Raw genomic sequence first — 57,671 nt, 5'->3', positions numbered from 1 at the left:
TATCTAACTCTCATAGCAATAAGTTCGCTGACATCTATGGTGAAAACGCCATGTATGAGGATGGGAATGGCTTAAATCTGAAACCGCTAAAGCCCTCCTGCCATCCATTAACCTATATCGTCAACTGGAATGGTAGCTTCTTTGGTGACAAACTACAGACTCGCTGGGCATGTGGAATACAAGGGGAAGCACGTAAGAAGTATAGTCGTATGGTCATACTTGGGCAGAGATTGAACTTAGAGAAGCTACAATGTTACTTCGATTATGTGGGTTCGTCGGATGGAGTCGACCGTTCTGGTATCGCCTCAAAGGATATGCAAACAGCCAGTCCAAACGTCTATAGCAATAACGTGTGGGCTGCCGGTGTGCATTACAACACCTTTGTTACGAAAATAAACTGGCAATTCGCACCACGTTGGAACCTAATGGTTAAGGGCATGTATGAGACTGTCAACGCCAAAAACATCCCTTCTTTGAAGGATTACCGCAAGAGTTATGGCTATGTAGGAAGCGTTGAATACTACCCTATCAAGAGCCAAGATCTACGTGTGTTCCTCGCTTATATAGGTAAGAAGGTACGCTTTACAGAACTTAGCGGATTGAGTAACTACAATACAAACCGCATTGAACTCGGTTTCATGTATCGCATTAAAGCATACTAATGTATCGTATCAAAGCATACTAAATAATACTAAACAAAATATTAATTAAGCAATGGAAGAAAAGAAATTTCGTATAGAGAGTGACCTTCTAGGTGAACTTCAAATACCAGAAGAGGCGTATTATGGTGTACAAACACAGCGTGCCATCAATAACTATCACATATCACGCAAGCGCATGTGTGACTATCCTGACTATGTCACAGCAATAGCTTATGTGAAGCTAGCAGCCCTTGAGACGAACCGACAATTAGGTGAGATTAGCAACGAAGTAGCTGATGCGATGGCTCAAGCATGTCGAGAGATTATTGGTGGAAAGTTGCATGAGAACTTCGTTACCGATATGGTACAAGGTGGTGCAGGAACGTCTGTTAACATGAATGCCAATGAAGTGATTGCGAACCGCGCATGCGAAGTTATGGGTCATAAGAAGGGCGAGTTCCAATACTGCGCACCGAATGATCATGCTAATTGTGGTCAATCAACTAATGACGTCTACCCTACTACCATTCGTCTAACTCTCATCCTTCTCAATAGTAAACTGATTGAGTCTCTGAACCACTTAATCAATGCCTTCCGCAAAAAAGGCAATGAGTTTAAGAACATCATCAAGATGGGTCGCACCCAACTACAGGACGCTGTGCCTATGACTAGCGGTCAGGAGTTCAACGCCTTCGCAAACACTCTAGAGGAGGAAGTCGCTAATCTCAACCGCAATGCAGCCCTTTTACATGAGATCAACATGGGTGGTACTGCCATAGGAACAGGCTTGAACGCTGCCCCAGGATTCCCTAAGATCTGTGCAGAAAAGCTCTCAGAGCTAACCGGGTATCAGTTTGTTGCTGGCTCAGACTTGGTAGAAGCAACCCCAGACACTGGTGCTTATGTTAGTTACTCAAGCGCTTTGAAGCGTCTAGCTGTTAAGTTATCTAAGATCTGCAACGACCTCCGCTTGCTTGCTTCTGGTCCACGTTGTGGATTAAACGAGATCAATCTCCCACCTATGGCTCCAGGCTCAAGTATCATGCCAGGAAAGGTGAATCCAGTCATTCCAGAGGTCACTAACCAAACTTGCTTCAAGGTGATTGGCAACGACACAACCATTATGATTGCAGCAGAAGCAGGTCAGCTCCAGTTGAATGTCATGGAACCTATCATCACAGAATGCCTCATTGAAGACCTCACATGGTTGCCTAATGCGATGGACACACTACGTGAGAAGTGCATCGATGGCATAACAGTGAACAAGGAAAGATGCCTAGAGATGGTGAAGCATTCTATAGGTATTGTAACCGCTCTGAACCCTTACATCGGTTACAAGAACAGCACAAAGATTGCCAAGGAAGCCCTCGAAACAGGTGGTTCTGTTTATGATCTCGTCCTCAAACACAATATTCTTTCTAAGGAGAAGTTGGATGCGATTCTCTCTCCAGAGCACATGCTTCACTCGGAAGAGCATATCAAGTAAAGTAAATTTCATGCGTTTCTATAGGCGATAAAGTCTATTGAACACATACAAACAAATTAGGTGGATGCGTCAAAACAAGGGTTTCGACACATCCACTTTCTTTTTATCTAGACTCAAACAAAGCAACAACTACCCTTCTCTTCATACCGTATAAAACCACTAGAAAACCCACTCTTACAGGAAAACCGACGCTCTTCTTTGTCATTCTCAACCTTTTTCATAACTTTGCGCAAATGATAATTCAATTACACAAAGCCAAACCCAGGGTGGAAGAACTCGACTTCCTCAAATGCGTTTTCATAACTTTAATGATTGCATTCCACCTTGTTTACATCGGTAACACCTATCCCGTTGCCAAGCAATATGTATATACTTTTCACATGCCAGGCTTTCTCTTAGTCTCTGGTTACCTCTTTAACGTGCGCAAATCATGGTCGGCATTGGGCAAAACGCTCCTTTGGATATTCATTCCTTACGCCATTATGGAATCGAGTTACACGTTAATGGCGGCACTCCTACCCATTCGGGAACACATCAATCATCTAACGCCTGCCATCCTCTTAGACCATATCTTCCTACATCCAATAGGTCCTTATTGGTACTTACACACGTTAATTCTATGTGGATTATCCTATTATTTGGCATTTAAAACGCCGTCAGGACGAGTTATCAAGACAAGTGGTACAGATACAACCAATGTGGATTTAAAGCCGAGAGAAGGCTCTAAAAAGGGCAAGATAGCAAACTTCATCAACACACTTAGCCAGCCTCAACAACTCTGGATAGGTCGAACTATCCTCCTAACCTTGTTTCTTTGGCTCCTATCTCATGGTTGTCAACTCCTCTCAGTGGCTAATGCTGCCTACTTCCTTGGCGGTGTCATCATCCGACAAGGGGTTGGAGACTTTCGCAAAAGTTTCCCAGCTCAATGGTGGATCATCATTCTCTTGATCATAATTAGCCTCGATGTCAACAATTACAACCGTGCTTCATACGGCGGTGTGTGCATCGTCTACCTCGTAATCAGTACGTTATTGTGGCTCTATCGCCTACGAATTCCAACACAATTACGCCGTATCATGCTCTTTGTTGGGCGCAATACCTTCCCCTTATTGCTATTTTCTCCCATCTTCACCATGCTTGCCAAGTACTATCAAAACCTACTGATTAAGATAGAACCAACGGGCATGTTGTTCCTTCTCATAAGTGTTCTCTTTGCCATAACGGGCTCTTTTGCCATCACATGGGTGATGGATAAGATCGGACTCTCCCGTCTTTTCTTTGGACAAAGAACGTTTTTAAAATAACAGAAAACATCATTCCAGATTATTACAAGTGCTTTGGAGAACCATTACAAAGCACTTGGAGAACCATTACAAGCCTTTTGTAATAATCTGGAATGTGCGGAACTCATAGAGAACGATAGGCTTTAAGCAAGGGAGAAGATCATTAACAAAACAGGGATACACGCTTGTGTATCCCTGTTTTTGGCTTTAGTTTTACCGCAGAAGGGCGATAAAACGTATAAAAAATGAACTTATTTCTTAGGTATAATCTCGTAGACATCAGCCTTACCAACTAATTCCATGCGAGTAACCTTCTTATCAACTTTAGCAGTGAAGAACGGCTCGTTGGTCTTTATCTCAGCCTTCAAGCGACCGCGCTTGTCGTATTGTCGCAAGCAAACAGGCTCGTTCGTTGGCAATGAAAGTAGGAAGGTGTAAGCCGTAATGCCGCTCGGAACCTCGAAAGAAAGGCTGCCTGTGCTATGGAAAGAAGTCTCTGGACGATGGTCGAACGCCAACTGGAGCGCATCAGTTGCTGTATCAGCAGCCCCCACAGGAGTGACTACGAACGAACGAATAGAAGCCCAGTTCTTACGATCAGAATCGAGTCGACGCAAACGAATAAAGCGTGCCTCAATAGGACTATCAGACTTCCACTGGATGTCATACTGGTTGTGCATATCGCTCAAAAGCGGCTTCCATGTCTTGCCATCAACGGAATACTCCAACGCAAGATGGTCGTAGAAGTCGCAATCATCCTTAGAGTTTCTACCTTGAAGTACGTGTATCTCACGCAAAGACATAGGTTCTGGGAGGGCGACACCCATCCAGTCTCCTGCCTTCTGGCTCTCTCCTGAGGTGTAGAAAGTGGTGCTGTCACCATCTAACATCAATTTACTTTGGGTAGTACTAAGGCTTTTGTAAGAGCCAATCCCACGCAAGGTAAATGCTTTCTGACCTGATTGCTGCTCGTAAAAAGCATCGCCTAGGTCGGACATAGCGTGCTCGTAGAAGGGTTGTAACTTCATTGTTCCCGACTTATGAGCCTCGTATGCCTGCTTATCTGCCGCAGTCATACCACTATTCACATACGCTTTCCAGAACTTTCCAGCGTCACCTGAACGATAGAGATCCATGAGTTCGATTGCCTTCTTGCCCCTTTCTCCGAGCTTACCAAACTCTACAAGCCATGGTTTCAACTCTTTGAGCAATAGCGAATCGATGCATCCTGCCTCTATAGTAGCTGGTGCCTCTGCCACACGTTGGAACTCTTGATAGAGCTTATCACGCTTTTCTTTGGAGTAATCAGCCAATCGGAAGGGTTCAGTCTCCCATGATTCGTCACGACGATAGCCTGTTTCTGTATCGGCAGAATGGATGGCGAAGGTGCGATAAGCAGCCTTTGCGCGTGGCATCATGACCTCTAATCCACGTTCCCAACTATCTATTGCATTATAAGCAGACGGATTCCACGTGTAGTCGGCAACGCTATATAAGGACAACTTAGAGGCTTCGCCGTGTTCCATTGGGTTGCTGACGAGGCCGCACATATCATTAGCTGTGAGCGAGGTGTCCAATCCGTAAACCGGACCTTGTAGTATTAAATTGCGCACATAGTCGGTAACTGCATAGTTCCACCAGAAGAATGCGGGTCGTTTGATACGGCTGTTTACCCAGTCAAGGGTGCTCTTTGTAACGTCACTGCACACTACATCGCCTGTCCAGAACACTCTCACGGATGGATCAAGGGTCTTTCCATAAATGCTCAACGGACCATCCTCCCCTGGTTTTGCCCATAGTTTGGAATAGTCTGTAGGGCAGATAATCAATGGGGAAACGTCGCCCTTTGCCTTTACAAACTCCTTAGTCAAGCGGTTTAAAAGCTCAACTTGCTTGTTAGGATTGGTTCCTTCGCCCTCAATATCATCGAAGAAGATAGCGAACGAACGCACACCATCCGCATACATAAGGTCGAACTTATGCACAAGATTCTGATAATCTTCCTCGTTCCACTTGATATCCTTACCTGGATGAATAGCCCAAACGAAGTCTACACGGTTCCGTTTACAAGCGTCAACAAGCTCTTTGATGTTCTTTTGCTCCCGTTCGGGATAAGGCAAACGCCAGTTAGGTGAGCTGTGATAAGGGTCGTCCTTTGGACCATAGATATAGGTATTGAGCTTGTACTTGCCATAGAAATCAATCAAAGAAAGGCGTACAGCGTGTGACCATGGTGTACCATAAAAGCCCTCAACAACGCCACGATAAGGGAATACGGGACTGTCGGTGATCTCCAAACAAGGTAGTTTTTTACCCATCTCAACGGCTGGGCTCTCCATCATCTGGCGCAAGGTCTGGATGGCATAGTATATTCCTAGATCGTTCTCAGCCTGTATGTTGATTCCATTCTTAGTTATCTTCAACACGTAAGCACCATTAGTTGCAGCTACGCCAGCCATATCCTTTGTGAATTGGGCAGTATTTTTCACTAACTCGATACGCAGAGGTAGCCCCTTCTTAACCAATGGAATGAAGTTGAGGTCGGGCTGATAATCAATGCTCTTTACCTTCTTGTTCGTAACAGGATTGATGAGTTGAACACCATTACTGACGTCGATTGTCTCACCATTCATCATCCTCAACGAACGAGGAGTTGGGTTAATAACGAGTCCGTGATGGTCAATTCGATTGCCAGGAACGGGATTTACCAACTGAATCTCCGAACGCTGACTACCTAAATCGAACTCATTATCCTGCGCATGAGCCGCAGTTAAGGCACATAGCCCTACTGCAAATGTAACTAAAAGTTTCTTTTTAATCATGTAGGTTTTTAATGTTTAGATTCCTGCCTGCCCTCTATCAACACGGACAAGCATATATGAATGTTATTGCGTAATATATTTGATTTATGCTACAAAGATAAGGAATTAATTGGAATTAGAGCCAGAATAACAATAACATAATTGCTTTAAGCAAGGAAACAAACCCTTAGAACAGCATCAACAGAGTCCTAAAGACAAAGTAACATACGAACATATAGCCTTAATATGTTACTATGACCCTATGTTCATTTGTTACTCTGTCTCCAAAGCCCATGTTCTTCTGTCTCACACAAAAGCCTCACCCCCGTTAGGCGCCCCCTCTCTGTAGGAGAGGGGCTGGGGGTGAGGCCGTACCACGGAAGCGAGAGAACCAAATTAATACACTAGTTTTGAAAGACATTAATTTCACAATTAATAAAATCGAGTTGTCTTATTACAGAACGATTGATACCCTGAATCAACCTAAAAAAGCTCCCGTGGTAAAAAAAAGAAAGCCTCCCCAAGCCCCTCTTGGGAGGGGATGTCTTTAATCCGCTCACATATCTCTAGTTGTTTCAAACTATATCCAACAAAGACATCCCCTCCCTCGGAGGGGCTTGGGGAGGCTTTTACCCAGCTACTGGTCCACCCTCTTCCTTATTCTCTTTTTCTTTCGGCTCGGGGTCGGGGCTTTTCTGTTTCCTTCTGGCAGGGTTATCCACATCCACCTGAATGTCCTTCAATGCCTTACGGACTGGCTCCTTCCATGCCACTACAATATGCGGTTTCTTCAACGACTCGGCACAAACATCCTTCTCGTTAGTTTCCATCTTCGAGTTAATAACCGTGCGGAATGAGAAGATGTCGCCAAGGTCTAACGAACCACCCAATGAAACTACCTCTTTAGTGATGTTCTTCAACGTGATAAGCACATTACGCACGTCGCCCTCACTCAATGAAGTCTCGCGGACAATGCGCTCAACCAGCCATGCAGCGGAAAACTTACTCGGTGCTTTGGGCACTGCGCTATACGCTTTCTGTCCTTTGCGAGGACCAACTCGGAGAACATTCTCCTTTACTTTGAAATAAATCATAACTTTTGATATTTAAGGTTTTAAAATATGGGGTGCAACCGCTGGGCTGCACCCCATTGATTTTCAAGATTCTTTAGTCTCTTTTCCTCCCTCCATTTCCTTGCTCTGATACTTTAACTTAAAGTCCTCTTGCACTTCAACTTAAAGTCCTCTTGCACTTTAACTTAAAGTCCTCTTGCACTTTAACTTAAAGTCCCCTTGTAGTTTAACTTAAAGTCCTCCGATACTTTAATTTCGTGTGCCAAGATCTCTGTTCTTATAAACGATTAGAGGATAGAAAGGAGGGTGTCAAAAGCACCAGTGGAAGTATCCTGACACCCGCTTCTTTCTGCTGACTTTCAATATCAGTATCTGATGAATGGTCTTACTTTGGCAGGGATTGTTTTATCACCCAATTGAAATCCAAAGCTTGTACTATTGACAGAAATCTGCGCTTGTTGAAAACTTGAGCCATCTTGACATTCAGTGTCAGTCCAATAGACTCCTGTTGGAGCTGTTCCGCCGACATCTGTAAAGGCCTTATTAAAGCGAGTCATGTCCATTGCGGGGAAAGTTGGATTAGCTCCAGAGAAACCAGTTGCGGGAGCGTTTGCTGGTATTAAATACTCAAAATCTCTAGAATAATCCTTGTTCATCGTTCGGTAAGGGAGCCTCCCCAAGTTTACACCCATATCTAAAAATTGCCTCAATGTTGGTACAAACCAAAAAATACTGGGATTAAAAAATGTACCATAAGAGTTACTACCAAACCCTACTGTCTGATAGTAATTTAGGGCAAGTTGAATTGCAGAAGAGTTAGAACGGTTCGAATCGTCAGTCTTTCCCCATCTGCCGTATAAACCACCAAACAGATGCTTATAATTCAAGCAAACGTCAGAACTTGCTTGCGACGTTGTACTTGACCATTGCACGCCCCAAGATGGAGCAGGGGCATCGTTTAGAGCAACTGCAAGACGGTCATATGGGTCAATTACCACACCAATTGGCGTCTTTCCCGGGTTCTTAGAACGAGGTCCAGCAGTACCATCGCTATATAAATACATATAGCCCATATAAAGTTGGACATAAATCATGTATCTTTTGTTGGCTTCTACAAGTTTATGAGTAGGTACTTTAATTGTCTTTCCAACCAAGTCTCTGCCATAAAGCTCACCATAAGTAAATGTTAGTTTAAGGTTTGCACAATCACTATTTGGAAGCCAATAGCCTGTATAATTATAATCGTTCGGTATACTTGTTTTACCCCCAACAGAACCCATACCTGGTACATTTCCTCCAACATCAAAAGACTTTGAATCTTGTCCCATTAAAGGATATGTATAGCTGTCTGTTGACATATCATAAACCATTGTCTCTGGAAGTTTGTTAGGGAGTGTTTCTACGGTATATTTAAGGGCTTCTTCTGATTTAGCGGGTTTATATGCTATACCAGAAGTCCAGCCAAAACCGGTATTGCCCGTGATAACCCCTTCCATTTTACAGTTTACGAAAACGAGATTTCCCATTACCTTTGCCCCTGCGTGTTTCATTTCAAAATCAACAAACTGCTTAGGGTCTTGGTTAATGACAACCCCACGCTTTACTGTGAAGCGGGCTGTGCCTGCATCAGCGCGATTGACGGTAAACTGTGTACCGTTAGCTGAAACCTTGTCGTTGAAGCAGACAAAGTCGTAAGTGCCATGAGGCAGGATGATAGACTTGCCTTGTCCGGCATCAGGTGTAAAGTTAGCCCCATTGAATGTTCCCTTCAGTTCGCCCTTCTTTACGCCGCCTTGATAGGCCTGAATGGTGTAATGCGTTGGCGTGTAGATGGCACGTGTCTTTGCCTTAGGTTCTACGACATGCGTAGTGTCTGGTACAAGACTTACCTCAGCCAGCCACCCGTCACCTAAGTCTTGTATCTCTGGTTTCTCTGGTGCTGCAGCACGCGTGCCTGCAACCTCCTCGACTGGTTCGTAATTCTTTTCCTTGATGGTGAAAGAGACACTTCCCATACCCTCTTGTGTCTGTTCGTCAACGATGTCCTCGCTGTTGCTGCAGCCTGCAAGCGTTATGCCCATGAATAAAGCAGGTAGCAGGAAGAATGATTTAAAACGATTGATTTTCATTATTGTCTTTTTTTATTGTTCCTTTAGTTATAACTCTCTGTGTTTTATTTCTTAGAAATCGATAACTCCACCGTCTACATCTTCGCCTTTCTCCCAGTCGCTTTCAGTTGTCTGTGGAGCATTAGGATAAACAGAAGTGCAGATGAATGTTTCTGTCTCCATTTCGTGAACGATACACTCGGGTCGTTCGTAATCTTTCTTTTCTTGCTTTTTTCTCATTGCTTTTATTGATTAAAAAATAGTTATTATTACGTTTTAAATTTCTCTATATTTCAGTTTAAGTAAAGACACAGAAAAGAACAAAGGAAACTTACAGAAAGTCCTTTGTTTACAGGGTTTACGACACGCTTCGCGCGCGCGTATGCGAGAAGAAAAAATGTGTTATTTACGCCTGCTCTACTAGAGAGAGAGAGAGAGAGAGAGAGAGTATACAATTATTTGGAACTACCAAATAATTTGCTGTCTTTTTCTCAATATTAGATGTTAAAGAATCCAACGCAACGGCACATACATTTACACCTTTATTATATAAGGCGCAAACGTTAGCTTGATTGAAATTCGTTGTTTGTAACATCATTATTAATAAGTTAATTCTCACTCAACGGGCGCAAAGGTAAGAAGAAATATCGAAAAAGAGCAAAGATAAATAGAAAAAAGTGGATTTGATTCTAAAAATAATGGGAATTAAGAGAGATATAGGAGTTATACGCAGTTAAGCTAATACTAAGATTTCCAATATAATATAAAGAATATTAGGCTTAACTTCTTATATTATAACTCCTTTAAGTCTCTTCCTTTCCAATAAGAATTATCAAACACCTAAAGGGCGATAGATATCAAACTGGAAACCAAGTGCACTAATAATACGGAGGAACAACCCGACACCTGGCTCAACGACACCATTCTCAATCTTGGAGATATAAGACTTCGTTGTTCCCACCTGTTTCGCAAGCTCGCTCTGTGTCATCTTTGCTTCCTTTCTTGCTTGCAAAAGGATTTGTGATGCATAATAAGCTTTTGCTTCTTCCTCAAACTTCGCACGTTGTTCTGTACCTTCTTTACCATATTTAATGTCTAAGACATCATCATAATTTGATATTTTGTGATTGTTTGTCTGCATAATAAGCCTCCATTATTTTTAAAGCTTTATCTATTTCACTCTTAGGTGTCTTCTGCGTCTTCTTTTGGAATCCATTAAAAAGGACGACGACCTGTCCTTCATCAAAGATAAAAAACACTCGATATATATTGCCCTCATACTCTATTCTTAATTCAAATAGACCATCTTTAATAGCTTTAACAAACTTGGTAGAGAGCCTTTCCCGTATTTTAAGGAGCTGAAGAACATAATCTATCTTGCGCAGAACCTTATCGTCCAACGTCTTGATAAATGCTTGGAAATATCCTCCATACGTCCTTATCTTCCTTTCCATGCCACAAAGATAATAAAAAGTTTCTATATTAAGCAACTTATTTTACCCTTTAATGATATAAACGAAACAAGATGTAATTGCACCTCAAATGTCTACAAAAGCTACAAGTAGATGTTTGGATTACCTTTTTCCACCAACAAAAGCCTCATAATTCGATTTAATTTCTTACTTTTGTGACGTTTAAAATTAGGGATATTGTGCCCTTGTACTAGGTTAGGGTAAAGATGAAATTCAAGTATGACGTACTTGTTATCGGCGGTGGACACGCAGGTTGTGAGGCTGCTACAGCAGCTGCCAACATGGGTGCAATGACTTGTTTGATAACAATGGATATGAATAAGATTGGTCAGATGAGCTGTAATCCAGCAATCGGAGGTATTGCTAAGGGGCAGATAGTCAGAGAGATAGACGCTCTTGGAGGCTATATGGGACTGGTTACCGATGCTACAGCGATTCAGTTTCGTATGCTGAACCGATCAAAGGGACCTGCCGTTTGGAGTCCACGAGCACAGTGTGACCGTGGTAAATTTATCTGGGAATGGCGCACAATACTCGACCATACGGACAATCTCGACATCTTTCAGGATCAAGCCGACGAGCTGTTGGTAGAGAATGGTAAGGTGTTGGGTATCAAAACGATATGGGGTATTGATATCTATGCACGTACAGTGATTATCACTGCGGGAACCTTCCTTAACGGACTGATGCATATCGGGAAACGAAAGGTAGAAGGTGGACGATGTGCAGAGCCTGCTGTTCACAACTTTACAGAGAGCATCACGCGCCATGGGATTCGTGCTGATCGCATGAAGACGGGTACGCCTGTGCGCATTGACCGCCGTTCGGTACACTTTGATGAGATGGAACCACAACCGGGAGAAACCGACTATCATCAGTTCTCTTTCTATGGTCCGCATCGTCATCTACCACAGTTGCCTTGCTGGACGTGTAACACGAACGAGGAAGCACATGAGGTTTTGCGACGTGGAGTGGCTGACTCTCCCCTATTCAATGGGCAGATTCAGAGTACAGGACCACGCTATTGTCCTTCGATTGAGACGAAACTCGTCACCTTCCCTGACAAGAATAGCCATCCTCTCTTCCTCGAACCAGAGGGTGTTGACACGAATGAGATGTATCTGAATGGCTTCTCTTCAAGTATGCCTTGGGAGGTACAGTTGGATGCTATACATAAGATTCCTGCCCTGCGTGACGCTAAAATCTATCGTCCTGGCTATGCTATCGAGTATGATTACTTTGATCCAACACAGCTAAAACAGTCTTTGGAGTCGAAAGTAATCGAAGGTTTGTTCTTTGCTGGGCAGGTGAACGGTACGACAGGATACGAGGAAGCTGGCGGACAAGGCTTAGTGGCGGGTATCAATGCTGCCCTACTCTGTGCGGGTAAGGATCCTTTCGTGATGAATAGAGACGAGAGTTATATCGGTGTGTTAATTGATGACCTTACTACAAAGGGCGTTGATGAACCTTATCGTATGTTTACTTCGCGTGCAGAATACCGTATTCTCTTACGCCAAGACGATGCAGATGCGCGACTGACGGAGCGTGCTTATAATATAGGTATAGCTAAACAGGACCGTTATGACTGGTGGATGCAAAAGAAGGAGCATATCAATCGTATTCTTGACTTCTGTAACAACACTTCTGTTAAGCCTGAAGTTGTAAACGGTTTCTTGGAGCATTTGGGTACTTCTCCTATCAAGGGAGCAACGAAGATAGTAGACCTTGTTGCACGTCCACAGGTCAACTTTGAGAACCTTTCGGCTGTAATTCCAAGCCTTAAAGAGGCTATCGAGGCTTCGCCGAACCGTAAAGAAGAGATTGCTGAGGCTGCTGAAATCAAGCTAAAGTACAAAGGCTATATCGATCGTGAGCGTGTATTTGCGGAGAAAATGCGACGTCTTGAAGACATTAAAATAAAAGGACACTTCAAGTATAGTGAACTACACGACCTCTCGACAGAGTGCCGACAGAAGTTAGAACAGATTCAACCGGAGACGCTCGCACAAGCAAGTCGTATTCCAGGAGTGAGCCCAAGCGACATTAATGTACTGCTTGTCCTCATGGGAAGATAACTTTCTTTGGACAAATAAGTCCTAACACGTGGATGAAAGGAACACCCCTAAAGGTTAAAAAGACACCTGTTTCACGTGAAACAATAGTATAAAACAAAACTATATAACAAACTGAAAATGAATAAAAAACTATTATTAGACAACCTGAGATGTATCCCGGATTGGCCTATTAAGGGTGTTAACTTCCGTGATGTGACTACCCTATTCAAGTCACCTGAAGCTCTTCAGGAAATTACTGATGAGATGGTTGATCTCTACAAAGGTAAGGGTGTAACCAAGATTGTGGGTATCGAGAGTCGTGGCTTCGTCATGTCTTCTGCCGTTGCCACTCGTTTGGGTGCTGGTATCGTACTTTGCCGTAAGCCTGGTAAGCTTCCTTGTGAGACCATTCAGGAAAGTTATCAGAAGGAATATGGCGTAGACACAATCGAGATTCATAAGGATGCTATCAACGAGAATGACGTTGTTTTGCTCCATGATGACCTCCTTGCAACTGGCGGAACGATGAAGGCTGCATGTGACCTTGTTAAGAAGTTTAATCCTAAAAAGGTGTATTGCAACTTCATTATCGAACTCCATTCGGAATTTCCTAACAGTCGTGACCAGTTCGATAAGGATATTGAAATCACATCTTTGCTCCAATTCTAATCAATCAAGAATCATCTAGTTAGTAAAGAAAAGAAAGGAGCTATCCAGTTAAGAGGATTGCTCCTTTTCTATTTCAGGAATCATTATTACGTCTAATAAGCAACAAGCAAAACAAAAGAGCAAGTCCTATCCCTATAAAGCAAATATAATACACGTAGCATAGTTAACGTTCCACGTGAAACAAGACAGTCTAAAAGACCTTTAAACAAAGCAGTTACACAAAATGAATAAAGAAGATAACTTGAAGCGATTAGCCTATTTAAAGAGTATTGTTTCGAGCCTCCCCGAGAAGCCCGGAACTTATCAATACTATGATTCAGAACATACAATTATCTATGTAGGAAAGGCGAAGAACCTTAAGAACCGTGTATCATCTTATTTCCACAAAGAGGTAGATAGATTCAAAACAAAGGTACTTGTTTCTAAAATACATGATATAACTTACACTGTTGTCAATACAGAAGAAGATGCCTTACTAATCGAGAATCAACTCATCAAACAATACAAACCAAAGTATAACGTATTACTTAAGGACGGGAAGACTTATCCGAGCATCTGTGTAACAAACGAATATTTTCCACGCATATTCAAAACGCGTACAATTAATAAACATTATGGCACATTCTATGGTCCTTACAGCCATATTGGTAGTATGTATGCCATTTTAGAGATTATAAAAAAGGTTTATAAACCACGTACATGTCGCTATCCAATCACAAAAGAGGGCATAGAACAGGGCAAATATAAGCCTTGCTTAGAATACCATATACATAATTGTGGTGCCCCATGTATCAACAAACAGAGCTATGAAGACTATCAAGAAGCGATCAAGCAAGCACGAGAAATATTAAAAGGAAACACTCGTAACGTACAGCAAATGCTCAGATCAAAAATGCAGAAATATGCAGAAGAACTGAAGTTTGAGGATGCAGAACTCTGTAAACAGCGCTATCTTGCTCTCGAAAACTTTGCAGCAAAGAGTGAAATAGTCAATTATACTATCACAGATGTCGATGTTTTCACCATCATAGATGATGATTCTCGAAAGAACGCATTTGTTAATTACATTCATGTTAAGAATGGCGCAATCAATCAAAGTTTCACTTATGAATACAAGAGAAAGCTCGATGAAACCGATGAAGAGCTCTTGAACGTGGCTATTTTAGAGATTCGCGAACGCTTCAAAAGCACCGCTAAGGAGATAATAGTACCTTTTGAACTTGATTTTAGGATAAAAGATGCAGAGTTCGTCATACCTAAACGGGGTGATAAATGGCACCTTCTAGAACTATCAGAGATGAATGCCAAGCAATATAAATTCGATCGATTAAAACAATCGGAAAAGCTAAATCCACAGCAGAAACAGACTCGCTTAATGCGAGAACTGCAAGAGAAACTTAAATTACCAAAGCTTCCTTATCAAATAGAGTGCTTTGATAACTCCAATATCTCTGGTTCTGATGCTGTTGCGGGATGTATTGTTTATAAGGGCATGAAGCCTTCCAAAAAAGATTATCGTAAATATAACATAAAGACAGTGGTTGGTCCTGATGATTATGCAAGCATGCAGGAGGTCGTTAGAAGACGTTATACACGTATGCAAGAAGAAGGTTCTGCCCTCCCCGACCTCATTATTACAGATGGTGGTAAGGGTCAAATGGAAGTGGTAAGAGAGGTTATTGAAGATGAATTACACCTCAAAATCCCTATTGCTGGACTTGCCAAGGATGATAAACACCGCACAAATGAACTTCTCTTTGGCTTCCCACAGCAAGTAGTAGCACTCAACGTGAAGAGTGAACTATTCCGAGTTCTCACACAAATACAGGACGAAGTGCATCGATATGCAATCTCTTTTCATCGCAGTAAACGCTCTAAACATCAGTTACACAGCGAGTTAGACGATATAAAAGGTATTGGTCCGAAGACAAAGGACATGTTATTAAAGAAACTGAAGAGCGTAAATAACATAAAAGAAGCTGATATTCAATTACTTACAAATATAATAGGTGCAAGCAAAGCTAGCATTATCTACAATTATTTCCACGCTGAATAAGCAGAGAACCAAATAAATATTGTACATTTGCCGTATGAGAATTGTGATACAAAGAGTGGCTCAAGCATCCGTAACCATTGGTCAACAGGTGAAGTCCAGCATACAAGCAGGACTGCTTATCTTGCTTGGTATTGGCAAAGAAGATACTGAAGAGGATGCTAACTGGTTGGTGAATAAGGTTATAGGACTTCGTATTTTCAATGATGAACAAGGTATAATGAATCGTAGTATTATGGACATCAAAGGCGAGATCCTAGTTGTATCTCAGTTCACACTCATGGCTAGTTACAAGAAAGGAAACCGACCCAGTTGGATACACGCAGCCCCTCATGAGCTATCAATTCCGCTCTACGATTACTTCTGCAAGACCTTAAGCGAAGCATTAGGAAAGCCTATTAGTACGGGAGAATTCGGTTCCGACATGAAAGTAAAACTATTAAATGATGGACCAGTAACCATTTGTATGGATACTAAAAACAAAGAATAATGACAATACAAGAGGCACAAGAGGCTGTAGATAAGTGGATTAAACAGTATGGAGTACGCTATTTTAGCGAACTAACAAATATGGCTTGTCTTACAGAAGAGGTCGGAGAACTGGCAAGAGTCATAGCTCGAAGCTATGGAGACCAAAGCTTTAAGCAAGGAGAAAAGCCCAACCTCGGAGAGGAAATGGCTGATGTTTTGTGGGTTCTACTCTGTCTTGCAAACCAAACAGGCGTTAATCTCACAGAAGAACTACAACGCAGCTTTGAGAAGAAGACGTCACGTGACAGAGACAGACATAAGAACAACCCAAAACTTACTGATAATCAAGTATAAAACCAACTTCTAACTAATAAATAAAACATCTACATTACAATTATAAAATAATAATATGGGAATCATTAAAGACACCGTTTCAAAGGATATCCAAGCGCAGAAAGCGAATGGAATTGTAGAGAAGAGTGAGTACGATCAGGCTTTAGAACAATACGACCTCAACATTACTGATGAGGATGTAAAGGCCGCAGTAACAAAGATTATAGCAGAGAAAGTATCAGAGAATGATAATCCAGAAGTAAAGAAATTCTTGCTTGGTAGCGTCGAACTAACCACACTCAGCACTGCAGATACCGAAGAGAAAGTACTCGCAATGGTAGAGAAAGTCAACAAATTCGATAGTGAATACCCTGATCTTCCACATGTTGCAGCTGTCTGTGCATACCCTTGTTTCACCAAATTAATCGCTGATAGCCTTGAAGTGGATGGTGTCGACATTACCAACGTAACGGGTAACTTCCCTTCATCACAGGCTCTTCTTGAGGTAAAAACCATTGAGACAGCACTTGCAATAAAGGATGGTGCAACGCAGATAGACATTGTCATGCCTGTAGGTAAGTTCCTTTCTGGTGATTATGAGGGAGTTTGTGATACCATCGGAGAACTGAAACAGACCTGTGGGGACGTTCCTATGAAGGTAATCCTAGAGACTGGCGACCTCCGCAATGCGCGCGATATCAAGACAGCAGCAGTCCTCGCTATGTACGCCGGGGCTGACTATCTAAAGACAAGTACGGGTAAAGAGAAGATTAGTGCTACTCCCGAGTCCGTTTACGTGCTCTGTCAAGCCATCAAGGAGTACCACAAGAAGACGGGTATACAGATTGGTTTAAAGCCCGCAGGAGGCATTAATACGGTCATGGATGCCGTTATCTACTATACTATCGTTAAAGAGGTTCTAGGCGAAAAATGGCTTACTAATTATTGGTTTAGAATGGGTACAAGTCGGTTAACAAACCTTCTTCTTAGCGAGATCATCGGTTCAGAGACTAAGTTCTTCTAGACTGACAGCATAACACATAACGTCCCCACCCTTTCATAAAAGGCGTGGGGATTTTTCATTGTAACCCATTTCTCTATTCCATCCATACATCTATACCATAAGAGAAAACGCTTCTTTAAACAGCAAGAAACACTTACCTTTATCAGAGAAAACATTCCCTAAAACTAGAAAAAGGCTTTTTGTGATTTAAAAAATAGATTATTAATTTAGTATTATTAATCTATTATCATTTTATAAATAAATTATTTTTCAAAACACCAAACACCCTTCTTCAAGATAACAAATTGTTATATCCATTGAAGAAGGGAGCCTTTATAATTAATAAAACAGCTTATTTGTAAGCTTAATAAGTATTATTTATATTGCTATCAACCTACTCTAACCAATCATTATTTCTTTCTTTTGATGACATAATCAAGGTAGGTTTGCAAAGATGTACGTATATTCTCATCGATAACATATTGATCGATAAATCGCTGTGCCTCGGCATGGAAGTCCCACATACGACGTTCCGCATATTCTATTCCACCATTTTCTTTTGCAAACCGAACCAAGGTCTCAACCTCTTCCTGTGTCACATTATGTGCTTTCACCTTATGAACTAACCTCATCATGTCCTCATCTTGCGTTGCATTCAACGCATATATGATGGGCAAAGTGAGCTTACCTTCTGCAAAATCATTGCCTGTTGGCTTACCAATCTCAACCTCCGAATCATAGTAATCGAAGATATCATCACGGATTTGAAACACTATTCCGAGGTTTTTACCGAATAGTCTTGCTGCCTCAACCTGCTCTTCTGTAGCGCCAGCAGACTCTGCTCCAATCGCAGCACAGGTCTCGAAGAGAGCCGCAGTCTTACGTTCTATAATCTTATAGTATACCTCTTCTGTTACTTCTTTATTCTGTATATTAGCTAACTGGAGTATTTCTCCATCACTTAAAGTGCGCCCCAATTCAGCTAAACGGCGTACTATCATCTCCGAATGAGTATAACTAACGTGCAAAAGTGCCGTTGATAGCACATAATCACCAACCAACACAGCCACCTTATTATCGTAGTCAGCATTCACACTAGCCTGCCCTCGACGTTCAGCAGCCTCATCCACCACATCATCATGGACAAGTGATGCCGTGTGAAGGAGCTCTAAACCAACTGCTGCATGCTGTGTTACACGTGAGACCTTACCAAAGTTCTTAGCCATCAAGAGGATAAGGATAGGGCGCATACGCTTTCCTGCGCGCTGCTTAATATGGTTCAAAACCACCTGTAACAGCCCATCCTCGTGGTTGAGAGCATGATTAAAAAGGTCGATGAAATCGACTAATTCTGTCTCAATCGGTTGCTTTATTAGTGAAAGGGTATCCATTATTGACTTCAAATTTGATACAAATTTAGTCAATAAATCGCATATTATGGAATATTTTTAGTACTTTTACAGCTAAAAATTACATATTTACTTTATGGCAAAACTGTTCCTTCTCGACGCTTATGCGCTAATCTTTCGCTCTTATTATGCACTACTTCGCAGCCCACGTATTAATTCTAAAGGTTTGAATACATCGGCTATTATGGGGTTTTGCAACACCTTAAATGAAGTGTTAACTAAGGAGAAACCAACGCACATAGCTGTTGCTTTTGATCATGGAAAGACCTTCAGACACGATGCATACCCCCAGTATAAGGCGCAAAGAGAGGAAACGCCGGAGGATATTAAGCTCTCAGTCCCTATAATCAAACAGATATTAGAGGCATTGCACATCCCTATCTTACAGGTAGATGGCTTCGAGGCAGATGATATCATAGGTACTGTTGCAACCCGATTCGGCACCGATGGAATCAATACATTTATGCTTACTCCCGACAAGGACTATGGTCAACTGATTGGACCAAACGTTTTCATGTATCGTCCAAAGCATGGCGGAGGTTACGAAACACTTGGTGAAAAGGAGGTAGAAAGTAAGTATGGAATCCCTACCCCAGCCCAAGTCATAGACATTCTGGCGTTGATGGGTGACACAGCAGATAACTTTCCGGGGTGTCCAGGCGTTGGTGAGAAGACTGCAGCGAAGTTAATTAATCAATTCGGGAGCATTGATAACATGCTTGCTCATACTAATGAGATAAAGGGGAAACTACGGAATAAGGTCGAAGCTGCCGTTGAAGATATCAAAATCTCTAAGTTCCTTGCAACAATCCGTACGGATGTTCCATTGCAGTTGGAACTAGATGAAATGAAAGTTCAGCAACCGGATGAAGAGAAACTACGTGCGATATTTGAAGAATTAGAGTTTAAGATACTTATTAACAAGTTTCTTAACAAAGACAAAGAGAAGTCAAAAGTTATCGAAAATCAGCTTGATTTATTTGCAGAATTTACGCCCGACAACCCAAGCGAAGCAAAAAACGAGAGTTTTGAGAGCCTTAAAACGACCCAACACAACTATCAACTCATTGATAATGAGGCTGATTTGCATCGATTATGTGAGTTTTTTTTAACAAAAGAAACGCTTAGTTTAGACACAGAAACCACTTCTACCGACGCAATTAGTGCTGAGTTGGTGGGCTTGAGCTTCTCTGTTGAGGAAAAGGAAGCCTTTTACATCCCTATTCCAGAGAATCGCGAAGAAGCCTTGAAACGTGTTGCAATATTCAAACCAGTATATGAAAACGAGTCGATTCTAAAGGTTGGTCAGAACATCAAGTACGATTATGAGGTACTAAGCAACTATGAGGTGAAATTGAAAGGAGCGATGTTCGACACGATGATAGCACACTATCTCATCCAACCCGAACTTCGTCACAACATGGACTACATGGCTGAAACACTCCTTGGATATCGAACCATACACATTGAAGACTTGCTTGGCTCGAAAGGAAAGAAGCAAAAGAATATGCGCGACTTAAGTCCTTCTGAGATTTATGAATATGCCGCAGAGGATGCCGACATCACCTTACGTCTAAAGAATGTACTCGCTCCTAAGCTGAAAGAACTCAATGTTGAAGAGTTGTTCTGGAGCATTGAGATGCCCCTTGTTCGTGTACTGGCTGACATGGAACTTACTGGTGTTCGCATTGATACGGAAGCATTAAAAGAAACATCAAAGATATTCACGGAACGTATGAGACAATATGAAGTGGATATCTTTAAAGAGGCTGGTGAAGAATTTAACATATCGAGTCCAAAGCAGGTAGGTGACATCCTTTTCGGTAAGATGCAGATTATGGATAAACCCAAGAAGACCAAGACTGGGCAATATGTCACTAGTGAAGAAGTGTTGCAGAGTATCGAGTCTAAGCACCCAATAGTACGTAATATACTGAACTACAGAGGTATGAAGAAGCTGTTAAGTACCTATGTCGAAGCCTTACCAAAACTGATTAACCCTCGTACTGGACACATCCATACCTCTTTCAATCAGGCGTTAACTGCAACGGGAAGACTATCCTCCAGCGACCCTAACCTACAGAATATTCCAGTGCGAACAGACGACGGAAAAGAGATTAGAAAGTGCTTTATTCCAGAGGAAGGATGTATGTTCTTTTCAGCTGACTATAGCCAAATTGAACTGCGAATCATGGCTCACCTATCAGAGGATGACAATATGATGGAGGCTTTTAGAGAGGGTTATGACATACACAGGGCGACGGCAGCTAAGATCTGGCATGAGGCTCTTGACGATGTGACGGACGCACAGAGAAAGAAGGCTAAGCAGGCTAACTTTGGTATTATATATGGTATAACTACTTTTGGATTAGCCCAAAGGATGGAGATACCCAACAATGAGGCAAGGGCGTTGATACAGGACTACTTCCGCACATTCCCTAAGGTTCAAGCCTACATGGAACATGCGAAAGAGCTTGCAAGAAGCAAAGGTTATGCAGAAACATTGTTCCATCGTCGCCGCTACCTACCGAATATCAACAGTCGAAATGGTACCATCCGAGGTTTCGATGAGCGCAATGCTATCAACGCACCAATACAAGGGACAGAGGCAGACATTATAAAGGTTGCTATGGTGCGGATATGGAATCGATTCAAAGAAGAGGGTATCCGCTCAAAGATGATACTACAGGTACACGACGAACTCAACTTTTCTGTTTACCCAGATGAGCGTGAGAAGGTGGAGAAAATAGTCCTCGAAGAGATGCAGAATGCCTATCCCCTCAATGTCCCACTAATAGCTGATGCAGGTTGGGGAAAGAACTGGTTAGAAGCACATTAAGGCTCTTTCCAATTCTTCAGGATCAAAGGAGAATGGTGCTAAAAGCAAACTTAACTTCCTCTATTAAGGGTTATTTTCATTAGTATTTATAGCTTAAAACAGAGTTATGGATAAGGAAGAAACAAAGAACAAAGCGGAATATTTCGTTGCTATCATCAGTGAGTTTGCAAAAAGAAAGAATCTCACTGACAAACAAGCATATAGATATTTGAAACGATATAAGGCTATTGATCTCATTGATCGGTTCTATGGTGTAATGCACACGCAGAGCTTTCGAGACGTTATCAATGACTTAATAACATTCTGTCAAAGGCAAGGAGGAGCATTAGTATGACCTTATACCATGGTTCCAATCAGATAGTAACGGTCATAGACTTTGCTAAGTCCAAACCAAACAAGGACTTTGGTAAAGGCTTCTACCTAAGTGCTGACAAGCAACAAGCCCTTGAGATGGCAGAATATAAGACCTTTACCAATGGTGGTAAACCTATTTTAAATGTCTATGAGTTTGACGAAAAGCAATTAGATAACCCCAACCTAAAGGTCAAAAGATTTGAAGGATATACCAAGGAATGGGCTGAGTTCGTTTTTGCCAACCGCAACTCTGCAGATGGTGGAAGTACACATGACTGTGATATTGTCATTGGTCCAATTGCAAATGACCGTGTCGGATTACAGATCAGACGCTATATAGAACAAGAGATAACCTTCGAAACTTTCCTAGAAAGGCTGAAGTACATGAAAGGAATAACCTTTCAATACTTCTTCGGAACCCAACAGTCCATCCAACTACTTAAACGCTTATGAACGAAACAAACTATATGATTGAGTGTATAACACGTGACCTCATTCTCAAACTCATGTCTGATAAGGACATGAATATGCAAGAGGCAGTTGATACTCTCTATAATTCTGACACATACGAAAAGCTCAAAGACACCCGAACTGGGCTTTATTTCCAAAGTACTGGATACGTCTATGACTATCTTAACAAGGAATTGCTAACAGGGAAAATGCAATAAGCGACAACCAAAGAGACGCCCTTTTCGATTTGAAGAGGGCGTCTCTTTGCATCAAAGGAAGCCTCTCTTCAAATCGAAGAAAGCCGTTCCTTCTTTACAGTACATTATCCCGTTAACTATTCCTCCCCTACTTGCGAGATTGATTGGGGCTTTACATCCCTTCTTTCAGAGGAACTTTAGGAGACTTTCTGTTAACCATTCCAACCCTTAGAAACGGCTAAATGGCGTGTTAATAACAACGTGAAAAACACTAACAAACCACTTTTTAGACTGCATATTGCAATGTTAAAAAGATAGAAAAGCCTTAACATATAGCATTTTTGGCGTACTTTTGCAATTTAATCAAGCAATGAAATTTGAATGAGTCTTACTAGTTTAGTAAACAAACTATACTTCCAACCACGTCGCAAGGAGCTAGAACGCTATACTACTGATAGTGAAGCTATCCAGCAGGAGGTTATGGAATACCTTATAGAACAGGCTAAAGATACAGAATACGGACGCAAACATCTGTTCTCAACCATCACTTCTTATGATGATTTCGTGCATAACGTGCCTGTCAACACCTATGAAGAACTGAAGGATGACATCGATAGAATGCGGCATGGAGAACGTGATATTCTATGGCCAGGAGTGGTTAGATGGTATGCTAAGTCATCAGGAACTACAAACGACAAGAGCAAGTTTATCCCCGTAACTCACGAAGGATTGCAAACCATTCATTACCAAGGAGGTAAGGATGTAATTGCTTATTACCTTAGTAATCACCCTGAGAGTAAACTCTTCAATGGCAAAGGTTTGATCCTTGGGGGTAGTCATTCTCCCAATTACAACTTGCGCAACTCACTTGTTGGAGACCTAAGTGCAATACTCATTGAGAATATCAATCCACTCGCTAACTTTGTGCGTGTACCAAAGAAAGAGACTGCTCTTCTAAGCGATTTCGAGGTGAAACGCGATCGAATAGCACGTGAAACTCTTACGCAAAACATCACTAATATCTCTGGAGTACCATCATGGATGCTATCCGTACTAGTGCGTGTCATGGAGCTAAGTGGTAAACAACATCTTGAAGAAGTATGGCCTAATTTGGAGGTATTCTTCCATGGTGGCATTGCTTTCACACCCTATCGTGAACAATACGAACAGCTTATTACAAAGCAGGGAATGAACTATATGGAGACATATAACGCCTCGGAAGGGTTCTTCGGAATACAGGATGACCCTTCAGATAGCAGTATGTCGCTCATGCTTGATTATGGAGTATTCTACGAGTTCTTGCCTATGGACGAGTTTGGAAACGAGCATCCGAACATCGTCCCACTATCTGGTGTAGAGGTTGGACGCAACTATGCCATGCTGATTAGTACCTCCTGCGGTCTTTGGAGATATGAGATTGGCGACACAGTACAGTTTACTTCCACCCGTCCTTATAAGTTTATTATCACCGGAAGAACCAAGTATTTCATCAATGCCTTTGGTGAGGAACTCATCATGGACAATGCTGAAAAGGGACTTGATGCCGCTTGTAAAGCTACAGGAGCGCAAATATTAGACTATACCGCAGCACCTATTTATATGGATGCAAAGGCTAAGTGCCGACACCAATGGCTCATTGAGTTTGCAAAAGAACCAGCATCTATTGCAGAGTTTGCCACTATCCTCGATAACAAACTACAAGAGATAAACTCCGATTATGAGGCTAAACGCTATCATAATGTGACCCTTCAGCCCCTCGAAATCATTGTCGCTCGTAAGAACCTCTTCAATGATTGGCTGAAAACAAAGGGTAAGCTCGGTGGTCAACACAAGATTCCTCGCTTGTCAAACAGCCGTTCTAATCTTGAAGAATTACTGACAATGAACGAGTAAATACGCTCTTCTTGATTATAAATACCCGCATAGAATGCTCGGCATACACCCCTCATTGACTATAAAAGTTCAATAAGATATGAAGAAAATAACACTCGCATATAGTCTTATAACCCTCCTTCTCCTATCGTTAGTGTCGTGTGCTAAGATGGGACAACCCGATGGTGGATGGTTTGACGAGACACCTCCTAAGGTCGTTGGAGCCTCTCCCTCTGATCGAGCAACCGATGTAAACAGTAAGAAAGTGAACATCTTTTTCGATGAGTTCATCAAGTTAGAGAACGCATCAGAGAAGGTTGTTGTGTCTCCACCACAGCTAGAAGCACCAGAGATAAAGGCTCAAGGCAAGCATATCTCCGTCGCTTTGCAAGACAAACTACAGCCGAATACAACCTACACTATCGACTTCTCGGATGCAATCTCCGATAACAACGAGGGCAATCCACTAGGTAATTACACTTACAGCTTCTCTACTGGCGATCATATTGATACTCTCGAAGTATCTGGCTATGTGTTGGAAGCAGAGAATCTGGAGCCTATCAAGGGGATACTTGTGGGTCTTTACAGCAATCAGAGTGACACTGCTTTCCAAAAACTACCGATGTTGCGCGTCTCAAAAACCGATAGTCGGGGGCACTTTGTGATACGTGGTGTTGCTAAAGGAGACTATCGCATCTATGCACTAAAGGATGCGGACGGCAATTACATGTACAATCAAAAGAGTGAGGAGATTGCTTTCACGCCTGAAGTTATCATGCCTTCGTGGAAGCCGGACATACGACAAGACACGCTATGGACGGACTCTTTGCACATCAAAGACATTAAGCAGGTGCCTTACACCCACTTTCTTCCAGACGACGTAACGCTCTCTGCCTTCACAGCAGTACAAACGGATCGATACTTCATAAAGGCAGAAAGAAAGGATGCAGACCACTTCACGCTCTTCTTTAGCTATGGAGATGCGAGCCTACCACAGCTTACTCCACTGAATTTCAACGCTAAGGATGCCTTCTTGGAAGAGCCAAGTATGAACCAAGACACCATTACTTATTGGCTTCGTGACTCTGCGCTTATCAATCAAGACACCCTACGTATGAAGATGACTTACAATATGACGGACAGCACGGGGAGGCTTGTTCCACAGACCGAGACGCTTGAGCTACTCGCCAAAACCCCTTATGCAAAGCGCTTGAAGAGCCAACAAGAGGAATACGACAAGTGGAAAAAGAAGCAAGATAAGGCTAAGGAACGTGGGAAAGCGTATGAGACTGCAATGCCAGCAAAGCCTCTTGATGTGAAATATAACGTCCCGTCGCAGATGAGCCCAGACCAGAATCTATCCTTCGAGATTGCTGCTCCAATAGAGAAGATCGATACTTCCAAGATACAACTCTATGAGAAGGTGGACAGCTCATGGTATCGAGCGAAGTACCAGTTGGGTACTGAACCTGGAAAACCACGTCAGTTACAACTCGTCAGTGCGTGGGATACGGGCAAAGAATACAGCTTGGAGCTTGATTCGGCAGCCTTCACGGATATCTACGGGAGGCTTTCTAAGAAGTACAAACAGGGTATTCGCATCCCTTCCATTGATGAGTATGGCACCTTGGTGATGTCTCTTGAGGGCATGAAGGGCAAGAACTGCCTCGTACAACTGCTCAACGAAAGCGATAAACCAGTAAGGGAAACAACCGCAAAAGACGATAAGGCGACCTTCTACTACATAAAGCCTGGCACGTACTACATGCGTCTCATTGTCGATGATAACGATAACGGTAAGTGGGACGGAGGTGATTATGCAACGCAGCGAGAGCCTGAGGCGGTGTATTACTACCCCAAATCCATAGAGTGCAAAGCGAAACGTGATGTGCAAGGAACGTGGAATCCACGCCTTCTACCGCTCTATCAACAGAAGCCTGGAGCAATTACTAAGCAGAAGGCAGATACGCAGCGTAAGGCAAGGAGTCGTAATCTGGAGCGTGCCCGCAGCCTCGGTATAGACCTCCCAAGCGAAGATATACTACAAGGGAAGGTAAAGATTAAGAAGGTAAAGGATAAGAGGTCTGAGCCTAAAAAGTAGATTTTCACCCAATCCTAAGCCTCATCTATACCCCCTCTTAATAACTAAAGAAATAAGAGAAAACCCGCTTTAAAAAACAAAGAGAGCCTTTCTTCAATTTGAAGAGAGGCTTTCTTTGCATCAAGGAGAGGCTCTCTTTGCCCTCAAAAGGGCGTTTCTTCATTTATTGTGAGTTTATACCTCTATAGCAGTTATAGCCTCATACAAGGTAAAGATAAGGCTTAATGAAGCTTTCCAAGCATAAATGGCAAGTAGCGATAGACGATTGCTACAATACAGCTTGCCACTATGCAGACCAAAGCATAGGCTATCAGTACACTATAATAAGCTCCATGATAGCCTAAATCCACCTTCTCAAGTGCTAAAGATAAGCAAAGGGGAACACCTCCACAGACGAAATAATAAACAATACTATGCGCTCCAACCCACTCTAAAGGCTTACACCTTGGCAGTTGCTTACAAACATTGACAAGTAAGAAAATGCTCGTCAACATATCAAGAAAGAATAGGAAATAAGAGTCTATACCCATTGGGTATATCATTGTGTGCACCCCTTTGCACGTTGCATAACCTTTTATTACTATAAGAAATATAAAGAGGAATGACGTATATAATGGTGTGTTGATACGGTTGAAAACATCTTTTCGACATTGATAAAACCATCCGATATAAAGGAAAAGGACTGCTTGCAAGGCATTGTTGATACACCAAGGATAATCAGTGGATTGTTTCGTTAAAAGTACCGAACCAACAAAAGCACAAGAAGAGAGAATGAATAAGGGTATAACTTTTCCACGAGTTATCCACAAGAAAAGGCTAAAAACGACTTCAGAAACTATCAAGGCAGCTATAAACCAAGAGGCTCGACCTGTCAAGATAGGAAATAATAAACTCTCCCAGTCTATACTATGACCATGTACAAAGGCTTTCGGAAGTGCCAAAACTATGGTAAAGAGAAAGTAAGGAAGAAGTAAACTGCACCCTATCGAAGTCAGCTTATGCCTCAAAGAAAAGCCTTGCTGTTTGTACATGAGGTATCCTGACAGAAAGAAAAAGACGATTAAAACATTCGAAACATACCAATCATAAGGAATAAGGTTACCTCCTGTATAATAGATTTCAGTATGGTCTAACAATATTGCCAACATACAGAAACCTCGCAGCATGTCTATCCAACGTTCCCTCTCTACCATCATTTGCTCTATTGACAACCCTCCATTATAAGTGTCCTTATAGTCAGATTATTATAAATTCACTAATATTTCCTCTCTATCTCACAATCGCCACCTTACAAACAACACCATTGTTGCCATCTTCATCAGCACTTTCAACCATGTAAACACCCGATGCAACAGGTTTACCGAACTTGTCCTTGCCGTCCCAAACAAAGCTACCACCATTGCTAGTACCTGCTGCAACGAGTACACCATTTGTAGTGACAATCTTCACATCAACGTTCATTGAGAGTCCAACAATGGTGATTGAACCAGTATAACCAGGCTTAACAGGATTCGGATAAGCGTATGTTTTGTCCTCACTTGGTTGGTCGGATGGTGTCGTCGCATCACTCATGTAAGAGCATAACCCCTTGTCCGTACCGAAGAAGACTTCGCCTGTTGCGTTGTTGATAGCGATAGAAAGGATATTATCCGATAGGAGTGGACTATTTGAAGAGAGGATATGTTTCACCTGTGTCATATTATCGGCACTGATGAGATAAACACCATTTGCCTTTGTTCCAAACCACTTCCTGCCCCCTCCATCAATAGCCATACAGGTGACATCAATGCCCGACAGAAGATAATCAGCAAGGTTGGTACCATCGTTACGAGGCACTTTTACCTGTGTAAAGACGGCTGTTTCAGGGTTATCAATAGCCGAACGAGACAAGAGAAGTGGCCCTATAGTAGTGGTAACCCACACATCTCCATTCGACAAAGGCGTCACGCTATGGGGTACTAAGTCTAGGTTCGAACCATCCTCATTGACAAATCGAGTGAAAGAAAGCAACTTGTCGGTTGCTGGTTGGTAACAGAACAAAGCCGGATAGCCCCAGTGATCATTACAGAACCATAAGTTGTTGCGGTTATCAAAGACCATACTTGTTAGGACTGAGCCCCCTACTCCATCCTTCATAAGGGCTGGCTTACTGAAAGAAGTCATCTGTCCATCAGCCGAAAGACGCAAGAGATTCTCTCTGGAGGCTTGACTATTTAATATCCAAAGGTCTCCTTTATTATCGAAACAGAGCCCATTAATAAGCACATAGTTGTTTCCTAACTCTCGTCCTCGGTCCATTGCGCCTTGTAACAAGCTGTTGTCTTTGTTATAATAAGCCTTTAACTGCCCATCAAGGAACTCATATAAGCCTGTCCTTCCACCAACAAATACATGGTTAGCATTGCGTGGATCGACTGCAAGAACATTGTTATCAAGATAGTCATAGCCCGTTTTTAACGATAGATTCTCTTGATAATTCGTCCACTCATCATCGTGTAGAATCTGTACAGCACCAGGTGTATTAGAATCTCCATAACCTGATTTAAACATACCAGGAACAGTATATAAGCGGTTATTAAGGTATTGAATATAGGTAAAACCATTATACTTTGGACCTCCGGGGCTCAATGTTTTCGCTTGATTAAGGAGGTTTGCATCTATCGTCTTAGGTCTTTCCACATAGCCACCAACCCGTGTCCAGTTGTTCTTATCAAGCAAGTTTGCCGTTAACGAAGCACGATATAGCCCATTAGACTGGCTTGCGGCATAGATATAAGAACCATCCAGATAACTATAATTAACTGGGAAAGAGAGGTTGTAACTATCGCTTATTTCTGCCTTAGCAACATTGAGTTTAACAAGTCCAAAGCCTGTTGAGAGATAGCAATAAGCCCCATTCATATCAATACTATAGATAGTCTTGTCGGAAGTCAAAGCCTTTAAGTAATAGTCGGGTACGTTCGTAACGTTCCCCTTAGCGTCCATTAGGTCGATATTATTGTCTTCGTAGACAATAACAAGGCGTTTGGCAACTTCGTTCCAACCAATGAATCGGATGTCAATAGAGCTTAGTCCGTTCTGTTTGTCGTATGTCTGAATACTTTGATCAGCCTTATTATAGGTGTAAAGGGCATTAGATGCAAGTACATATAACCGATTGCCTCCTTGCTCAACCCATTGTATGTTGGCATAAGAAAGGTAAGACTTCCATGTCCCGATACCTCCTGCAATAGCAGAGAGAGAGGATATGAGAATGATAAAAGATAGGATAATTCGTTTTATTGTCATAGTGGGTTCTTGTCGAAATGAATATTATCTTGCTTGCTGCTCAAGGCTTAAATAATACATGAGCTTATATACATTAAACAGAAAGACACTCGGTTTATTGCCTTGCAAAAGCTTCTTTACCTTCTCACCGAACAATTTATGAACTATTAGAATAGCCTTCACTAGATGAAATCGTACCATCCTATCTTTCATTTCTAACAACTTAGAATATCCTTTCAATAGCATTTGGTACTCATAAAGAGTTCGTAAAGACTCCTCCGTCTTATCTATAAACAAAGTGTTATTCTCATAGTCGGTTAGGGTTATGGGGTTATTAATATGGGTTATCTGAACCCCGTTCTCTTCAAGAGCCTTACCCCACAATACATCTTCATAACCATAATGAGTGAGCTTTTCGTCAAATGGGTGTTGGACAAAGACCGCTCTTTTTACCATAAAGTTAGTAGTGCGAAAACTTTGAAAAGGTCTCCTCTGTCTATCACTCAAACTATTCTTTCGTTCGAAAGCACACTCATATTTATATCTAAGATTCCCTTTCCATTGTTCTGGATTGCCACCTATTCTGATGCCACCAACGACCACATCGCTTTCTGCCTGCGTGTATCTACGAATGAAATCGGGGTTATCAAGGGATAAATCACCGTCTATGAAGAGAATACAATCACCTTTTGACTGTGAGAAAAGGAAGTTGCGAATGGCTGACCGACCGACATTCTCCTGCCTTATAATATACCGCACGCCCTCTAACTGACCAATGACTTTGTTACACTCAACGATGTACTGATTCGTAGTATCAGCCATTGTCCCATCGTCAGCCACGATAATCTCATACGCAATACCACACTCCACACATTGCCGTTGTAGCTCTGTTACCAAAGCCACACAGCTACATTTATAAACAGGAAGGAGTATTGATAGCACGTAGATGAATGCTTTAGCAAGATGAGGAAAGGTATTCTGCGAGCTTCTTAACGGCTCTTGCACGGTGAGAAATCTGATTCTTCACCTCTTCGCCAAGCTCTGCAAAACTCTTGTCATAGCCTTCTGGGATGAAAATAGGGTCATATCCGAAGCCTTCTTTACCATGTTTCTCGGTTGCAATACGCCCTTCGACACGCCCTTCAAATTGATGTTCTACACCATTAATGATTAATGAGATAACCGTGCGGAAACGTGCTGTACGCTCCTTAACATTCGACATCTTCGATAACAACTTACGCATATTTGCTTCGCTATCGTGGTCGGTTCCCTCAGCATAACGGGCTGAATGAACACCAGGCTCACCATTGAGAGCATCCACCTCAAGCCCCGTATCATCCGCAAAACAATCGTGATTGTAATGCTCAACGATGTAGGTTGACTTTTGGCGAGCATTTTCCTCCAATGTTAAACCCGTCTCTGGAATATCCTCATGACAGCCTATTTCAGCCAAAGAAACAATCTCAAAGTCCTTACCTAAGATGTCCTTGATCTCCTCAAGCTTATGTTTATTATTCGTTGCAAATACTATTTTCATCTCAAAAATTCATTTATACTTTATTTACTGAAGCCCTTTCAGTAGCTTCCATCTGCTTTTCTATCTGCTTCCTCTTATCCTTCTTTGCCTTAATCTTTATCTGATCAAAGCCTTCGCCATACACTCCTATAACCGAACTCTGGCTTACGAAGGCTGTAGGGTCAACCATCTTGATAAGACGGAAGATAGTTTTACTCTCGTTCTTCTTCGCTAGTAAGCATATAACCTTCATGTCATTGCCTGTGTACCAACCGTGTCCATCGAGTATAGTAAGGGCGTGCTCCGTCTCATCGACGATAGCTTTGGCTATTTCCTCATGTTTCCATGAGAAGATAAGGAACTGTACTGACTCCCTTCTCATGTTCATTACATGGTCAAGCATGAAGCATTCGATGAACATAGTGCAGTATCCAAAGACCATCTTATGCAATCGGTCGACCATAGAACCAAACTGCGGGAAGAAGAGACAACTACCTACTATCAATATATCGACGCCCATCAACACTTGTCCTAACGATATGTCGCGATACTTATTGACGCATGCTGCGATGATATCAGTGCCTCCTGTACTTCCATTATTTAAGAAGACGATGGCAAGACCAGTACCTGTTATACAACAGCCAATAATCAATGACATGAAATCCTGCCCTTCCCCAAGCACCTTAATGAAGTGTCCATGAGCATCAACAGGCATCAGGTCTTGTGCAAACTTCAGCATGAAATAGAGCGCGAAGATAGCATATATGGTCTTCATCATAAACTTGAAGCCCAGAATCTTTAGTGCGACAACCAACAGGGAGATGTTGATTATCATGTAAGTGTTCTCTATCTTGAATCCAGTTGCATAGTAAACAATGGCGGACATACCCGTTACTCCACCCGTAACAATCTCATAAGGAAGGAGGAAGATAGTGAAGGCAACGGCATAAAGAAGCAGTCCCATCGTAAGAAAGAGATAATCCTTTGCTTCTGAACGGATAAGCTGTTGATTAATAGTCATAGGTCTTAAAAGGTATATAGAGGGGATGTGTGCAGTGTAAACACACATCCTCTCTGGTTTAGATATTAGTTACTTACAAACGATGTTGATAATCTTTCGAGGTACAACGATGGTCTTTACGATTGTTTTACCATCTATGTAATGCTTACTGCGGTCGTCTGCTAATGCGTTCTTCTCGATGTCTTCCTTTGTAGCATCAGCTGGGAAAGTCATTTGAAAACGTGCTTTACCATTGAAAGAAACAGTCAGTTGCACTTCATTCTCCACCAAGTAAGACTCGTCCCAAGCTGGCCAAGCGGCATCACAAACGCTCTTTGTCTCACCACCCAACTGCTCCCACAACTCTTCTGCCATGTGTGGTGCAAATGGCGCAATGACAATTACCAGCTTTTTCAACAGCTCCTTGTTAGCGCACTTCTGCTGACTTAGCTCATTAACACATATCATGAACGCTGAAATAGCCGTGTTGTAAGAGAACTGCTCAATGTCTCCTGTCACCTTCTTGATGAGCTTGTGCACACTCTTCAACGACTCCTTCGATGGCTCCTCATCGTTCAGTTCCTGTTGATAAAGCTTCCAGAACTTCTTTAAGAAGCGGAAACATCCATCAATACCATTGGTATCCCAAGGCTTACTAGCCTCTACCGGACCTAAGAACATCTCGTAGAGTCGAAGTGTATCAGCGCCATACTGCTCCACAATATCATCTGGATTGACAACGTTGAACATGGACTTTGACATCTTCTCTATCGCCCAACCACACTTGTAAACAGCGTTACCTGCGGCACTCTCATTCGATGTTCTATCAGCCGACTTACTACCATCTTCAAAGATAAACTCGGCATCTTTGTATTCAGGACGCCATGCCTTGAAAGCCTCAACATCGAGTACATCAGCATGAACAATATTCACATCGACATGGATAGGAGTAGTTTCATACTTGTCTTTCAGCCCTAAGCTAACAAAGACAGGAGCCTTTGAGTGGTCATCGGAATTGATTCGATAAACAAAGTTAGAGCGTCCTTGAATCATACCCTGGTTCACTAACTTCTCATAAGGTTCGTCTTTACAACTGCAACCAATATCAAATAAGAACTTATCCCAGAATCGGCTGTATATCAAGTGACCTGTGGCATGCTCGGTACCACCCACATATAAGTCCACATTCTGCCAATACTCATCAGCCTCGCGACCCACAAGTGCATCGTTATTATGCGGATCCATGTAGCGAAGATAGTATGCCGAACTACCTGCGAAACCTGGCATTGTATTCAACTCAAGCGGGAATACGGTCTCATCATCTACTAATGACTTATCAACAACCTTGTTTTCTTTCTCGCTCCAAGCCCACATCTTCGCACGACCCAATGGTGGTTCGCCACTCTCGGTAGGCTCATATTTATCTATCTCAGGCAACTCCAGCGGCAAGCAGTCCGTTGGTACCATGTAAGGCATCCCTTTCTTATAATAGACAGGGAATGGTTCTCCCCAATAGCGTTGGCGTGAGAAGATGGCATCACGCAGTCGGTAATTCACCTTCACACGTCCGATTCCTCTCTCACTAACAAACTTCTTCGTCTTTGCGATAGCCTCTTTCACCGTGAGTCCATTGAGTGAGAAACCCTCCAAAGCTGCCTCCTTACCTTCCGCAGGAGAGTTAATAACGATTCCTTCTTTCGCATCGAAGCTCTCTTCCGACACGTCCGCACCCTCAATCAGAGGTACGATTGGCAAGTTAAAGTGCTTTGCGAAGGCATAATCACGGCTGTCATGAGCAGGCACAGCCATAATTGCTCCAGTGCCATAGCCCGCTAATACGTATTCAGACACATATATAGGAAGCTGCTCACCAGTGAATGGATTAATACCATAAGAGCCTGAGAAGACACCCGTCACCTTACGATCTGACATTCGTTCAAGCTCTGTTCGCTTCTTTACATAAGCCAGATAATCCTCCACCTCAGCTTTCTGTGCATCCGAGGTAAGCTCTACTACGAGTTCAGACTCTGGTGCAAGAACCATGAAAGTGACGCCAAACATCGTGTCGGCACGCGTTGTGAAGATGGTAAACTTTCCTTCTTTCTGTCCTTCAGAACCATTTGGAGTAACATACTTAAACTCCACCTCTGTTCCTTCCGAGCGTCCTATCCAGTTCTTCTGGGTCTCTTTAATAGAATCAGACCAGTTTATTTTCTCTAAACCATCCAATAGTCTCTGGGCATAAGCAGACACTCTTAGGCACCACTGCTTCATCAGCTTTTGCACAACTGGGTATCCGCCACGCTCGCTAACACCATTGACAACCTCGTCATTAGCCAACACTGTACCCAAACCAGGGCACCAATTCACCATCGTCTCACCCAAGTAAGCAATGCGATAGTTCATCAGTTTCTCCTGTTGCTCATACTCATCCATGCTCATCCAGTCGCGTGCTGAGAATACAAACTCCTCACTTTTAGCCACGTCGAGATTGAGAGTTCCCTCCTCTTCAAAGTGCTTTACGAGTTGAGAAATAGGCTGCGCCTTCTGCAAACGATTGTCGTAATAGGAGTTAAACATCTGTTCGAATGCCCATTGAGTCCAATGGTAGTAATGCGGGTCACACGTTCTTACCTCTCTATCCCAGTCGAATGAGAAGCCAATCTTATCCAGTTGCTCACGATAACGGGCTATGTTTTTCTTCGTAGTAACCTCTGGGTGCTGTCCAGTCTGTATGGCATACTGCTCTGCGGGGAGCCCATAAGCATCGTAACCCATGGGGTTTAAGACGTTAAAACCATTGAGTCTCTTATAACGAGCATATATATCACTGGCTATATAACCCAACGGGTGACCCACATGTAAGCCTGCCCCAGATGGGTAAGGGAACATGTTTAGCACGTAGAACTTCTGTTTATTCTTATCTTCAACAACCTTGTAAGTCTTCAAATCAACCCACTTCTGTTGCCATTTCTGCTCAATGTCTCTGAAGTTGTATTCCATTCTTTTCACTTGTTATAACTAATGTGCAAATTTACAAAAAGTATTCGATACTAATGCTATTTACCAGTCTTTAATTCGCTTAACGACCAACGATTAAAACACTAAAAAAGCCTCACCCCCAACCACTCTCCGAATGGAGAGGGGAGTGAATAGCGTTATTTACAAACAAAAAAGGCGTCTCTTCACATCAAGGAAACGCCCTCTTCGCATGGAAGAAACGCCCTCTTCAAAACAAAGAAGGCGTCTCTTCACATCGAAGAAACGCCCCCTTCATTTGCAAACAACACTATTCACGCCCCTCTCCATTCGGAGAGGGGATGGGGGTGAGGCTGGTTGTTTATATTAAAAGACGTAAAAAACAAGTAGTAACTATTGACAAGTTGAAAGAAAAAACATATCTTTGTCTCCGATTATTAACTATATCTTGGAAAGGATACCATTATGAAAAGAAACGCCATCCTACTATCAATAATCCTCTTCCTGACAACCTCTTTATCGGCACAAGAAGCCACTAAGAGCGACACTACGAAGACACAAAAGTTGAAAGAAGTCGTTGTGACGCATCAAAAACAACTGATTAAGAATGATATTGACAAGCTGACTTACAACGTGAAAGACGATGTGACGGCACAGACGAAGAACACGTTAGAGGTGCTGAAAAAGGTTCCTTTCGTCACTGTTGATGGTCAGGACAATATCAAAGTACAAGGTTCTACAAACTTCAAAGTATATAAGAACGGGCACCCCGACCCTGCTTTTGCAGGGCAAAGTCTCAAAGAGATACTGAAAGCAATGCCTGCTTCTACCATCAAGAGGATTGAGGTTATCACCGATCCCGGTGCTAAGTATGATGCCGAAGGGACGTCAACTATACTCAACATCGTAACGATGAGCAATGTACGTATGCAAGGATTATCAGGCAATATACATACAAACGTAAGTTCATACGGCTCTACTGGACTTGGAACATCGCTCACTACGCAGGTGGGAAAGCTCACTACTACCATCAATTACACGGACTTTTATCAGGCAGGGAAGCAAACGGAGATGACGGAAGAAAGCTCGTTTACATACCTCAAGACGGGTGAGAGATCTCTTGAAAAGCGACACCACGCCACGAGTGGGGATATTCATATCGGTAACGTCAGTGCCAGCTATGAGCTTGACTCACTGAATCTCTTGACTGCATCGGCCTCTCTTTTCGGTTATAAGGCGGGCAATACGCCTATATCAAACTATAAACGATGGGACAAGAACAACCATCTTCTCTATCAATATGACGAATCCAAAACGATACCTCACTTCTCTTATTTCAACATCGGAGGGCGATTAGACTATCAGCACAAGACTCACTTGGATGGAGAAGTGCTCACACTGTCTTACATGTTGGCTGCTACACGCCATCGGAGGACTACTCGTATAGAGTTAAGTAACCTTGTGAATGCACCTTTCAACTACACTGCTTGTGACTTACACTCCCGTGAGCGATTCACTGAACACACCTTCCAACTGGATTACGTGCGCCCCTTTGGTAAACAGCATAAGCTCGAAAGCGGTCTAAAATACATCCTTCGTAACAATAATAGTCATACACGTACAGATTACACAGGCTCTATGCCGAACGAAGACAAGGAGTTTAAGCATAACACACAGGTGGCTGCTGCCTATCTGTCTTACCTCTTTACGGCTGGTAATTGGTCTGCTCGAGCTGGCTTGAGGTATGAGTATAGCTACATGAAAGCCGAGTTTCCAGATGGAAGCGCAACCAGTTTCCATGCCAATCTCCATGACTGGGTGCCCTCCGCAAGCGTTCAATACAAGATAACAGACGCCCAAACGCTAAAGTTCAGTTATAGTACAAGCATCAATAGACCCGGTATCCATTACCTCAATCCAGCTGTTGTTCGCACACCAAACTATGTATCTTATGGTAATGCCAACTTAGGAAGTAGTCATAACCAGAAGCTCCAAATGACCTATACATTAATCACTCCAAAACTGACATGGAGCTTCACTCCTTATTACACCTTCACTAATAACGATATAACAGGAACCCGTTACACTGATGGACAGGATATTGTTGCAACATACGATAACGTTATGAAGAAGAGAAGTCTGGGTGTCTCTTCTTACATGCAATGGCAACCTTTCACAGGAACGAGCCTTAGTTTGAATGGTTCGGTTAATTATTCACGGATCAGCATCCCCTCTCCTGCGATACAGAACAGGGGCTGTTGGGGGGATATATACTTCGCTGTGGAACAGAAGTTACCATGGAAATTGACTTTCGAGGCGAACCTTTTTGTGCAATTCGGACGCCCTGTATATACGCCTTACCTATATGGAGAACGCTGGAACAACTATGTATTCAATCTTACCAGACGTTTCCTCAAAGATAAACTTACCCTTACACTTTATAGCAAAATGCCTTTCACGAAACGACAGGAGTATAACACGCGTACCGTGAAAGGCGACTTTATAGGACAAGAGAAGTCTTGGGGCAAGCCAAGAGAGTTCGGCATTAGCCTCTCATGGAACTTCGGAAAGCTGCGTGCAAACGTGAAGAAAGTTGCGAGGAGCATAAAGAATGATGACTTAGTGGGTGGTATGAAGCAATAAAGAGGGCTATCAGAAGTGAGCAAAAATTTGCTTATTAATATAAAAAGGAGTATCTTTGCGAAAAACAAAGATACTCCTTTCTATATATGGCAACACATCCCTTATGGTCTGACGACTACTGGTTACTCCTCCTCCAGCTGTATTTAAAGAAGCCGGAGGGCATGAAGCCAATGTATTCCCATGCGTTGGTAGAGCTTAGTTTGGAACTTCATATACCGCCAAAGAGCCTCTATGAACAGCAATTCAAGCTGCGCCACCGTGACACGCCAGTGTTACAACTTATCTGGGAAACCTACGCTGAGAACACACGCAAGCTCAATAAGGATGTGAAGAAACTGCGTTCAATGAAGGGATTCGGCAAAGCGAAGGAGTTTTATAATGGTGTGCAACTAAGAGAAACATTTGAGCATGACTTCCTCCCAATAGATGGTTATAATGAATTGAGACCTTTCATGCTCGTGATAATATTAGATCTTTACTTCCGACTGACGCCTATCACGATGGTAGAAGAGACTCCCGAGATACGAGAAATGGCTAAGTTGATGAAGATAAAAGCCCATTCTGTGGTGGAGGTAATGGATGTATTCCAGTTTTGTGACCCTTATCTCAATCGTGATGACCTAATGATTACGCCCCTGTTATTGCCTTGTCAGGATATATGGAACCGATATGGTAATGATAACCCAGATAGACTTTCTGCCCTAGCTGCACAATTAAAAGATTACTTCCAGTGATTTTCATGCTTTTTTTTAGTACTTTTGTAGCGTAATTCAGGTATAGTAATGGCACAAGAACAAGTACAGATTCAGACCCAAAAGCAGCAACAGGTGCAGCGTCTCTCACAGCAACAAATGTTGCAAGTGAAGCTCTTAGAGATGCCACTCACCGAACTGGAAGAGTCTGTGAACGCCGAGTTAGATGATAACCCAGCGTTAGAAGCAGGTGGAGAGGAGTCTGATAGCATTGATACAAACGATTCCGTAGAACAGAGAGAGGACGATGATTTCGACTCACAACAGGAACGTGAGGAGAGACAAGACGCCCTTGACTCTGCTTTGGAACGCATGCAATCGGATGACGACTTGCCGACTTACGATTCAAGACAGCAACGCAACAATGCAGACTATGAGGAGATTGTTTACGGAGATACCACTTCCTTTATCGATAAACTCAATGAGCAAGTGGGCGAACTGGAGCTAACTGAACGGCAAAGGGATATTCTGGAGTATCTTATTGGTAGTTTGGACGACGATGGACTACTGCGGAAAGACTTGGACACCATCAGTGATGAACTTGCAATCTACCATGGTATTGACGCTACAACACAAGAGATTGAGGATGTACTAAAGCTATTGCAGGACTTTGATCCAGCTGGTATAGGTGCCAGAAGTTTGCAGGAATGTTTGTTACTGCAAGTAGAACGAAAGGTTGAAAACGGCGAGTGGCAACGCGACGGACAGTTATATCAATATGTGAAACAGGTTCTCGCACGCCATTTCGATGCTTTCACGAAGAAGCATTGGGATAAGATTAAGGTTGTAATGGAGCTCTCTGATCTTCAAGTGGAGACCTTGCAAAAGGAGATACGCAAGTTAAATCCAAAGCCGGGAGCGTCTATGGGCGAAACACAAGGGCGTAACCTACAACAGATAACACCTGACTTTATCATCGAGACAGAGGATGATGGCACCATTACCTTTAGTCTTAATCATGGTAATCTACCAGAGTTACACGTCTCACCGAGCTTTAATGAGATGCTGGCAGCCTATCGGAACAATAAAGCAGGTATGAATCGACAAGAGAAGGAAGCCTTGCTTTATGCCAAAGAGAAGGTTGATAAGGCACAAGGATTCATCGAGGCGGTGAAGCAAAGACGCCATACTCTACAAGTAACAATGCGTGCCATCATTGATATTCAGCGTAAATTCTTCCAAGACGGGGATGAGGCTGAATTGAAGCCAATGATTCTTAAGGATATAGCTGACCGCACCGGACTGGATATCTCGACGATTTCTCGAGTGAGCAACATCAAGTATGCGCAAACAAAGTGGGGCACTTTCCCACTTAGGTTCTTCTTTTCTGATAGCTACACAACCACTGATGGCGAGGAAATGTCTACTCGGAAGATCAAGATAGCACTGCGAGATCTAATCAAGGAAGAGGATAAGAGTAAGCCTCTCAGCGATGACGCATTAGCAAAACAACTAAAGGAAAAGGGCTTTCCGATTGCTCGGCGCACTGTTGCTAAGTATCGAGAACAACTGGGCTTACCGGTTGCAAGGCTTAGAAAAGAATGATAGTAAAGGTATTAGAAGAGCCATTTAAGATGAATGAAAAGAATATTATATTAACCGCAAGAGTAGTGAGTATGGTGCTCACACCCTTTTACTTGCCCGTAGTAGGCATTCTTGCTATCTTTACCTTCAGCTATCTTAGCATGTTCCCGTGGCAAGCTAAGCTCTCTTATATCCTATTGGTTTATGCCTTTACAGTGCTTTTTCCCACCGTTCTTATCCATCTCTACCGTCAGTATCAGGGGTGGACTCCTATACAATTAGGGCAGAAAGAGAAGCGAGTAGTACCTTATATATTATCCATTGTGTGCTATTTTACGTGCTTCTACATCATGAACTTACTTCATCTACCGCACATGCTGACCTCAATACTCATCGTTGCTCTGGTCATACAGATACTCTGCGCCATCATTAATATATGGTGGAAAATATCGACGCATACGGCAGCTATTGGTGGAGTAACAGGTTCTTTGATAGCCTTCTCATTGATGTATAACTTTGATCCAATGTGGTGGCTATGCCTTACACTGATAGTTTCTGGAATGGTTGGAAGCAGTAGGATGATTCTAAGACAGCACTCTTTAGAACAAGTGACATCGGGTTTCTTCCTTGGTATCATCAGTTCCTTCCTTACGATTATAAACTTATAAGTAAACGAGATAAGCATCAACTCATCTAAAACAAGAATTAAATATGAAGCCATTAGTTAGTATTATCATGGGTTCGACAAGCGACTTACCAGTAATGGAAAAGGCTTGTAAGTGGTTAGAACAGCAAGAGATTCCTTTCGAAGTGAATGCTCTTTCAGCACACAGAACGCCTGATGCTGTTGAAACCTTTGCTAAAGAAGCTAAGGGAAGAGGCGTAAAAGTAATCATCGCAGGTGCTGGTATGGCAGCAGCCTTACCTGGTGTCATTGCCGCATCAACCCCATTACCAGTCATCGGAGTGCCTATCAAGGGTATGCTTGATGGTCTCGATGCGATGTTATCGATAATTCAAATGCCTCCAGGGATACCTGTTGCAACCGTAGGAGTCAATGGCGCACAGAACGCGGCGATACTTGCTGCAGAGATGATAGCGCTTGGTAACGATGCTATTGCACAAAAGATCGAAACCTGGAAGGCGTCTTTAGGACAGAAGATAGAGAAGGCTAATAAGGAACTAGCAGCCATTCAGGACTATAAGTATAAGTGCTAAGCAACTTTATTAGCCGTAACTCATCATTCAAAACTCATCCTTCATGATTGTTAGAATTGCTTACTAAGCATAGAAAGAGGTATGAGTTTTGAGTGATGGGGTATGAATTAAGAAGATAAAAGACAATGATTGATTTATTTAACTATGCCAGGAGGAAGACCACCGTAGCCCATGTTGGGGCATTGAACATCGGTGGTGAGAATCCAGTTCGTATACAGTCTATGACCACAACATCCACTGATGACACAGAAGGGAGTGTGGCTCAAGCCAAAAGAATCATTGATGCTGGAGGCGAACTTGTGCGCCTTACCACACAAGGAAAGCGTGAGGCAGAGAACTTACAACATATTAATGCTGGGTTAAGAGCCGCTGGTTACAACACACCTCTGTGTGCCGACGTTCACTTCAATGCGAATGTTGCAGACGTAGCAGCGCTCTATGCAGAGAAAGTACGCATCAATCCAGGTAATTATGTGGACCCTGCTCGAACATTCAAAAAGCTTGAATATACTGATGAAGAGTATGCGCAGGAGTTGAAGAAGATTGAGGATCGACTCGTTCCATTCATCAATATCTGTAAAGAAAACCATACGGCAGTACGCATAGGAGTAAATCATGGTAGCTTATCAGACCGCATTCGCAATCGATATGGCGATACTCCGGAGGGCATAGTGGCAAGTTGTATGGAGTTCCTACGCATCTTTCGCAAGTATAACTTCCATGATGTCGTTATCTCCATCAAGTCTTCTAATACCGTAGTGATGGTTCGCTCTGTCCGATTATTAGTTTCCGAAATGGAGAAGGAGGGCATGACTTACCCATTACACTTAGGTGTTACCGAGGCTGGAGAGGGTGAAGACGGTCGTATCAAGAGTGCAGTTGGTATTGGCGCATTGCTTGCTGATGGCATAGGAGACACCATTCGCGTATCGTTAAGTGAGGAACCTGAATGTGAGATACCCGTTGCCAAGTACCTTGCATGGTACATTCGCCGTCACGAGAAACATCTTCTTATCCCTGGCGAAGCCTATACTGGCTTTGATTATTTGCGTCCTGTACGTCGTAAGACGGTGCCTGCTGGTAACATAGGAGGCGATAACGTGCCCGTTGTCATTGCTACTCGTCACCCTAAACAAGCTGCTGTTGAGGTTTCATCAGCCGAGTTGCCAAGTCCAGACTATATCTATGTGCAGGGCGAACTACCAGAGAAACAAGAGAAGAAGCAAAGGTATATCCTCGATTATGATGCCTATATGAATCTTGCCAATAGTGGTTGTCAATCGTTGGAGAACGTTTATCCCATCTTTCCAGTTACTGGTATGCCTTTCATCAGTGCAATTAATAAGGATGTGAAGTTCCTTGTTTTGAAGTTTGGAACACCTTCCGAGGAGTTCTTAGCATGCTTGAAAGCTCATCCAGAAGTGGTTATTATCTGCATGACTAACCATCAGAACCGCCTTGGAGACCAACGCGCACTGGCTCATCAACTGATGATTGCAGGGGTGAAGAACCCTCTTATCTTCGCACAGATGTATCAACACTCTACGACAGATGCACCGACACAACCAGCCAATACGCCTGCTTCGTTAATAGTTAGCCCCAAAGAGCAATTCCAACTAGAAGCTGCTGCAGACATGGGAGCACTCATGATGGATGGACTCACCGATGGTTTATGGCTCATGAACAATGGAGATTTGTCACAGGAAGATGTGGAACAGACTGCCTTCGCTATCCTTCAGGCAGGCAGATTACGCATGGTTAAAACCGAATACATCTCTTGTCCGGGCTGCGGACGTACCCTCTACGACCTCAGAACCACCATTGCTCGCATCAAAGAAGCCACTAAAGGCATGAAAGGACTTAAAGTGGGTATCATGGGATGTATCGTTAATGGACCAGGAGAAATGGCTGATGCCGACTATGGATACGTTGGTGCTGGACCAAAGAAGGTGAGTCTCTATCGTAAACAAGAGTGTGTTGAACATAATATACCAGAAGAGGAAGCGGTCGAGCATCTACTTGCTTTGATCAGAGCAGACCAAGCAGAAAAGAATAAGTAATAGCTATCCCATCATCAAGAGAAGCCCCTTGAAAGGGGCTTTTTGTAATGAATTCATCATGTATAAGGCACTTGTATAGAGCAAATTAGGCGTATGTGTTAAAAATAGTAATAATGTTGATAAAGTAAAAAGGTAGTATATTAAACGCTTGTATCTTTCCTTTTAAAAGTCTATCTTTGCATCATGAAGGTACTAAAGAGGTTTATGATACAACACCTGAGACGCTACAATCTATCTATATTAGGCGCACAGGTAGGCGTATATGCAGCTCTTGTCTCCATTTGGACATTGGTTACCATGCTCCTAGAACATGATATCAACACCATTCAAGAGTCAATTCGCATCAACGCCTTAGTACTCTTCTTGCTCTTAATTGTCTTCATGATCAATTTCTATCTACTTGTTCCTTACTTCTTCGAAGCAAAAGATAGAATCAAACAATGGACTTTCTGGATTATCAACTTAGTGTTTATTATCCTCTGGGACAAGCAGTTTTTCAATATATATAACACCACACTGCCCTCCGAAACCACCCGAATTGGATTCTATCAGTTCGGTGTTCTATGGATGATACTCAACTATGCTATGGTCGTAGCAGCCATCTTTGTGCGGTATTATATCCGTCACAACGCATTGAAAAGACAGCTAAGAGAACAGAAACAGAAGATGACAGAGGCTGAGCTAGCCTGGTTGAAGAACCAACTTAACCCTCATTTCCTCTTTAATACACTAAACAATATAGCGTCACTAACGCAGACTAGCCCTGCAAATGCACAACGGGCGATAGGTCAACTATCAGAGTTATTACGCTACACATTGTATGCTACGCAACCAAAAGAGGTGAGTTTAACAGGCGAAATAGCCTTTATCAAGAACTACATCAACCTCATGCGCCTTCGTTCGGGGGCTAATGTAGAGATAACCAGCCAGTTCACAATTCAGAACTCACAGCTAGTAATAGCCCCATTGTTATTCCTTACGCCTGTTGAAAACGCTTTTAAACATGGTATCAGTGCAAGTAAACCATCGTTTATACACATCTCTATCATTGAAGAAAATGGTGACATCATCTTCTTATCAGAGAATAGTAACTATCCAAAGAACGCCACTGACAAGAGTGGGAAAGGCATTGGACTAGAGAATATGTGCCGTCGGTTAGAGTTAATATACCCCGAACACTATACGATACAACAGGTAATTGACCGCAATACCTACCGCACCAAGATTACAATCACACCTTATAAATAATAAAAGAAGGCTATATCTTGAGTGCAAATAACCAATATGAACAATAAAAACAAAGTATGAAAGCTATCATATTAGGAGCTACTGGAGCCGTAGGAAAAGACCTTGTTCAGCAGCTCATCAGCGATGACACGTTTGAAGAGATTGACCTCTTCGTAAGAAGAGATGCAGGGATTCAGCATAAGAAAGTAAAGACGCACATCGTTGACTTTGACCAACCGGATAATTGGAGACTACAGATTCATGGCGACATCGTATTCTCTTGCATGGGAACATCACGCAAGACTGCTGGCTCAAAGGACACTCAATACAAGGTAGACTACACTTATCAATATCAATTCGCACGCACTGCTGCAGAACAGGGAGTAAAGGCTTACGTCCTCGTATCGGCTGCTATGGCAAATCCAAAGGCTCATTTCTTTTATCCAAGGATGAAAGGTGAACTAGAGGAAGCTGTTAATCAATTACCTTACCAGCAGATTTCCATCCTCAGACCACCCTCGTTAATACGCAAGAACACCACTAAGACGAGTGAGAAAATAGCTGTTTCTGTTTTTAAATATCTCAATCGCTTCGGGCTCTTCATGAGCCAACGCCCCATGAAAACAGAGCTTGTAGCACATTGTATGATTGAATTGGCAAAGAGCAAACAATCAGGTGTCTTTGAGGCAAAAGATATGTTTTCCATGGATAAATAGCGATTCTTTCCATACAACACAAGACTATTCCAAAGAAAAACAGGGCATGAGATTATACAATAGGGAGTCTGCCATAGAGTGCATGAACAGACTAGCAAAAGAGAATAAAGACTTTGTCTTCATCATTAACTATGAAGCCAATGGAGCATACATAGCCGAAACTTGTGATATAGATCCTACGGAGTTATTATGTTCCTTTCCCTCTTTTAACAACATTCCAACAAACGAATCCTACGACCAAGAGGCTGTTGAATGGCATATCGAAGCCCTCACAAGAGAAGAGTATGAGCCACGTATCAACCTTATCAAGCATTACGAACGAAAAGGAGATAGCTATCTTGCCAACCTAACATGCAAGATTCCCATCCAAACGAACCTCTCTTTGCATGACATCTTCCTACGTTCAAAGGCGTTATATCGCTGTTGGATGAAGGGAAAGTTCGTCTGTTTCTCTCCCGAAATATTTGTTCGTATCAATGAAAAGGGCGTTATCTCTTCTTATCCGATGAAGGGAACGATTGATGCCAACATCCCCGACGCAAGGAGAAAACTGATGAATAACAAGAAAGAAGCGGCAGAACACGCCACTATTGTCGACCTTATCCGCAACGATTTGGGTATGATTGCCAATCAGATAAGCGTTTCTCGCTATCGATACATCGACCATTTGGCGACAAATAAAGGACAAATATTGCAGACGAGTTCGGAGATTACAGGACAACTCGCTGCTAATTACAGAGAAGAAATTGGTAGTTTGTTCTTCCGTCTACTGCCCGCTGGATCAATAACGGGTGCTCCGAAGCGTCGAACCATGGAGATTATCCATGAGGCGGAAGGCTATGAACGAGACTTCTATACGGGTGTGATGGGTTGTTACAGCAATGGTTCTCTGGATAGCGCAGTGATGATTCGCTTCATAGATGAGGATGAGCAAGGGCATTACTACTATAAGGCTGGAGGCGGCATAACGGCTCAGAGCAATAATGATGACGAATACAACGAGGTAATAGAAAAGGTTTATGTGCCAATATATTGAGTCTTTAAGGGTTGTGGATGGGCACATCTGCAACCTTGCATACCATCAGCAGCGAATGAACAAAACACGATTAGAGGTGTTCGGACAGCCTACTCCCCTACTCCTTAATGATGTTTTCAAGGCTATAAAGGCTCCTTCAGGGCTTGCTAAGCTGCGTTTTGTATATGATGAGGCTGGTATTCATGACATTAGCTGTACGCCTTACACACGCAAAGAAATACACTCCTTACGTCTTGTCACGGCTAACGACATTGATTACAGATACAAGAGTGTGGATCGGTCTGCCCTTAATCAACTCAAAGAAAAGCAAGGCGAATGTGACGATATTTTGATTATTCGCAATAACCACATCACTGATACTTCTTATACAAACGTGGCTCTCTATGATGGCAAACAATGGTTTACACCCTCTACCCCACTCCTTCGAGGTACAATGAGGCAGAGTTTGCTGGATAGAGGACTACTACAAGAGCGTGAGCTCCTCGTTTCCGACCTCCCTAACTACAAGCAGATTAGCCTCTTCAATGCTATGATGGAACTCGGCGAGGTGGTCTTACCAGTAAACAAGATCATAGGTTAGAACGTTAGAGATATAGGCTCTTTTCCATACAAGAAGAGCCTCCCCTATCCTACTGCACACCAGCTATTAAATCATTAGAAACGCCTGTCTGTTCACAAAGAAACCCTGTTTTAATTAAATTATTAAACTAAAAAATAACTATTATCAATCTATTTATAATTTATTATTAGTCTATTCTTTAATTATCAAAGAGTCTATCTATGATATAAATAAGCCTTTACGCTATCATTAAAAGGCTTTTCATATCTTATACAAGCCTATTAGCTGCATTGCTATATGGCATTTTTAAGAGAAGAGACAGAGCCTGTATTGCAGAAAGAAAGATAATTGCAGCAGACTTAAAAACATACAAATAGAACAGAATAACAAGTAAAGAAGAAAGGAGGAAACCATGAGCTAGAAAGTAGTAAAAGCCCCAGAATACAAAAATCTTATGTTTTTTTGGTATTGCAATACAAATATCTTATAAAGATTTTGTTGTCCATTACAAAATAGCTATATTTGTCCTTGTATGCAACAAGAGCATATTTACGAATCAGGCAGATAGTTTCGTACAATCGTAACATCTGATAATATAGATAGTTTCATCCTATGAGAATACCGCAAAAGAAGATACATTACCACTTTATTGATTATCTTTATTATGTCGGAGAACAGAAGTACACAGGTCGAATAGATGGTCCTATGATGATTTGCCTGCCTCTTCTTATACCCTTGATGATTTTATCCTTCAAGCTAAATATACCTATAATAAACTCAGGATGGGGCTTTTGTATAGGCATTTTGATTATCGTTGTAACTGCATGCTACTTCATTGATAAACTATACGAACGTAACAACAGGGCAGAACGAGTACTCAAACACTTTAAGAAAACAGTATGGGGAAGTGAGCCTGTGATGGCTGCCTTTCTATTAATGTGGTTTCTTATAAATGTGATCCTACCCCTATTTTTCATCAAACTATAACACATAAAAAAGCCAATACACGTGAGTTTGTACAAAACCTGCATGTATTGGCACATATAATAAAGGCTTATCACGAACCTAGCCGTTCAGTATCTTCTTAATGTCGTTGAGCTTATTAAGGGCTTCAACAGGCGTCAAGTTATTGACATCCAGCCCTAGAATCTCATCACGAATCTGCGTAAGTACAGGGTCATCAAGCTGGAAGAAAGAGAGTTGAACGCCCTCCCTACTCTTCTCCAAATGCTCGATAGCAGCCTTACCAACACTTCCCACTTGTGAATTATCAGCCTCTAACTCCTTTAGAATAACGTTTGCCCGCTTTACTATTGAGCGTGGCATACCAGCGATTTCAGCAACATGAATACCGAAAGAGTGCTCACTTCCGCCTCGTGTTAACTTACGAAGAAAGATAATCTTACCATCTACCTCTTTCACAGATACATTATAGTTTTTGATGCGAGAGAAGTTCTTCTCCATCTCATTCAATTCATGGTAATGGGTCGCAAAGAGCGTTCGAGCCTGTGCTTTAGGGTGCTCATGTAGATACTCAACTATCGCCCATGCAATGCTTATACCATCGTATGTACTGGTGCCACGACCCAACTCGTCAAAGAGAACTAACGAACGTGTCGTAACATTGTTGAGGATATTTGCAGCCTCAGTCATCTCTACCATAAAGGTTGACTCACCTAGTGAAATGTTGTCAGAAGCCCCCACACGTGTGAAAATCTTATCTACTATACCAATATGCGCACGCTCTGCAGGAACAAAACAACCTATTTGCGCCAAGAGAACTATCAGTGCCGTTTGACGTAAAAGGGCTGATTTACCAGCCATATTAGGACCCGTTATCATCATAATCTGCTGATGTTCGGTATCTAACTTGACATCATTAGGAACATACTGTTCGCCTATTGGCAACTGAGTCTCTATAACAGGATGACGCCCTTGGTGTATATCTAGGACATCAGACTCATCCACTGTCGGGCGCACATAATGCTGTTGTAAGGCTATCTTCATAAATGATAACAAGCAGTCGAGATGTGCCACAAGGTTGGCATTAACCTGTATCTGTGGGATAAAAGACTGCATATCTTGAATTAACTCCATGAAGAGTTGCCCCTCACGAGCCAATATCTTCTCATCAGCACCCAGTATCTTCTCTTCATACTCCTTAAGTTCTGGTGTGATATAACGCTCTGCTTGTGCCAGTGTTTGCTTACGAATCCAATCTTCAGGAACCTTATTTTTAAAGGTATTACGCACCTCTAAGTAATAACCAAACACATTATTGAATCCCACCTTAAGCGAGCTTATGCCCGTCTGTGCAATCTCTTTCTCTTGTATCTCAAGTAGATACTGCTTTCCATTATCACGAATTGAACGTAAATCATCCAATTCCTTATCATATCCAGACGCTATCACGTCCCCTTTAGCGACTAGTTGTGGTGGGTCAACATTGATCTCTTTCTCTATACGATCACGTAAGCTCGCACAGAGATTCAACTGTTCTCCTATCCTATTCAGCGACTTATTATTCGTAGAAAGGCATTCTGCTTTCACTGGTTCGATAGCTTTTAAAGCATTCTTCAGCTGTACCACCTCACGTGGAGAGACTCTTCCAACAGCTACCCTAGATATGATTCGTTCTAAGTCACCCATCTGGTGGAACTGTTCATCAATGTTGTTACGAAAATCGGAGGCTCGGAAGAAATGATCAACGATGTCTAATCGTTCGTTGATAACCGCTACATCTTTCAAAGGAAAGACCACCCAACGTCGCAGCATACGCCCACCCATAGGGGTGATAGTATTGTCGATGACATTAAGAAGAGACGATCCACCCTCATTCATAGGGGCTACCAGTTCTAGAGAACGAACTGTAAAGCGATCCATTCGTACGTATTTATCCTCTTCAATACGCGTTAATGAGGTGATATGATTTATCTGTGTATGTTGTGTAATATCAAGGTATTGCAAGATAGCACCTGCTGCTATCACACCATTAGACAAGTGTTCAACACCGAAACCCTTAAGGTTTTTAGTGCCAAAGTGCTTTAGTAACTTTTGACGAGCAGTCTGATCAGTGAAGACCCAATCGTCCATCTCAAACGTACATAAGCGTGTTCCAAAGTAACGCTCGAAGTCTCTTCGCTTCGAACGATCGAACAATACCTCCTTAGGTTGGAAACTTCCAAACAGCTTCTCGACGTAGTCAAAGGTTCCTTCACCCGTTAGGAACTCACCAGTTGATATATCCAAGAAACTGACACCACATGCACTTTTACCAAAATGAAGTGCTGCTAAGAAGTTATTCTCCTTATAGTTCAGTACGTTATCACTAAGGGCTACACCTGGAGTAACCAACTCTGTGATACCACGTTTCACCATCTTATCCATTGCGGATAAGCCTTTTTTGCCCTTAATAGCCTCTCGCTTCTTCTTAGGGTCTTCTAGTTGATCACAAATAGCAACTCTTTTACCAGCTCGGATGAGCTTAGGTAGATAGGTGTCAAGGGCATGATGAGGAAAACCAGCCATCTCTATAGAACCGCTAAGTCCCCCATTATTACGACGAGTAAGGGTTATACCAAGTACACGAGCTGACTCCACTGCATCTTCACCATAGGTTTCATAGAAGTCACCACACCTAAAGAGTAACATTGCATCAGGGTGTTGTGCCTTCATCGAGAAGAACTGTTTCATCATTGGGGTTAGTCCCTTGTCATCTTTTACCATAACTATTTGCGTCTTTTTTAGTCTTTTCTTATATCCTTTTAAGGTCTACAAAAGTACAAAAAAGACTATGAAAGCCCAAATAAATGAACCATTAACAAACTTTACTAATACAAAGAAGCTGTTAAAGGTAGACCTTATATAATTATAAGGTATAAATATCTAACCTCGTTTGAAGGGACTTTTTAAAATAAAGACAGCTCTACAATCTATTTAAAAGACTTATAGCAATAATAAAAAAGAACTATCTTAGGAAATGAGAGTGGGGCAGGGTGGTTTATAAACAGAAAAACTTTCCTATGTTAAAGGAAAGGTTTTCAATATATCATCACTTCTTTTTATAAAGTATCGGATTCGTTGAAGGATCGTTGTACATCTTCATCTGCCTGTAAACCTTCATGTATTTTCGTCCATGCTGAATATCATCAAGCAACTGATCAATAGCCAAACTAAGGTCTTTCTGTTGCTCACAAAGGATATTCAACTTCGACTTACACTTTTTAATATGCTCCTCTGATGCATCTTTACGCTCGGTCTGCTCCTTCATGTGATATATCTTTAATGCAAGGATAGAGAGGCGATCTACCGCCCACGCAGGACTCTCTGTATTAATAGTAGCATCTGGTAAAGGCGTTATATCAGAGTAGAGTTGACGGAAATAAGAGTCTATCTGTTCAACAAGATCAGTACGATCTTGATTTGAACGGTCTATTCTGTGTTTGAGACTCATACCATCTTCAGGACTGATATGTGGGTCACGGATAAGATCTTCGAAATGCCATTGAACAGTATCAATCCAGCATTTCAAATAGAGTCGATTCTCTATCGACTCTCTGTCATAAGGATTATTAATCGGGGTATCAACATTATCTGTGACATGATAATCACGAATAGCTTGATTAAAGATCTCGTTACAATGTTCTGTAAATGACATTCGGTTATTACTTTTTTGTTTATTGTGCAAATATAAAGCAAAATACTTAAAGCACAAAATAAAACGGACGTTTTTAACGTCACTAGACTTGAAAGAAAGAGGAGTTGGATACAAAAACTATAACAAGAGCATATTTTATATAAGGTAGATAACAATTCTCTCATGCTTATAAGAGGATAGTTATCAATAACCTAGCAAACTATTAAGAATATTAGAGAGCCTTGCTTACTAATTAACAAAGGCTCTTCTTTGCACAAGAAAAGCATCTCTAGATATTGAAAAGAGCATATCTACATCTTACATATAGCATGTTCACATTTCATATATATGATAGATGTAAATGGTATTGATACAAGAAAAGAACATAACAATAAGTCTAAAAAGCAACACATAAGAACTATATCAATAAAAGTTGATTTAATTTTCCTATCATCACTATCACATGCTTATCTACTGTAAACATCTGATAAATAGGAGATTACTACAAATATTAAATATGACAGCAAATAAAATTAAAAATAAACTCAAGTTTCTATAGAATTTAAACGAAATTAGCTCTATATGTAAAGGTCATAAAAATAAACTAACTTTCAAACCAACTTGAGTCCATACACAAGTTTTTTGAATAGAGAATAAACTTATCTTTATAAGTTATTATCGCATGATTCATGTAGAGAATTTAAGCAAAAGAAAGGTTGAAAGTAATTTACCTTATAATATAAGTAATATTTGAATGATATGAGATAATTATTTGAAGAGACGCAAGATAAAGTGATAAATCATAGAAAAACATGCACAAACCATAGGGTGTTGTGCATAATTAAGTGCTTTTTTACATCAAAAACTTGCATACATGGAAAATTTATATTTCCTTTGCAGGCGCATTTTAGAATTTAGAAATCAATATTAAACAATTTAAAACTTACAGTTATGTCAGAAATTGAATCAAAAGTAAAGGCTATTATCGTAGATAAACTTGGTGTTGACGAGGCAGAGGTTAAGCCAGAGGCAAGCTTCACAAACGATCTTGGTGCAGACTCTTTGGATACTGTAGAGCTCATCATGGAATTTGAGAAAGAGTTTGGTATCTCTATTCCAGACGATAAGGCTGAGAAGATTGCTACTGTTGGCGATGCAATCTCTTACATTGAGGAGAACGCTAAGTAAGTTTAGCCTATATGTAAAAAGCACCAGGCAAAGCACTTTGTTTTGCTTGGCTTTTTTTTAGGTTACTTGTTTTAACTTATATTTCAACGCATGGAATTAAAGAGAGTAGTTGTAACAGGTCTTGGTGCCGTCACTCCTATAGGTAACACTCCTGAGGAGACTTGGCAGAATATGCTGGCAGGTAAAAGTGGTGCTGCACCTATTACACATTTCGATACAACGCAGTTCAAGACCCAATTTGCATGTGAGGTTAAGAACCTAAACATCAACGAATACATTGATCGTAAGGAGGCTCGCAAACTTGATCGTTACACTCAATTAGCAATGATTAGTGCTATACAAGGTGTTAAGGATGCAGCCATTGACTTGGAGAAAATCGATAAAAATAGGGTTGGCGTTATCTATGGTGTAGGTATTGGTGGTATCAAAACCTTTGAAGACGAGGTTAGCTATTATGCACAACACCCTGAGAATGGTCCTAAATTCAATCCATTCTTTATCCCAAAGATGATTGCTGATATCGCAGCAGGACAGATTTCAATCCACTTTGGATTCCATGGTCCTAACTACACAACGACATCTGCATGTGCTTCATCTACTAATGCATTAGCATCAGCATTTAATCAGATTCGTTTAGGAAAGGCTGACATCATTGTTAGTGGTGGTGCAGAAGCAGCTATTTGTGCTTGTGGCGTAGGTGGTTTCAATGCTATGCATGCACTTTCAACACGCAATGATGATCCAGAACACGCATCTCGTCCATTCTCAGCAAGCCGTGATGGTTTCGTAATGGGAGAGGGTGCTGGTTGTTTGATACTCGAAGAATTAGAGCATGCAAAGGCTCGTGGTGCTAAGATCTATGCAGAGATGGTTGGTGAAGGTGAATCAGCTGATGCTCATCATATCACTGCTTCTCATCCAGAGGGACTTGGTGCTAAACTTGTAATGCAGTCTGCTTTGAATGATGCAAACTTAAAGCCAGAGGATATTGACTATATCAATGTTCATGGAACTTCAACTCCTGTAGGTGATATATCAGAGGCTAAGGCTATCAAAGCTTTATTTGGTGAAGCTGCTTATAAGCTCAACATATCTTCTACAAAGAGTATGACAGGTCACTTACTCGGTGCTGCTGGTGCTGTAGAAGCCATGGCTTGCGTATTATCAGTGCAGAATGATATAGTTCCTCCAACTATCAATCACGAAGAAAATGATAATGATCCAGAGCTGGATTACAACTTAAATTTCACGTTCAACAAAGCTCAGAAACGTGAAGTTCGTGCTGCACTCAGCAACACCTTCGGCTTTGGTGGTCACAATGCTTGTGTCATATTCAAGAAATATGCTGAATAATATAGTTGATAGAATAAAGCTCCCTTTCCGCAAGGAGAAGGAGCTTTATTTGTCTTTGTACCATATCATTGGCTTTATTCCCCACAATATTGATTATTACAAGACTGCTCTTTTGCACAAGAGTATAGCACGTCGTAATGCAAAGGGAAAGCCTGTAAACAACGAACGACTCGAGTTTCTCGGCGATGCAATACTTGATGCTATTGTTGGCGACATTGTTTACGAGCATTTCCCATATAAGCGTGAAGGTTTTCTTACCAATACACGCTCCAAGATAGTACAACGTGATACACTCAACAGGTTGGCTAAAGAGATGGGAATCAATCAGTTGATTCTCTCTAATGGGCACTCTTCTTCTCACAATAGTTATATGGGAGGAAATGCGTTTGAAGCTCTTGTTGGGGCACTTTATCTCGATCATGGCTACAATGCTTGCATGGAGTTTATGAGAAAGCAGATTCTTGGTGAACTCATCAATATAGATAAGGTGGCGTATAAAGAAGTGAACTTTAAGTCAAAGCTCATCGAATGGAGCCAGAAGAATAAGGTCAATATGGAGTTCCGACTCATCGAACATGAGAAGGACAAACAAGGCAGTCCTACTTTCCACTTCCAAGTCTTTATGGAAGAGATCGCATGTGGTGAGGGTCGTGGATACTCAAAGAAAGAAGGACAACAAGAGGCTGCTAAACTCACTCTTCAGCGTCTTCGTCGTGAACCACAGTTCATTGAAGAGATCTTTTCAGCTAAGGCTAACCGCACAAAGATGGAAGAAGAACCCGTCTTAAATGTACCTGAAACATCGCAAGACATGAGTTTCATCGTAAGTTCAGATACAGAAAAAGAAAAGCAGGAAACACCTTTCCACACAGAAGTATTTGATGAAAAGGTATCCGCCGCAGACAATAAAAAGCTTGAAGAGAATACTACTTTACAGGAAGAAGTAATAGAAGCTAAAGATGAAGAATTCGATCTTTCGGGTATATCTCATTCACAAAAAATAGACAAAGAGAGTATTATTGCTGCTGCAGAATCACAAGCCTTCGAAGAGTAAAAATCATACTTTAATAAAAGAAAAGACGATGATAGTCAATTATCATCGTCTTTTCATTTATCTTAAAATACCAGCTCTAACACCATTACGAACCTATCATTACTACCTATTTGCTAGTCTCGAATTAATTATGTACTTTTGCATCAAAGATATAAACGTTTATTAGAACATGGCATTAAAATGTGGTATAGTAGGACTACCAAACGTTGGTAAGTCTACTCTTTTCAACTGTCTAAGCAGTGCCAAAGCACAGGCAGCTAACTTCCCGTTCTGTACTATCGAACCGAATCTCGGTGTAATTAGCGTTCCAGACGAACGTCTCAATAAGTTAGCAGAGATTGTTCATCCAGGAAGAATCGTTCCTGCTACCTGCGAGATTGTTGATATTGCAGGGCTTGTAAAGGGTGCTTCTAAGGGTGAAGGACTCGGTAATAAGTTCCTTGGTAACATCCGCGAATGTGACGCCATCATACATGTTATCCGTTGTTTTGAGGATGATAACGTTGTAAGAGAAGGTGGTATGGCTGTTAATCCAATAGAAGATAAAGAAATTATTGATACTGAATTGCAGCTAAAAGACCTTGAAACGATAGAGTCACAACTAGCAAAACAACAGAAGATTGCAGCTACTGGCAATAAAGATGCTAAGATCCTTGTATCTGTACTAGAAGCTTATAAAGAAGTACTAGAGCAGGGTAAGAATGCACGTAGCGTTGAGTTCGAAAGCAAAGAAGAGCAACAAGCAGCACACGATCTCTTCCTTTTAACCACTAAGCCAGTCCTTTATGTTTGCAATGTAGACGAATCTAGCGCAAAGACAGGCAATGAATACAGCAAACAGATTGAGAAGATTGCTTCTGAAGAGGGAGCAGAAGCAATGGTTATAGCTGCTAAGACAGAGGAAGACATAGCTTCTCTCGATAGTTATGAGGATAAGCAAATGTTCCTCGAAGAGCTTGGTTTGGAAGAAAGTGGTGTGAATCGTCTTATCAATAAGGCTTATCATCTCCTCAACTTACAGACTTTCATCACTGCAGGTGAGATGGAGGTGAAGGCATGGACATTCCATAAAGGATGGAAAGCACCACAATGTGCAGGTGTTATTCACACCGACTTTGAAAAGGGATTCATACGTGCTGAGGTCATCAAATACGAAGATTACCTTAAATATGGCTCTGAGGCAGCTATCAGAGAAGCAGGTAAACTAGGCATAGAAGGTAAGGAGTATGTTGTACAAGATGGTGATATCATGCACTTCCGATTCAATGTATAAGCAATAACACACATCACTATGAATACGTTACTTTATATTGCTTGGAGACCAGACGAGTATCTCATACATATTGGTTCAGCTGGTATTCGATGGTATGGAATGTGTTGGTTAGTGGGTTTAGCACTCGGCTTCTTCATGATGAAGTGGCTCTATAAACGCCATAATTACCCTGATGAGAAGTTTGAACCACTCTTCCTTTACATGTTCATAAGCATTCTTGCAGGTGCAAGATTGGGTCATTGTCTCTTTTATGAGCCCGAATACTTCCTTACTTCATGGGATCATGTCATCGAAATGTTCGTCCCTATCAAGCATTTAGCTAATGGTTCATGGACTTTCTCAGGCTATCAAGGACTCGCATCACATGGTGGTGTCATTGGAATGCTCATTGGTTTATCCCTTTACATACACCGTATGAAGATGCCAACATGGGTTGTTCTCGACTTCTTTGGGATTGTTTCAGGGCTCACGGCAACGTTTATTCGCCTTGGAAACCTTATGAATTCAGAGATAATCGGTAAGGTTACTGATGTACCATGGGCGTTTATTTTCTATAAAGTTGATACTTATCCACGCCATCCAGGACAACTCTATGAGGCGATAGCATACATTTGTTTCTTCGCAATCATATACTTTATATATAGACGCCACCCTGAGAAAGTGGGTACAGGACTCTTTTTCGGTCTCTGCCTAACGCTTATCTTCACCTTTAGATTCTTCATTGAATACACCAAGGAGGTGCAAGAAACATTCGAAGCAGGTCTCCCTATTGATATGGGACAGATACTTAGTATTCCGTTCATTATAATAGGTTTAGGAGCTATCAGGCACTCTTTTAAAGCGAAACCAATAAAAGAATAACTATCAGAAAGGCTGTTCTAAATATCAATCTATCGGTTAAATACACCATAGTTGATATTTGGAACAGTCTTTTTTATGCCTTTTCCTATTATAATAAACACTGTTCTATAAAACAAGAAACAACCTTCTTTATA

Annotated in this window: 46 protein-coding genes (1 of these 46 running past the window's edge); 30 read left to right on the top strand and 16 right to left on the bottom strand. The window is 41.9% G+C overall.

The genetic code is table 11. The features are described from left to right. The 3 genes from O3603_RS00230 to O3603_RS00220 form a co-directional block, all read left to right on the top strand. A protein-coding gene (locus tag O3603_RS00230; RefSeq protein WP_371519697.1) for a porin crosses the window boundary here: on the top strand, window positions 1-662 show its 3' portion. 547 nt of this gene lie to the left of the window's left edge; only the last 662 of its 1,209 coding nucleotides appear in the window; its start codon lies beyond the left edge, outside the window; it ends in the stop codon at window positions 660-662. 52 nt (window positions 663-714) lie between these two features. Then, window positions 715-2,127 (top strand): aspartate ammonia-lyase, encoded by a 1,413-nt coding sequence (gene aspA, locus O3603_RS00225; RefSeq protein WP_155715004.1) that lies wholly within the window; start codon window positions 715-717, stop codon window positions 2,125-2,127. A gap of 233 nt (window positions 2,128-2,360) precedes the next feature. Next, window positions 2,361-3,434, top strand: coding sequence for an acyltransferase family protein (locus O3603_RS00220; protein WP_371519427.1), 1,074 nt, complete (start codon window positions 2,361-2,363; stop codon window positions 3,432-3,434). 230 nt (window positions 3,435-3,664) lie between these two features. Here the strand turns inward: O3603_RS00220 and O3603_RS00215 are convergent, their stop codons facing one another. The 7 genes from O3603_RS00215 to O3603_RS00185 all read right to left on the bottom strand — a co-directional run bounded on the left by O3603_RS00215 (window position 3,665) and on the right by O3603_RS00185 (window position 10,849). After that, a complete protein-coding gene (locus O3603_RS00215; RefSeq protein ID WP_371519424.1) occupies window positions 3,665-6,235 on the bottom strand; it encodes a beta-N-acetylglucosaminidase domain-containing protein in 2,571 nt (856 codons plus the stop codon). A gap of 608 nt (window positions 6,236-6,843) precedes the next feature. Beyond that, complete coding sequence (locus O3603_RS00210; protein ID WP_371519422.1) at window positions 6,844-7,308, bottom strand: DNA-binding protein; 465 nt, start codon at window positions 7,306-7,308, stop codon at window positions 6,844-6,846. Between the two features lie 344 nt (window positions 7,309-7,652). After that, window positions 7,653-9,416, bottom strand: coding sequence for a hypothetical protein (locus tag O3603_RS00205; RefSeq protein WP_371519420.1), 1,764 nt, complete (start codon window positions 9,414-9,416; stop codon window positions 7,653-7,655). 51 nt (window positions 9,417-9,467) lie between these two features. Next, complete coding sequence (locus O3603_RS00200; RefSeq protein WP_314520101.1) at window positions 9,468-9,635, bottom strand: fatty-acid--CoA ligase; 168 nt, start codon at window positions 9,633-9,635, stop codon at window positions 9,468-9,470. Window positions 9,636-9,801: 166 nt separating this feature from the next. Then, a complete protein-coding gene (locus O3603_RS00195) occupies window positions 9,802-9,993 on the bottom strand; it encodes a hypothetical protein (protein WP_371519417.1) in 192 nt (63 codons plus the stop codon). Window positions 9,994-10,227: 234 nt separating this feature from the next. Then, complete coding sequence (locus O3603_RS00190) at window positions 10,228-10,536, bottom strand: helix-turn-helix domain-containing protein (protein ID WP_009434344.1); 309 nt, start codon at window positions 10,534-10,536, stop codon at window positions 10,228-10,230. Beyond that, complete coding sequence (locus O3603_RS00185; protein WP_371519414.1) at window positions 10,502-10,849, bottom strand: type II toxin-antitoxin system RelE/ParE family toxin; 348 nt, start codon at window positions 10,847-10,849, stop codon at window positions 10,502-10,504. The genes O3603_RS00190 and O3603_RS00185 overlap by 35 nt, the downstream gene beginning before the upstream one ends. Window positions 10,850-11,073: 224 nt before the next feature. On the opposite strand from O3603_RS00185, the gene mnmG reads away from it, so the two are divergent. The 6 genes from mnmG to deoC all read left to right on the top strand — a co-directional run bounded on the left by mnmG (window position 11,074) and on the right by deoC (window position 17,474). Next, window positions 11,074-12,945 (top strand): tRNA uridine-5-carboxymethylaminomethyl(34) synthesis enzyme MnmG, encoded by a 1,872-nt coding sequence (gene mnmG / locus O3603_RS00180; RefSeq protein ID WP_371519411.1) that lies wholly within the window; start codon window positions 11,074-11,076, stop codon window positions 12,943-12,945. Between the two features lie 117 nt (window positions 12,946-13,062). Continuing rightward, window positions 13,063-13,593 (top strand): adenine phosphoribosyltransferase, encoded by a 531-nt coding sequence (locus O3603_RS00175; protein ID WP_013264907.1) that lies wholly within the window; start codon window positions 13,063-13,065, stop codon window positions 13,591-13,593. A 223-nt stretch (window positions 13,594-13,816) separates the two neighbouring features. Then, window positions 13,817-15,649, top strand: coding sequence for an excinuclease ABC subunit UvrC (gene uvrC, locus O3603_RS00170; RefSeq protein WP_371519408.1), 1,833 nt, complete (start codon window positions 13,817-13,819; stop codon window positions 15,647-15,649). Window positions 15,650-15,683: 34 nt separating this feature from the next. Beyond that, window positions 15,684-16,136, top strand: a complete 453-nt coding sequence (dtd, locus tag O3603_RS00165; protein ID WP_287315310.1) for a D-aminoacyl-tRNA deacylase — start codon at window positions 15,684-15,686, stop codon at window positions 16,134-16,136. Then, window positions 16,136-16,471: a nucleotide pyrophosphohydrolase gene (locus O3603_RS00160; protein WP_009434394.1), complete on the top strand. Its 336-nt coding sequence runs from the start codon at window positions 16,136-16,138 to the stop codon at window positions 16,469-16,471. The genes dtd and O3603_RS00160 overlap by 1 nt, the downstream gene beginning before the upstream one ends. 55 nt (window positions 16,472-16,526) lie before the next feature. Then, window positions 16,527-17,474, top strand: coding sequence for a deoxyribose-phosphate aldolase (gene deoC / locus O3603_RS00155; protein ID WP_009434414.1), 948 nt, complete (start codon window positions 16,527-16,529; stop codon window positions 17,472-17,474). Window positions 17,475-17,863: 389 nt separating this feature from the next. Here deoC and O3603_RS00150 read toward each other — a convergent pair whose 3' ends face one another. Then, window positions 17,864-18,844 carry a polyprenyl synthetase family protein gene (locus O3603_RS00150; protein WP_371519694.1) on the bottom strand — a complete coding sequence of 327 codons (981 nt, stop codon included), beginning with the start codon at window positions 18,842-18,844 and terminating at the stop codon, window positions 17,864-17,866. A 94-nt stretch (window positions 18,845-18,938) separates the two neighbouring features. On the opposite strand from O3603_RS00150, the gene polA reads away from it, so the two are divergent. From polA to O3603_RS00120, 6 genes are all read left to right on the top strand, one after another. Then, on the top strand, window positions 18,939-21,701 hold the full coding sequence (polA, locus tag O3603_RS00145; protein WP_371519406.1) for a DNA polymerase I: 2,763 nt from the start codon (window positions 18,939-18,941) through the stop codon (window positions 21,699-21,701). A 106-nt stretch (window positions 21,702-21,807) separates the two neighbouring features. Next, window positions 21,808-22,035, top strand: coding sequence for a DUF3791 domain-containing protein (locus tag O3603_RS00140; protein WP_273540057.1), 228 nt, complete (start codon window positions 21,808-21,810; stop codon window positions 22,033-22,035). Then, entirely contained in the window at window positions 22,032-22,508 is a 477-nt protein-coding gene (locus O3603_RS00135) for a DUF3990 domain-containing protein (protein ID WP_273540056.1), read from the top strand. Before O3603_RS00140 ends, O3603_RS00135 begins: the two co-directional genes overlap by 4 nt. After that, window positions 22,505-22,723: a hypothetical protein gene (locus O3603_RS00130; RefSeq protein ID WP_036894771.1), complete on the top strand. Its 219-nt coding sequence runs from the start codon at window positions 22,505-22,507 to the stop codon at window positions 22,721-22,723. Before O3603_RS00135 ends, O3603_RS00130 begins: the two co-directional genes overlap by 4 nt. A 360-nt stretch (window positions 22,724-23,083) precedes the next feature. Beyond that, window positions 23,084-24,595 (top strand): GH3 auxin-responsive promoter family protein, encoded by a 1,512-nt coding sequence (locus tag O3603_RS00125; protein WP_371519403.1) that lies wholly within the window; start codon window positions 23,084-23,086, stop codon window positions 24,593-24,595. A gap of 79 nt (window positions 24,596-24,674) precedes the next feature. Continuing rightward, window positions 24,675-26,675 carry an Ig-like domain-containing domain gene (locus tag O3603_RS00120; protein ID WP_371519401.1) on the top strand — a complete coding sequence of 667 codons (2,001 nt, stop codon included), beginning with the start codon at window positions 24,675-24,677 and terminating at the stop codon, window positions 26,673-26,675. 221 nt (window positions 26,676-26,896) lie between these two features. On the opposite strand, the gene O3603_RS00115 is transcribed toward O3603_RS00120, so the two are convergent. The 6 genes from O3603_RS00115 to O3603_RS00090 all read right to left on the bottom strand — a co-directional run bounded on the left by O3603_RS00115 (window position 26,897) and on the right by O3603_RS00090 (window position 35,461). After that, on the bottom strand, window positions 26,897-27,871 hold the full coding sequence (locus O3603_RS00115; RefSeq protein ID WP_371519398.1) for an acyltransferase family protein: 975 nt from the start codon (window positions 27,869-27,871) through the stop codon (window positions 26,897-26,899). Window positions 27,872-27,944: 73 nt separating this feature from the next. Beyond that, window positions 27,945-29,963: a Por secretion system protein gene (locus O3603_RS00110; RefSeq protein ID WP_371519395.1), complete on the bottom strand. Its 2,019-nt coding sequence runs from the start codon at window positions 29,961-29,963 to the stop codon at window positions 27,945-27,947. Window positions 29,964-29,987: 24 nt separating this feature from the next. Next, on the bottom strand, window positions 29,988-30,884 hold the full coding sequence (locus O3603_RS00105; protein WP_288954041.1) for a glycosyltransferase family 2 protein: 897 nt from the start codon (window positions 30,882-30,884) through the stop codon (window positions 29,988-29,990). A 13-nt stretch (window positions 30,885-30,897) separates the two neighbouring features. Continuing rightward, window positions 30,898-31,479, bottom strand: a complete 582-nt coding sequence (locus O3603_RS00100) for a non-canonical purine NTP diphosphatase (protein ID WP_155715022.1) — start codon at window positions 31,477-31,479, stop codon at window positions 30,898-30,900. 13 nt (window positions 31,480-31,492) lie between these two features. Then, the gene (locus O3603_RS00095) at window positions 31,493-32,479 is read right to left on the bottom strand and encodes a YitT family protein (protein ID WP_371519391.1); all 987 of its coding nucleotides are present in this window, start codon (window positions 32,477-32,479) and stop codon (window positions 31,493-31,495) included. 69 nt (window positions 32,480-32,548) lie between these two features. After that, the gene (locus O3603_RS00090; protein ID WP_371519389.1) at window positions 32,549-35,461 is read right to left on the bottom strand and encodes a leucine--tRNA ligase; all 2,913 of its coding nucleotides are present in this window, start codon (window positions 35,459-35,461) and stop codon (window positions 32,549-32,551) included. Window positions 35,462-35,902: 441 nt separating this feature from the next. Between O3603_RS00090 and O3603_RS00085 the strand changes: the two genes are divergently transcribed. From O3603_RS00085 to O3603_RS00040, 10 genes are all read left to right on the top strand, one after another. Next, window positions 35,903-38,080, top strand: a complete 2,178-nt coding sequence (locus tag O3603_RS00085) for a TonB-dependent receptor domain-containing protein (protein WP_371519386.1) — start codon at window positions 35,903-35,905, stop codon at window positions 38,078-38,080. Between the two features lie 86 nt (window positions 38,081-38,166). Continuing rightward, the gene (locus O3603_RS00080) at window positions 38,167-38,814 is read left to right on the top strand and encodes a hypothetical protein (RefSeq protein ID WP_155715025.1); all 648 of its coding nucleotides are present in this window, start codon (window positions 38,167-38,169) and stop codon (window positions 38,812-38,814) included. A gap of 48 nt (window positions 38,815-38,862) precedes the next feature. Beyond that, on the top strand, window positions 38,863-40,377 hold the full coding sequence (gene rpoN / locus O3603_RS00075; protein WP_371519384.1) for an RNA polymerase factor sigma-54: 1,515 nt from the start codon (window positions 38,863-38,865) through the stop codon (window positions 40,375-40,377). Window positions 40,378-40,406: 29 nt separating this feature from the next. Then, window positions 40,407-41,024 carry a hypothetical protein gene (locus O3603_RS00070; protein ID WP_155715081.1) on the top strand — a complete coding sequence of 206 codons (618 nt, stop codon included), beginning with the start codon at window positions 40,407-40,409 and terminating at the stop codon, window positions 41,022-41,024. A 43-nt stretch (window positions 41,025-41,067) separates the two neighbouring features. After that, a complete protein-coding gene (gene purE / locus O3603_RS00065) occupies window positions 41,068-41,574 on the top strand; it encodes a 5-(carboxyamino)imidazole ribonucleotide mutase (RefSeq protein ID WP_287315322.1) in 507 nt (168 codons plus the stop codon). 125 nt (window positions 41,575-41,699) lie between these two features. Then, window positions 41,700-43,634, top strand: a complete 1,935-nt coding sequence (locus O3603_RS00060) for a 4-hydroxy-3-methylbut-2-en-1-yl diphosphate synthase (RefSeq protein WP_371519381.1) — start codon at window positions 41,700-41,702, stop codon at window positions 43,632-43,634. Window positions 43,635-43,817: 183 nt separating this feature from the next. After that, window positions 43,818-44,882, top strand: a complete 1,065-nt coding sequence (locus O3603_RS00055; RefSeq protein WP_287315324.1) for a sensor histidine kinase — start codon at window positions 43,818-43,820, stop codon at window positions 44,880-44,882. A 56-nt stretch (window positions 44,883-44,938) separates the two neighbouring features. Beyond that, window positions 44,939-45,577: an NAD(P)H-binding protein gene (locus tag O3603_RS00050; RefSeq protein WP_371519379.1), complete on the top strand. Its 639-nt coding sequence runs from the start codon at window positions 44,939-44,941 to the stop codon at window positions 45,575-45,577. A 46-nt stretch (window positions 45,578-45,623) separates the two neighbouring features. Next, on the top strand, window positions 45,624-46,613 hold the full coding sequence (locus O3603_RS00045; RefSeq protein ID WP_371519377.1) for an aminodeoxychorismate synthase component I: 990 nt from the start codon (window positions 45,624-45,626) through the stop codon (window positions 46,611-46,613). Beyond that, window positions 46,597-47,193, top strand: coding sequence for an aminotransferase class IV family protein (locus tag O3603_RS00040; protein WP_371519374.1), 597 nt, complete (start codon window positions 46,597-46,599; stop codon window positions 47,191-47,193). Before O3603_RS00045 ends, O3603_RS00040 begins: the two co-directional genes overlap by 17 nt. Before the next feature lie 1,044 nt (window positions 47,194-48,237). On the opposite strand, the gene mutS is transcribed toward O3603_RS00040, so the two are convergent. Both mutS and O3603_RS00030 read right to left on the bottom strand, forming a co-directional pair. Next, a complete protein-coding gene (gene mutS / locus O3603_RS00035; protein ID WP_371519371.1) occupies window positions 48,238-50,898 on the bottom strand; it encodes a DNA mismatch repair protein MutS in 2,661 nt (886 codons plus the stop codon). 325 nt (window positions 50,899-51,223) lie between these two features. Continuing rightward, a complete protein-coding gene (locus tag O3603_RS00030; protein ID WP_009434364.1) occupies window positions 51,224-51,829 on the bottom strand; it encodes a DUF4254 domain-containing protein in 606 nt (201 codons plus the stop codon). Between the two features lie 930 nt (window positions 51,830-52,759). On the opposite strand from O3603_RS00030, the gene O3603_RS00025 reads away from it, so the two are divergent. The 5 genes from O3603_RS00025 to lgt all read left to right on the top strand — a co-directional run bounded on the left by O3603_RS00025 (window position 52,760) and on the right by lgt (window position 57,537). Beyond that, window positions 52,760-52,996: an acyl carrier protein gene (locus O3603_RS00025; protein ID WP_004347843.1), complete on the top strand. Its 237-nt coding sequence runs from the start codon at window positions 52,760-52,762 to the stop codon at window positions 52,994-52,996. Between the two features lie 90 nt (window positions 52,997-53,086). Further along, the gene (gene fabF / locus O3603_RS00020; RefSeq protein WP_009434334.1) at window positions 53,087-54,349 is read left to right on the top strand and encodes a beta-ketoacyl-ACP synthase II; all 1,263 of its coding nucleotides are present in this window, start codon (window positions 53,087-53,089) and stop codon (window positions 54,347-54,349) included. Then, entirely contained in the window at window positions 54,339-55,403 is a 1,065-nt protein-coding gene (rnc, locus tag O3603_RS00015; protein WP_287315330.1) for a ribonuclease III, read from the top strand. Before fabF ends, rnc begins: the two co-directional genes overlap by 11 nt. Window positions 55,404-55,572: 169 nt before the next feature. Continuing rightward, entirely contained in the window at window positions 55,573-56,676 is a 1,104-nt protein-coding gene (gene ychF / locus O3603_RS00010; protein WP_371519366.1) for a redox-regulated ATPase YchF, read from the top strand. 18 nt (window positions 56,677-56,694) lie between these two features. Next, window positions 56,695-57,537 (top strand): prolipoprotein diacylglyceryl transferase, encoded by an 843-nt coding sequence (gene lgt / locus O3603_RS00005; protein ID WP_371519363.1) that lies wholly within the window; start codon window positions 56,695-56,697, stop codon window positions 57,535-57,537. The last annotated feature ends 134 nt before the right edge of the window (window positions 57,538-57,671 follow it).

The organism is Prevotella sp. 20925_1_30, assembly GCF_041433025.1.
Classification (GTDB): domain Bacteria; phylum Bacteroidota; class Bacteroidia; order Bacteroidales; family Bacteroidaceae; genus Prevotella; species Prevotella vespertina.
The sequence above is the reverse complement of the archived record's forward strand: the minus strand, read 5'-3'. Positions and strand labels throughout refer to the sequence as shown.

What these genes read in the sequence shown, in the direction of transcription:
- O3603_RS00120 (WP_371519401.1), top strand. Translation starts at nt 24,675, where the DNA reads ATGAAGAAAATAACACTCGCATATAGTCTTATAACCCTCCTTCTCCTA.
- O3603_RS00175 (WP_013264907.1), top strand. Translation starts at nt 13,063, where the DNA reads ATGAATAAAAAACTATTATTAGACAACCTGAGATGTATCCCGGATTGG.
- O3603_RS00050 (WP_371519379.1), top strand. Translation starts at nt 44,939, where the DNA reads ATGAAAGCTATCATATTAGGAGCTACTGGAGCCGTAGGAAAAGACCTT.
- O3603_RS00085 (WP_371519386.1), top strand. Translation starts at nt 35,903, where the DNA reads ATGAAAAGAAACGCCATCCTACTATCAATAATCCTCTTCCTGACAACC.
- aspA (WP_155715004.1), top strand. Translation starts at nt 715, where the DNA reads ATGGAAGAAAAGAAATTTCGTATAGAGAGTGACCTTCTAGGTGAACTT.
- O3603_RS00095 (WP_371519391.1), bottom strand. Translation starts at nt 32,479, where the DNA reads ATGACTATTAATCAACAGCTTATCCGTTCAGAAGCAAAGGATTATCTC.
- O3603_RS00090 (WP_371519389.1), bottom strand. Translation starts at nt 35,461, where the DNA reads ATGGAATACAACTTCAGAGACATTGAGCAGAAATGGCAACAGAAGTGG.
- O3603_RS00215 (WP_371519424.1), bottom strand. Translation starts at nt 6,235, where the DNA reads ATGATTAAAAAGAAACTTTTAGTTACATTTGCAGTAGGGCTATGTGCC.
- dtd (WP_287315310.1), top strand. Translation starts at nt 15,684, where the DNA reads ATGAGAATTGTGATACAAAGAGTGGCTCAAGCATCCGTAACCATTGGT.
- rnc (WP_287315330.1), top strand. Translation starts at nt 54,339, where the DNA reads ATGCTGAATAATATAGTTGATAGAATAAAGCTCCCTTTCCGCAAGGAG.
- O3603_RS00210 (WP_371519422.1), bottom strand. Translation starts at nt 7,308, where the DNA reads ATGATTTATTTCAAAGTAAAGGAGAATGTTCTCCGAGTTGGTCCTCGC.
- O3603_RS00025 (WP_004347843.1), top strand. Translation starts at nt 52,760, where the DNA reads ATGTCAGAAATTGAATCAAAAGTAAAGGCTATTATCGTAGATAAACTT.
- O3603_RS00150 (WP_371519694.1), bottom strand. Translation starts at nt 18,844, where the DNA reads ATGGATACCCTTTCACTAATAAAGCAACCGATTGAGACAGAATTAGTC.
- O3603_RS00220 (WP_371519427.1), top strand. Translation starts at nt 2,361, where the DNA reads ATGATAATTCAATTACACAAAGCCAAACCCAGGGTGGAAGAACTCGAC.
- O3603_RS00080 (WP_155715025.1), top strand. Translation starts at nt 38,167, where the DNA reads ATGGCAACACATCCCTTATGGTCTGACGACTACTGGTTACTCCTCCTC.
- O3603_RS00030 (WP_009434364.1), bottom strand. Translation starts at nt 51,829, where the DNA reads ATGTCATTTACAGAACATTGTAACGAGATCTTTAATCAAGCTATTCGT.
- O3603_RS00160 (WP_009434394.1), top strand. Translation starts at nt 16,136, where the DNA reads ATGACAATACAAGAGGCACAAGAGGCTGTAGATAAGTGGATTAAACAG.
- O3603_RS00100 (WP_155715022.1), bottom strand. Translation starts at nt 31,479, where the DNA reads ATGAAAATAGTATTTGCAACGAATAATAAACATAAGCTTGAGGAGATC.
- O3603_RS00060 (WP_371519381.1), top strand. Translation starts at nt 41,700, where the DNA reads ATGATTGATTTATTTAACTATGCCAGGAGGAAGACCACCGTAGCCCAT.
- O3603_RS00040 (WP_371519374.1), top strand. Translation starts at nt 46,597, where the DNA reads ATGTGCCAATATATTGAGTCTTTAAGGGTTGTGGATGGGCACATCTGC.
- O3603_RS00130 (WP_036894771.1), top strand. Translation starts at nt 22,505, where the DNA reads ATGAACGAAACAAACTATATGATTGAGTGTATAACACGTGACCTCATT.
- O3603_RS00135 (WP_273540056.1), top strand. Translation starts at nt 22,032, where the DNA reads ATGACCTTATACCATGGTTCCAATCAGATAGTAACGGTCATAGACTTT.
- O3603_RS00110 (WP_371519395.1), bottom strand. Translation starts at nt 29,963, where the DNA reads ATGACAATAAAACGAATTATCCTATCTTTTATCATTCTCATATCCTCT.
- deoC (WP_009434414.1), top strand. Translation starts at nt 16,527, where the DNA reads ATGGGAATCATTAAAGACACCGTTTCAAAGGATATCCAAGCGCAGAAA.
- polA (WP_371519406.1), top strand. Translation starts at nt 18,939, where the DNA reads ATGGCAAAACTGTTCCTTCTCGACGCTTATGCGCTAATCTTTCGCTCT.
- O3603_RS00115 (WP_371519398.1), bottom strand. Translation starts at nt 27,871, where the DNA reads ATGATGGTAGAGAGGGAACGTTGGATAGACATGCTGCGAGGTTTCTGT.
- O3603_RS00205 (WP_371519420.1), bottom strand. Translation starts at nt 9,416, where the DNA reads ATGAAAATCAATCGTTTTAAATCATTCTTCCTGCTACCTGCTTTATTC.
- O3603_RS00125 (WP_371519403.1), top strand. Translation starts at nt 23,084, where the DNA reads ATGAGTCTTACTAGTTTAGTAAACAAACTATACTTCCAACCACGTCGC.
- O3603_RS00045 (WP_371519377.1), top strand. Translation starts at nt 45,624, where the DNA reads ATGAGATTATACAATAGGGAGTCTGCCATAGAGTGCATGAACAGACTA.
- mnmG (WP_371519411.1), top strand. Translation starts at nt 11,074, where the DNA reads ATGAAATTCAAGTATGACGTACTTGTTATCGGCGGTGGACACGCAGGT.
- fabF (WP_009434334.1), top strand. Translation starts at nt 53,087, where the DNA reads ATGGAATTAAAGAGAGTAGTTGTAACAGGTCTTGGTGCCGTCACTCCT.
- purE (WP_287315322.1), top strand. Translation starts at nt 41,068, where the DNA reads ATGAAGCCATTAGTTAGTATTATCATGGGTTCGACAAGCGACTTACCA.
- lgt (WP_371519363.1), top strand. Translation starts at nt 56,695, where the DNA reads ATGAATACGTTACTTTATATTGCTTGGAGACCAGACGAGTATCTCATA.
- O3603_RS00070 (WP_155715081.1), top strand. Translation starts at nt 40,407, where the DNA reads ATGAATGAAAAGAATATTATATTAACCGCAAGAGTAGTGAGTATGGTG.
- ychF (WP_371519366.1), top strand. Translation starts at nt 55,573, where the DNA reads ATGGCATTAAAATGTGGTATAGTAGGACTACCAAACGTTGGTAAGTCT.
- uvrC (WP_371519408.1), top strand. Translation starts at nt 13,817, where the DNA reads ATGAATAAAGAAGATAACTTGAAGCGATTAGCCTATTTAAAGAGTATT.
- O3603_RS00055 (WP_287315324.1), top strand. Translation starts at nt 43,818, where the DNA reads ATGAAGGTACTAAAGAGGTTTATGATACAACACCTGAGACGCTACAAT.
- rpoN (WP_371519384.1), top strand. Translation starts at nt 38,863, where the DNA reads ATGGCACAAGAACAAGTACAGATTCAGACCCAAAAGCAGCAACAGGTG.
- O3603_RS00195 (WP_371519417.1), bottom strand. Translation starts at nt 9,993, where the DNA reads ATGATGTTACAAACAACGAATTTCAATCAAGCTAACGTTTGCGCCTTA.
- O3603_RS00140 (WP_273540057.1), top strand. Translation starts at nt 21,808, where the DNA reads ATGGATAAGGAAGAAACAAAGAACAAAGCGGAATATTTCGTTGCTATC.
- O3603_RS00200 (WP_314520101.1), bottom strand. Translation starts at nt 9,635, where the DNA reads ATGAGAAAAAAGCAAGAAAAGAAAGATTACGAACGACCCGAGTGTATC.
- mutS (WP_371519371.1), bottom strand. Translation starts at nt 50,898, where the DNA reads ATGGTAAAAGATGACAAGGGACTAACCCCAATGATGAAACAGTTCTTC.
- O3603_RS00185 (WP_371519414.1), bottom strand. Translation starts at nt 10,849, where the DNA reads ATGGAAAGGAAGATAAGGACGTATGGAGGATATTTCCAAGCATTTATC.
- O3603_RS00190 (WP_009434344.1), bottom strand. Translation starts at nt 10,536, where the DNA reads ATGCAGACAAACAATCACAAAATATCAAATTATGATGATGTCTTAGAC.